The organism is Ramlibacter algicola (assembly GCF_016641735.1).
Lineage (GTDB): Bacteria > Pseudomonadota > Gammaproteobacteria > Burkholderiales > Burkholderiaceae_C > Ramlibacter > Ramlibacter algicola.
This window is the reverse complement of record NZ_JAEDAO010000001.1, coordinates 274,861-331,742: the sequence shown is the minus strand read 5'-3', so window position 1 is coordinate 331,742 and position 56,882 is coordinate 274,861. Positions and strand designations below refer to the sequence as shown.

General features: G+C 70.7%; 48 protein-coding genes (2 of these 48 only partly in view). 33 read left to right on the top strand and 15 right to left on the bottom strand.

Going from position 1 to position 56,882, the window contains the following annotated elements:
* The 7 genes in view from I8E28_RS01635 to I8E28_RS01605 are tightly spaced (at most 2 nt apart) and all read left to right on the top strand, a layout consistent with a single transcriptional unit that may run on beyond the window.
* A protein-coding gene (locus I8E28_RS01635; protein ID WP_200786106.1) for a hypothetical protein crosses the window boundary here: on the top strand, positions 1-805 show its 3' portion. It extends 395 nt beyond the left edge of the window; only the last 805 of its 1,200 coding nucleotides appear in the window; its start codon lies off the left edge, out of view; it ends in the stop codon at positions 803-805.
* 2 nt (positions 806-807) lie between these two features.
* Entirely contained in the window at positions 808-2,991 is a 2,184-nt protein-coding gene (locus tag I8E28_RS01630; protein WP_200786105.1) for a glycosyltransferase, read from the top strand.
* Positions 2,988-4,184 (top strand): glycosyltransferase, encoded by a 1,197-nt coding sequence (locus I8E28_RS01625; RefSeq protein ID WP_200786104.1) that lies wholly within the window; start codon positions 2,988-2,990, stop codon positions 4,182-4,184. Before I8E28_RS01630 ends, I8E28_RS01625 begins: the two co-directional genes overlap by 4 nt.
* Positions 4,185-4,186: 2 nt before the next feature.
* Entirely contained in the window at positions 4,187-5,899 is a 1,713-nt protein-coding gene (locus tag I8E28_RS01620) for an ATP-binding cassette domain-containing protein (RefSeq protein ID WP_200786103.1), read from the top strand.
* Positions 5,896-7,158, top strand: coding sequence for a TDP-N-acetylfucosamine:lipid II N-acetylfucosaminyltransferase family protein (locus I8E28_RS01615; protein WP_200786102.1), 1,263 nt, complete (start codon positions 5,896-5,898; stop codon positions 7,156-7,158). The genes I8E28_RS01620 and I8E28_RS01615 overlap by 4 nt, the downstream gene beginning before the upstream one ends.
* On the top strand, positions 7,155-8,300 hold the full coding sequence (locus I8E28_RS01610; protein WP_200786101.1) for a glycosyltransferase family 4 protein: 1,146 nt from the start codon (positions 7,155-7,157) through the stop codon (positions 8,298-8,300). The genes I8E28_RS01615 and I8E28_RS01610 overlap by 4 nt, the downstream gene beginning before the upstream one ends.
* On the top strand, positions 8,293-9,273 hold the full coding sequence (locus tag I8E28_RS01605; protein ID WP_200786100.1) for a glycosyltransferase family 2 protein: 981 nt from the start codon (positions 8,293-8,295) through the stop codon (positions 9,271-9,273). The genes I8E28_RS01610 and I8E28_RS01605 overlap by 8 nt, the downstream gene beginning before the upstream one ends.
* A gap of 3 nt (positions 9,274-9,276) precedes the next feature.
* On the opposite strand, the gene I8E28_RS01600 is transcribed toward I8E28_RS01605, so the two are convergent.
* A complete protein-coding gene (locus I8E28_RS01600) occupies positions 9,277-10,272 on the bottom strand; it encodes a glycosyltransferase family 9 protein (protein WP_200786099.1) in 996 nt (331 codons plus the stop codon).
* Between the two features lie 69 nt (positions 10,273-10,341).
* Between I8E28_RS01600 and I8E28_RS01595 the strand changes: the two genes are divergently transcribed.
* Positions 10,342-11,559 (top strand): glycosyltransferase, encoded by a 1,218-nt coding sequence (locus I8E28_RS01595; RefSeq protein WP_200786098.1) that lies wholly within the window; start codon positions 10,342-10,344, stop codon positions 11,557-11,559.
* Positions 11,556-13,163, top strand: coding sequence for a Wzy polymerase domain-containing protein (locus I8E28_RS01590; RefSeq protein WP_200786097.1), 1,608 nt, complete (start codon positions 11,556-11,558; stop codon positions 13,161-13,163). Before I8E28_RS01595 ends, I8E28_RS01590 begins: the two co-directional genes overlap by 4 nt.
* Here I8E28_RS01590 and moaC read toward each other — a convergent pair.
* Positions 13,154-13,630, bottom strand: coding sequence for a cyclic pyranopterin monophosphate synthase MoaC (gene moaC, locus I8E28_RS01585; protein ID WP_200786096.1), 477 nt, complete (start codon positions 13,628-13,630; stop codon positions 13,154-13,156). The genes I8E28_RS01590 and moaC overlap by 10 nt on opposite strands.
* On the opposite strand from moaC, the gene tfpZ reads away from it, so the two are divergent.
* Together tfpZ and I8E28_RS01575 are read left to right on the top strand one after the other, a co-directional pair.
* On the top strand, positions 13,629-14,429 hold the full coding sequence (tfpZ, locus tag I8E28_RS01580; protein ID WP_239027165.1) for a TfpX/TfpZ family type IV pilin accessory protein: 801 nt from the start codon (positions 13,629-13,631) through the stop codon (positions 14,427-14,429). The two genes, moaC and tfpZ, sit on opposite strands and share 2 nt — an antisense overlap.
* Positions 14,426-15,937: a M48 family metalloprotease gene (locus I8E28_RS01575; protein ID WP_239027164.1), complete on the top strand. Its 1,512-nt coding sequence runs from the start codon at positions 14,426-14,428 to the stop codon at positions 15,935-15,937. The genes tfpZ and I8E28_RS01575 overlap by 4 nt, the downstream gene beginning before the upstream one ends.
* On the opposite strand, the gene I8E28_RS01570 is transcribed toward I8E28_RS01575, so the two are convergent.
* On the bottom strand, positions 15,905-16,258 hold the full coding sequence (locus I8E28_RS01570) for a phage holin family protein (protein WP_200786095.1): 354 nt from the start codon (positions 16,256-16,258) through the stop codon (positions 15,905-15,907). The two genes, I8E28_RS01575 and I8E28_RS01570, sit on opposite strands and share 33 nt — an antisense overlap.
* Before the next feature lie 25 nt (positions 16,259-16,283).
* Between I8E28_RS01570 and I8E28_RS01565 the strand changes: the two genes are divergently transcribed.
* Both I8E28_RS01565 and I8E28_RS01560 read left to right on the top strand, forming a co-directional pair.
* The gene (locus I8E28_RS01565) at positions 16,284-16,712 is read left to right on the top strand and encodes a DUF3717 domain-containing protein (protein ID WP_200786094.1); all 429 of its coding nucleotides are present in this window, start codon (positions 16,284-16,286) and stop codon (positions 16,710-16,712) included.
* Positions 16,712-17,014, top strand: a complete 303-nt coding sequence (locus I8E28_RS01560) for a putative signal transducing protein (protein ID WP_200786093.1) — start codon at positions 16,712-16,714, stop codon at positions 17,012-17,014. The genes I8E28_RS01565 and I8E28_RS01560 overlap by 1 nt, the downstream gene beginning before the upstream one ends.
* A gap of 12 nt (positions 17,015-17,026) precedes the next feature.
* Here I8E28_RS01560 and I8E28_RS01555 read toward each other — a convergent pair whose 3' ends face one another.
* Complete coding sequence (locus I8E28_RS01555; protein WP_200786092.1) at positions 17,027-17,587, bottom strand: YaeQ family protein; 561 nt, start codon at positions 17,585-17,587, stop codon at positions 17,027-17,029.
* 81 nt (positions 17,588-17,668) lie between these two features.
* Positions 17,669-19,048 (bottom strand): adenylosuccinate lyase, encoded by a 1,380-nt coding sequence (purB, locus tag I8E28_RS01550; protein ID WP_200786091.1) that lies wholly within the window; start codon positions 19,046-19,048, stop codon positions 17,669-17,671.
* Positions 19,049-19,156: 108 nt separating this feature from the next.
* On the opposite strand from purB, the gene I8E28_RS01545 reads away from it, so the two are divergent.
* Positions 19,157-19,771, top strand: a complete 615-nt coding sequence (locus tag I8E28_RS01545) for a glutathione S-transferase N-terminal domain-containing protein (protein WP_200786090.1) — start codon at positions 19,157-19,159, stop codon at positions 19,769-19,771.
* Between the two features lie 266 nt (positions 19,772-20,037).
* Here the strand turns inward: I8E28_RS01545 and I8E28_RS01540 are convergent, their stop codons facing one another.
* A complete protein-coding gene (locus tag I8E28_RS01540; protein ID WP_200786089.1) occupies positions 20,038-20,613 on the bottom strand; it encodes a glutathione peroxidase in 576 nt (191 codons plus the stop codon).
* A 146-nt stretch (positions 20,614-20,759) separates the two neighbouring features.
* On the opposite strand from I8E28_RS01540, the gene I8E28_RS01535 reads away from it, so the two are divergent.
* From I8E28_RS01535 to I8E28_RS01520, 4 genes are all read left to right on the top strand, one after another.
* Complete coding sequence (locus I8E28_RS01535) at positions 20,760-21,620, top strand: ferritin family protein (protein ID WP_200786088.1); 861 nt, start codon at positions 20,760-20,762, stop codon at positions 21,618-21,620.
* Positions 21,617-22,117: a D-glycero-beta-D-manno-heptose 1-phosphate adenylyltransferase gene (gene rfaE2, locus I8E28_RS01530; RefSeq protein ID WP_338050703.1), complete on the top strand. Its 501-nt coding sequence runs from the start codon at positions 21,617-21,619 to the stop codon at positions 22,115-22,117. Before I8E28_RS01535 ends, rfaE2 begins: the two co-directional genes overlap by 4 nt.
* Before the next feature lie 37 nt (positions 22,118-22,154).
* Positions 22,155-23,045 carry an RNA polymerase sigma-70 factor gene (locus I8E28_RS01525; protein ID WP_200786087.1) on the top strand — a complete coding sequence of 297 codons (891 nt, stop codon included), beginning with the start codon at positions 22,155-22,157 and terminating at the stop codon, positions 23,043-23,045.
* 81 nt (positions 23,046-23,126) lie between these two features.
* Positions 23,127-23,264 (top strand): carboxymuconolactone decarboxylase family protein, encoded by a 138-nt coding sequence (locus tag I8E28_RS01520; protein ID WP_200786086.1) that lies wholly within the window; start codon positions 23,127-23,129, stop codon positions 23,262-23,264.
* On the opposite strand, the gene I8E28_RS01515 is transcribed toward I8E28_RS01520, so the two are convergent.
* From I8E28_RS01515 to glnE, 4 genes are all read right to left on the bottom strand, one after another.
* On the bottom strand, positions 23,261-26,365 hold the full coding sequence (locus tag I8E28_RS01515) for an efflux RND transporter permease subunit (protein WP_200790190.1): 3,105 nt from the start codon (positions 26,363-26,365) through the stop codon (positions 23,261-23,263). The genes I8E28_RS01520 and I8E28_RS01515 overlap by 4 nt on opposite strands.
* Positions 26,366-26,378: 13 nt before the next feature.
* Entirely contained in the window at positions 26,379-27,548 is a 1,170-nt protein-coding gene (locus tag I8E28_RS01510; protein ID WP_200786085.1) for an efflux RND transporter periplasmic adaptor subunit, read from the bottom strand.
* On the bottom strand, positions 27,545-28,984 hold the full coding sequence (locus I8E28_RS01505) for an efflux transporter outer membrane subunit (protein ID WP_239027163.1): 1,440 nt from the start codon (positions 28,982-28,984) through the stop codon (positions 27,545-27,547). The genes I8E28_RS01510 and I8E28_RS01505 overlap by 4 nt, the downstream gene beginning before the upstream one ends.
* A 78-nt stretch (positions 28,985-29,062) precedes the next feature.
* Entirely contained in the window at positions 29,063-31,756 is a 2,694-nt protein-coding gene (gene glnE, locus I8E28_RS01500; RefSeq protein ID WP_200790182.1) for a bifunctional [glutamate--ammonia ligase]-adenylyl-L-tyrosine phosphorylase/[glutamate--ammonia-ligase] adenylyltransferase, read from the bottom strand.
* Between the two features lie 106 nt (positions 31,757-31,862).
* Here glnE and I8E28_RS01495 point away from each other — a divergent pair, with 106 nt between their 5' ends.
* From I8E28_RS01495 to I8E28_RS01480, 4 genes are read left to right on the top strand one after another with little or no spacing between them, the layout of a single operon-like run.
* Positions 31,863-35,924: a YhdP family protein gene (locus I8E28_RS01495; protein ID WP_200786084.1), complete on the top strand. Its 4,062-nt coding sequence runs from the start codon at positions 31,863-31,865 to the stop codon at positions 35,922-35,924.
* Positions 35,921-36,730: a carbon-nitrogen hydrolase family protein gene (locus I8E28_RS01490; RefSeq protein WP_200786083.1), complete on the top strand. Its 810-nt coding sequence runs from the start codon at positions 35,921-35,923 to the stop codon at positions 36,728-36,730. Before I8E28_RS01495 ends, I8E28_RS01490 begins: the two co-directional genes overlap by 4 nt.
* A complete protein-coding gene (locus I8E28_RS01485; RefSeq protein WP_200786082.1) occupies positions 36,727-38,787 on the top strand; it encodes an ATP-binding protein in 2,061 nt (686 codons plus the stop codon). The genes I8E28_RS01490 and I8E28_RS01485 overlap by 4 nt, the downstream gene beginning before the upstream one ends.
* Positions 38,787-39,428 (top strand): response regulator transcription factor, encoded by a 642-nt coding sequence (locus I8E28_RS01480; RefSeq protein WP_200786081.1) that lies wholly within the window; start codon positions 38,787-38,789, stop codon positions 39,426-39,428. Before I8E28_RS01485 ends, I8E28_RS01480 begins: the two co-directional genes overlap by 1 nt.
* Here the strand turns inward: I8E28_RS01480 and I8E28_RS20825 are convergent.
* A complete protein-coding gene (locus I8E28_RS20825) occupies positions 39,425-39,553 on the bottom strand; it encodes a hypothetical protein (RefSeq protein ID WP_275403449.1) in 129 nt (42 codons plus the stop codon). The two genes, I8E28_RS01480 and I8E28_RS20825, sit on opposite strands and share 4 nt — an antisense overlap.
* Here I8E28_RS20825 and mltA point away from each other — a divergent pair.
* From mltA to I8E28_RS01465, 3 genes are all read left to right on the top strand, one after another.
* A complete protein-coding gene (gene mltA / locus I8E28_RS01475; protein WP_239027162.1) occupies positions 39,543-40,673 on the top strand; it encodes a murein transglycosylase A in 1,131 nt (376 codons plus the stop codon). The genes I8E28_RS20825 and mltA overlap by 11 nt on opposite strands.
* The gene (locus tag I8E28_RS01470; RefSeq protein WP_200786079.1) at positions 40,670-41,086 is read left to right on the top strand and encodes a hypothetical protein; all 417 of its coding nucleotides are present in this window, start codon (positions 40,670-40,672) and stop codon (positions 41,084-41,086) included. The genes mltA and I8E28_RS01470 overlap by 4 nt, the downstream gene beginning before the upstream one ends.
* Before the next feature lie 112 nt (positions 41,087-41,198).
* A complete protein-coding gene (locus I8E28_RS01465) occupies positions 41,199-41,966 on the top strand; it encodes a methyltransferase domain-containing protein (RefSeq protein ID WP_200786078.1) in 768 nt (255 codons plus the stop codon).
* Between the two features lie 19 nt (positions 41,967-41,985).
* On the opposite strand, the gene I8E28_RS01460 is transcribed toward I8E28_RS01465, so the two are convergent.
* Complete coding sequence (locus I8E28_RS01460; protein ID WP_200786077.1) at positions 41,986-42,468, bottom strand: Lrp/AsnC family transcriptional regulator; 483 nt, start codon at positions 42,466-42,468, stop codon at positions 41,986-41,988.
* Between the two features lie 108 nt (positions 42,469-42,576).
* Between I8E28_RS01460 and I8E28_RS01455 the strand changes: the two genes are divergently transcribed.
* The 5 genes from I8E28_RS01455 to I8E28_RS20820 all read left to right on the top strand — a co-directional run bounded on the left by I8E28_RS01455 (position 42,577) and on the right by I8E28_RS20820 (position 52,284).
* A complete protein-coding gene (locus I8E28_RS01455; RefSeq protein WP_200786076.1) occupies positions 42,577-46,137 on the top strand; it encodes an indolepyruvate ferredoxin oxidoreductase family protein in 3,561 nt (1,186 codons plus the stop codon).
* Positions 46,138-46,279: 142 nt separating this feature from the next.
* Complete coding sequence (yajC, locus tag I8E28_RS01450) at positions 46,280-46,603, top strand: preprotein translocase subunit YajC (protein ID WP_200786075.1); 324 nt, start codon at positions 46,280-46,282, stop codon at positions 46,601-46,603.
* Between the two features lie 58 nt (positions 46,604-46,661).
* Positions 46,662-48,536, top strand: coding sequence for a protein translocase subunit SecD (gene secD / locus I8E28_RS01445; RefSeq protein WP_200786074.1), 1,875 nt, complete (start codon positions 46,662-46,664; stop codon positions 48,534-48,536).
* A 15-nt stretch (positions 48,537-48,551) separates the two neighbouring features.
* A complete protein-coding gene (gene secF, locus I8E28_RS01440) occupies positions 48,552-49,559 on the top strand; it encodes a protein translocase subunit SecF (protein WP_200786073.1) in 1,008 nt (335 codons plus the stop codon).
* Positions 49,560-49,569: 10 nt separating this feature from the next.
* Positions 49,570-52,284, top strand: a complete 2,715-nt coding sequence (locus tag I8E28_RS20820; RefSeq protein ID WP_200786072.1) for a DUF1631 family protein — start codon at positions 49,570-49,572, stop codon at positions 52,282-52,284.
* A gap of 84 nt (positions 52,285-52,368) precedes the next feature.
* Here I8E28_RS20820 and I8E28_RS01430 read toward each other — a convergent pair whose 3' ends face one another.
* The 3 genes from I8E28_RS01430 to I8E28_RS01420 all read right to left on the bottom strand — a co-directional run bounded on the left by I8E28_RS01430 (position 52,369) and on the right by I8E28_RS01420 (position 55,245).
* The gene (locus I8E28_RS01430) at positions 52,369-52,848 is read right to left on the bottom strand and encodes a Smg family protein (RefSeq protein WP_200786071.1); all 480 of its coding nucleotides are present in this window, start codon (positions 52,846-52,848) and stop codon (positions 52,369-52,371) included.
* A gap of 83 nt (positions 52,849-52,931) precedes the next feature.
* Positions 52,932-54,035, bottom strand: coding sequence for a DNA-processing protein DprA (dprA, locus tag I8E28_RS01425; protein WP_200786070.1), 1,104 nt, complete (start codon positions 54,033-54,035; stop codon positions 52,932-52,934).
* 10 nt (positions 54,036-54,045) lie between these two features.
* Entirely contained in the window at positions 54,046-55,245 is a 1,200-nt protein-coding gene (locus I8E28_RS01420; RefSeq protein ID WP_200786069.1) for a LysM peptidoglycan-binding domain-containing protein, read from the bottom strand.
* 166 nt (positions 55,246-55,411) lie between these two features.
* Here I8E28_RS01420 and def point away from each other — a divergent pair, with 166 nt between their 5' ends.
* The 3 genes in view from def to fmt are tightly spaced (at most 12 nt apart) and all read left to right on the top strand, a layout consistent with a single transcriptional unit that may run on beyond the window.
* Entirely contained in the window at positions 55,412-55,924 is a 513-nt protein-coding gene (gene def, locus I8E28_RS01415; RefSeq protein ID WP_200786068.1) for a peptide deformylase, read from the top strand.
* A gap of 12 nt (positions 55,925-55,936) precedes the next feature.
* Positions 55,937-56,428 carry a hypothetical protein gene (locus I8E28_RS01410; RefSeq protein WP_200786067.1) on the top strand — a complete coding sequence of 164 codons (492 nt, stop codon included), beginning with the start codon at positions 55,937-55,939 and terminating at the stop codon, positions 56,426-56,428.
* Positions 56,429-56,439: 11 nt separating this feature from the next.
* Positions 56,440-56,882: the beginning of a methionyl-tRNA formyltransferase gene (fmt, locus tag I8E28_RS01405; RefSeq protein WP_200786066.1), read on the top strand. 517 nt of this gene lie beyond the right edge of the window; 443 of the gene's 960 nt are visible here — the first part of the coding sequence; it begins with the start codon at positions 56,440-56,442; its stop codon lies beyond the right edge, outside the window.

Sequence of the window (56,882 nt, the reverse complement as noted above, 5' to 3'; positions counted from 1 at the left end):
CGTCATCGAGTGCACGCCGTGGCGCGTCTGGGGAATGGTGGCCTGGAAAGAGGCCCCGTACTTCCAGGTCGACGTGCCCCGCGAATGGCGCGACCGCCCCGCCACCATCGTCACGCTGGCGCCCCTCACGTATTCGCTGCTGGCACCCCAATTCCACCCGCAGTCGCGATGGGCGAGCCTGTACAACGCGCCGCCACCGGACTCCAGAGCGCAGGACGCAAAACGCACCCGGGACTTTCTCGCGCGGGCGCAGTCCGGCCCGCTATTGGTGCTCGCTCCCGTCCTGGATGGCATGGCTACGGCAGCCAGTCTGCCGACGGCTGAAATGACCCGGGCGCTCGACGGCGAGCTGGCGCCGTATCGCCTGGCGCTCATCTCAAGCGACGCATGCCGCTTCCTGGCTGCGCCGCAGATGGCGTCGATGCGGCTCGGCCAGGCGACGCCCGAGCAGCGCGCCCGGGCCGGCTTCTGGCTCTGCACGCTGGAGGCGAAGGCCGTGACGACGACGCCGCGCGAGGCACGCGACGACGCGGTGTTCCGGGCGCTCGAAGCGCAGTGCCCACGCTTTTTCCCGGCTGGCGGCGACGGCCAGCCGCTACGCATCCCGCACGGCTACGTGCGCAGCTACCTGCAGTCGGAAATGAAGGCCTACGTGTATGAAGACGGGCAGGTCTTCTACAAGTACTACCGCGCGCTCAACCCGGTGCAGGTCGGGAGCACCGCCGACGTCCTGGCGGGCAAGGCCCGGGTGGACTGCGCGGCGATCCGGGGGCGGTCCGGCCTGCCGTGGGAACGCGAGATCTGACCATGGGCGCCGAAGCCTTGCGGGCCTGGTTGCGCCGTGCGGCGCACGTCGGCTACGTCTACACCCCGCTGCCGATTACGTGGAAGACCCGCATCGCACGGGGCGTGTATGCCATGGCCGGCTGGGCGTTTCGCGGCGATCGCAACTACGAGCTGTGGAGCCGCGAGGGGCAAGCCTCGAAGCTGGCCGTGCCGGCGCGTCCGCTGGAGGACGCCACCATCGCGACACTTCTCGCGACGCTGCGGTTCGACGAAGTCGACGACCCGCTCGTCTCGATCATCATCCCCGCGTACGGCAACCTGCGGCACACGCTGGCCTGCGTCCGCTCGATCCACGAGCACCTGCCACAGGCCTCGGTCGAAGTCATCGTTGCCGAGGATGCCTCGGGCGACACCGAGATCCTGCGCCTGCGCGCCATCCAGGGCCTGCGCTTCCTCCTGCATCCGGCCAACCTCGGCTTCCTGCGCTCCTGCAACGCGGCGGCGGCACACGCCCGGGGCCGCTACATCTACCTACTGAACAACGACACGGAAGTGACCGACGGCTGGCTCGACCAGCTGCTGGCGTTGTTCACCGCGGACCCCGGTTGCGGCATGGCCGGCTCGAAGCTGGTGTTTCCCGACGGCAGCCTGCAGGAGGCGGGCGGCATCGTGTGGCGGCATGGCGGCAGCGACAACTACGGCCGCCTCGGCTCGCCGACGGCCAGCGCCTTCAACTACGTGCGCGAGGTGGACTACTGCTCGGGCGCGTCGCTGCTCATTCCCGCGGGGCTGTTCCGGCAACTGGGCGGCTTCGACGAGCACTTCGCGCCGGCCTATTGGGAGGACACGGACCTGGCGTTCCGCGTGCGCGCCGCCGGCTTGCGCGTGCTGTACCAGCCGCGCTCGGTCGTGATCCACCACGAAGGCATCTCGCACGGCAAGGACGCCACCACCGGCCTCAAGGCCTGGCACGTGCGCAACCGGGCCAAGTTCGTCGAACGGTGGCGCGAGGTGCTGCAGGCCGACCACCTCGACGAGGATTGGGACCCGCTGCGCACGCCCGATCGCCCGCGCGCTCGCCGGATGGTGCTCGTCGTCGACGACCACGTGCCGCAGCCCGATCGCGACGCGGGCTCCCGCTCCATGTGGTGCCTCATGCAGGCCCTGCTGGGCATGGGTTTCATCGTCAAGTTCTGGCCCGAGGACGGGGTCGCCAACCCGGTGTATGCCGGCCAGCTGCAGCAGGCTGGGGTCCAGGTGCTGGCCGGACCCGAGTTCAAGGGGCGGTTTCGGGAATGGCTGGTCGCCAACCGCGACCGCCTGGACCACGTGATCCTGAGCCGCCCCAGCGTGGCGCCGGCGTTCATCACGGACATCCGCCGCGCCAGCCGGTCCCGCATCCTCTATTACGGCCATGACCTGCACCACGCGCGCCTGCAGGGCGAGGCCGACCTGACCGGCTCGCGGGTGGCGCGCCACGAAGCGCGGGCGATGCAGAAGCTGGAGGTCGGCCTCTGGCGCCAGGTGGACGCCGTCTATTACCCGTCTTCGCTCGAGACCGACGTCGTCCGTGCGACCGTCCCGGGCGTGCGCGCCTACACGCTGCCGCTCTACTTCTTCGACGACGTGCCCGCCATTCCAGGTCCGCAGCAGCGCGAGGGCCTGCTGTTCGTCGCCGGCTTCGACCGCCCGCCCAACGTCGACGCCGCGCTCTGGTTCGTGAAGGAAGTGCTGCCCCGCGTGCGAGCAGCGACCAACCTGCCGGTGCGGCTGCTCCTCGCCGGCTCGCGTCCGGCCGATGAGGTGCGGGCCCTGGCCGGCGAAGGCGTCGAAGTCACGGGCTTCGTGAGCGACGACCAACTGCTGGCGCTGTACCGGTCGGCACGCGTCGCGGTCGTGCCGCTGCGCATGGGGGCTGGGATGAAGGGCAAGGTGATCGAAGCCTTGCACCACGGGCTGCCGCTGGTCACGACGCCCATCGGCGCGCAGGGGCTGGAGCGCCTGGAGGATGTCTGCGCGGTGACGCTGGATCCAGAGGCGATGGCGCAGGCCATCGTTCGCCTGCTCACCGACGATGCCGCGTGGCATCGCACGTCCAGTGGCCAGCGCACGTACATGGAAGGCCGCTTTTCGCTTGACGCCATGGTGCGCGCCCTGCAGCTGGGCATGGATGCCACCGCCCGCGAGGAAGAGGCCACGGCGTGAAGATCGTGATGGTCTCCAGCTTCCCGGCGTTTCCCACGACGGCGGGCAATCGAAGCCGCATCCGCCAACTGGCGCTGGCGCTGCAACGGCTGGGCCACGACGTCACCTTCGTGGTCCTCGGCTCGCCGCACGAAGCGTGCGACGACGCCGCCCATGTGGCCGCCTTCGGCGCGGGCCATTTCCACCGGATCGACAAGCGCCACGCGCTGCGCAAATGGGTGCGGGGCGCGATCCCCGGGGCGGCCAAGCGCGTGCTGCGCCGCATCGGCGTGGAGTGCGCGTACTACTCGCCGCTCGACCGTTTCCGCGACGCCGATTTCCTGCGCGCGCTCGGGCAGCTGCGGCTGGCGCCGGACGTCGTGCTGGTGGAGTACGTCCTGGACTCCTGGGTGTTCGACGCGTTCCCGCGCTCGGCGCGGCGCGTGCTGGACACCCACGACGCCTTCGCGAACCGGCATCGCGATTACGTCGCGCGTGGGATCGCGGACTACTGGGTGTCGCTGCGGCCGCAGGCGGAGAACGCCGGGTTCCGGCGCGCGGACGTCGTGCTCGCGATCCAGGACGAAGAGGCGCAGCGCTTCCGGGAGCAGCTCGCAGCCGATGCGTGCGCGCGGGCTGCGGATCCGCACGTCGCCGTCGTCGGCCACCTGCTCGAGGTTGGGGAGCTGGTGGAGGAGGGCGAGGACGGGAAGGCTGTGTTCCTGGCTTCGGACAACGCGGCGAACAGGGACGCGTTGCAGTGGTTGCTCGCCGACATCCTGCCGCGTGTCGTGCGTGAGCTTCCATCGTTCACGCTCGAACTCGGCGGATCGATCTGCCGCGTCGCGCCGGACCTGCCGCACGTGCGCAAGCTGGGCTGGCTGGACGATCCCCAGGCTGCGCTCCGGCGCGCAGCGTTGGCGCTGAACCCGATGCGCGTGGGCACCGGGATCAACATCAAGCTGCTCGACGCGATGGCCGCCGGCGTCCCCAGCGTGGCGACCGCGACGGGCGCACGCGGGATTCCGGACACAATGCGCGCGGGGCTCAGCGTCGTCGACGACGGGGACGGCGACGGATTCGCCGCTGCCGTGCTGCGGTTCGCGCGCGACCCGGTGCAGCGCCGCGCGGCAGGCAACGCGGCACGCGAGATGGCGGCACGCTGGAATGCGGCGCATGTGGCCACGCTGCAAGGCTGCTTGCGGGCCGGCTAGACATGATCGACAACCACCTCCGCTTGTGGGCACACCTGGCGCCGCTGCACCGCGCAGGGGCGGTGGTGCTCACCATCGGCAACGTCGTCGCGTCGGTGCTGGAAGTCATCGCACTGGCACTCTTCGGCGCCTTGTTGCTGCACCTGACGCAGGGTGCGCCAGCGACCGCGCCGCTGCCTGGCCTGGGCACGCTGGGCGGGGCCGGGCTGAGGACGATCACGGTCGCCTGCGGTGCCATCTACCTCGCCAAGAACCTGCTCATGGTCTTCCTGGCCTGGCTGGAAGCGCGCCTCGCCTTCGGCGTGCAGGTGCACCTGAGCGTGAAGACGCTCGCGTCGCTCATGGGGCAAGACTACGAGGACGCGAGCCGGGTCGACGAGAGCACCAAGATCAACCTGCTGGTCGGGGGCATGTCGTACTTCGCCTTCAACGTCCTGCTCCCGGGCCTCACGCTGCTCGCCGAAGCCACCGTGATGGTCGCGCTCGTGCTGTTCCTCGTGCTCACGCAACCCCTGTTCGTCAGCGGGATGCTGGCGACGCTGTGCGCGGTGGCGGGCATCCTCGTAGCCGTGAGCCGCCGCGTCGTCCTGCGCCTGGGCGTCGACCGGCACGGCTTCGAGGACCAGAGGCTGAAACTGCTGTCCGGCATCTTCGGCCACCTGCGCGAGATGTACGTGTACGCGGCCACCCCGCGCGCCGTCGTCCACCTGCAGGCGTTGCTGACGCGGCTGGCGGCGACCTACCGCGGCTTCCAGATGCTGCAGGCGTCGCCCCGTTTCGTCCTCGAACTGGCGCTCATCGGCGTGCTGCTGCTCGTCGTGTACCGGCAGAGCGGCGGTACCGTCGCCCCGGCGCTGGTCGTCAGCATGGGGGTGTTCGGCGTCGCCGGGTTCAGGCTCCTGCTGGGCATCAACCGGCTCGTGGGTTGCGTGCAGGCGATGCGTTTCGCCGGTCCCACCATCGAGAAGATCCTGCGGGCCTTGTCGACCCCCGCAGTTCACGGCGCGCACGCCGCCGCGGCAGTGCATCGATCGCATCCGGGACCGGCCGTGTTGAAGCTGGCGGGTGTCTCGTATGCCTACGAGCCGGGCAAGCCGGTGCTGCAGGGCCTCGACCTCGAATTGCGGCGCGGGACGATCGTGGGCATCAAGGGCCGCTCGGGCGCCGGCAAGAGCACCTTGCTCGACATCGTCGCGGGCCTGCGCACGCCCGGCTCGGGCTGGATCGAGCTGGATGGGCAGCGCATCGCGCACAAGCAGGAGCTGGTGGGCCGCGTCGCGTATGCAGGCCAGCAGCCTGCCGTGTTTCCCGACACCGTGCGTGCCAACGTGGCGTTCGGCCGCCCGCCGGAGACGGTGGACGACGGGGCGGTGTGGCGCGCGCTGGCCGCTGCGCATCTCGACCACGTGGTGCGCGCGCTCCCGCATGGGCTCGACCACCGGCTCGGCTTCGGCCAGTCGTTGTCAGGGGGGCAGGTGCAACGGCTCGCACTCGCGCGTGCGCTGTACATGGACTGCCATTTCCTCCTGCTGGACGAGCCGACGGCCGCGCTCGACCCGGAGACGGAACGGGAGTTGCTCGCAACGCTGAGGGAGGTGGCTTCGACCACCGCGGTGGTGCTGGTGTCGCACCGGCCCGCGCCGCTGGAGGCGGCAGACGTCGTGCTGGACCTCCGGGACGGCCGCCTCGTCGACGCCAGGGGCGAAGCCGCGTGAGCCTCGCCAGCCTGCGGCCTGCGACGGGAAGGTTCCTCCACCTCGTCCACGACGACAAGTACATCGACGCTGCGCGGGCGGTCTTCGAAGAGGCCGCCCCCGGCGCCCACGATTTCCTGGTCATCGGCAGCCCCGGGAGTGCCTTCCGGCACCTTCGCTCGTTCACGCCGGCCTGCTGCGAGCTGGAGATGCTGCTGCACGCGCCTGTGCTGCGGCAGTTGCCGGATTACTCGGCCGTCCTGGTGCACGCGCTCGACGACGCTGCCCGCCTCGTCGTGCATGCCGCACCGGACTCCACCTGTTTCCTGTGGATGGCGTGGGGCTCCGACTACTACCACCTCCTGCGTGCCGAACGCGAGTTGCTGCTGCCCAGGACGGGCGCGCTGGTCGGCGAACTGCGCGACGACCCCGACCGGCCCGCGCGCCGGCGTGCCGTTGTCGGCGGGCACCTCGTCGGCCTGGCGCGCGCGGCCACGCAGCCGCGGCAGGCGATCCAGCGGTACCGCCGCCGCCGTACCTTGCGCAGCATCGGCGCCGGCCGCCCCGGCGAGATCGGCTTGCTGAACCGCTTTCGCGGGTTCGCCGTGACGCACGAGGATTTCGACGGAATCAGGCAAGGGCACCCGGCCTTCGACGTTCCCTTGCTCGACTGGAACTGCTACTGGGCCGAGTCCTTCGATCCGGACCGATGCCCGGACGGGCCGACGGGCGGCGATGTCCTGCTGGGCAACAGCGCCACGCCCACCAACAACCACCTCGAGGCGCTGGAGCTGCTTGCCGACATCCTCCCGGCCGGCCGAAGGGTCGTCTGTCCCCTGAGCTACGGCGATGCCCGCTATGGGGACGCGATCGAGTCGGCCGGCCACCGCCTGCTCGGGGACCGGTTCCTGCCGCTGCGCGAGTACATGGAGCCGCACGCCTACGCGGAGGTCCTGGGCGCGTGCTCGGTGGTCGTCATGAACCACCGGCGCCAGCAGGCGGCCGGCAACATCGTGTTCGCGCTTTGCAGCGGCGCGCATGTGTTCCTTCGCGCCGAGAACTCCCTCGTCGCCAGCCTGCGCCGCCTCGGCGTCGACGTGCACGACATGGAGGGCCTGGCCGATTTCCTGCGCCGTGGTGGCGGGACCCCCGTGGCAGGGGCCGATTTGGCCGCCGTGCGCAGCAGGATCGGCAGCCGTTTCGGCCGGCCGTCGATCCTGGCAACGACGCGCGCCATGCTCGCGCGCCTGGCGCAAGCCCACGAGCGCGAAGCAGCATGACCGCTGCGCGCGCCCGCATCCTGGCCGTGTCGCATGACACGTCGCTGTACGGGGCGCAGCGGTCGTTGTTCGACGTGGTGAATGGCCTGATCGCCCTGGGGCACGACGTGGAAGTCTGCGTGCCCTACGCCGGCCCGCTTTCCGATGCGTTCGCGCGCCTCGGGATCCGCGTCCACGTCGTTCCGATTTGCCACTGGGTTCCGGATCGAAGCAACGCCTCGGCCCGCCATTGGCTGACCCTGGTGGGCGGGCTGCCGCGGCGCGTCTTGCGGGCCAGGCGCCTCGTGCGCACGCAGCGCTTCGACCTGGTCTACACGAACACGGTGACGGTGCTCGAATTCGCGCTTGCCGCAAAGGCGGCGGGCGTGCCGCACGTCTGGCATCTGCGCGAGAAGGCGGCTGGCCATCCGCAATTGCGCAGCCCGCTTCCGAACCGCGGGATCGTGGCCATCGTGCGTGCCTTGTCGGCGAAGGTGATCTACAACTCCCACGCCCTGCTCGCGCGGTACGGCGGCGCGCGCGGGGCGAAGGACATGGTGGTGCACAACGGCTTGCCCGCCGCCGTCGAACGACCACGAGGCGTCCGGCGCGCGGATCCGGTGAAGATCGTCTCGGCGGGGTTCATGGACCATCGCAAGGGCTTGGACGTCCTGCTCGATGCGGTCGCCCTGCTGCCGGCCGCGGCTCGCGCCGGCGTGCGGATCGAGGTCGCAGGCATCGTGGAGCCGCGCTACATGGCACGGGAGATCGCGCCGCGGTTGGCTTCGCTTGGCGACGCGGTGCGTTTGCTCGGATGGGTCGACCCCATCGAGGCTGCGCTGTCCGACGCCGACCTGCTCGTGTCCAGTGCCCGCGAGGAACCGTTCGGCCGGACCCTGGTCGAGGCCATGATGCTCGGCCTGCCCGTGCTCGCCACGCGCTGCGGCGGACCCGAGGAGATCGTGGAGGATGGCGTGACCGGGCTGCTCGTCGCGGCCGACGATCCGCGTGCGCTCAGCGCTGCCCTCCTGAGGCTGCTCACCGAACCCGGGTTGCTGGCGTCCTTCGGCCGTGCCGGCAGGGAGCGCGCGCTGGAGCGCTTCGAACTGGGCGCTTGCGTGCGCCGCGTGGAGGCGTGCCTCCTGGAGGCCGTGCATGGTTGACCACAACGCTCCCGTCTGCGCCGTCGTCGTCAACTGGAACGGCTGGCGCGACACGCTCGTCTGCCTGGCCAGCCTGTTCGCGCAGCGCGACGTGCCGCTGCGCATCGTCGTCTGCGACAACGGCTCGACCGACGACTCGGTGGCGGAACTCACCGGCTGGCTCGCTGCGCGCGGCGGCGCGGCCGACGGCGGCGGCTTCGAATGGCCGCAGCAGGACAACGGCGTGCTGTCCGTGCACGTCGTGGTGCTGGGCGCGAACCTGGGCTACGCAGGCGGCCTGAATGCGGGCATCGACTGGGCACGCGGCCGATGGCAGCCCCGCGGCTTCTGGCTCTTGAACAACGACGTCGAGGCCGAGCCCGGTGCGCTGGCCGCATTGCTGGCGGCGCATGCCAGCGTGGCCGACGCCGGCATCTGCGGGTCGGTCCTGCTCGATTGGGACCGGCCGCAGGAAGTGCAGGCGGTGGCAGGCGTCTATCGCCGCTGGCTGGGCGTGGGCTGGCACGACACGCGCGTCGAGCCGGGATCGACTGTGCGCATTCCGGTCGACTACCCGGTGGGGGCGTCGATGTATGTCGACGCGGGCTTCCTCGAACGGGTCGGGCCGATGGATCCGGGCTACTTCCTGTACTGCGAGGAGATGGACTGGGCCGAGCGCGGGCGCCGCCAGGGCTATCGCTCGCTCGTGGCCCTGGGCAGCCGGCTGCGCCACAAGGAAGGCGCGAGCACCGGTTCGCGGGGCGGCGTGCGCAACAAGTCGCTGCTGTCCGAGCGCTATGGGGTGACGAGCAGGCTGCGGATCACGCGCAAGCTGTGGCCGCAACTGCTGCCGGTCGTGTGGTGCAGCCTCGCAGTCGTGGTGGCCGACCGGTTGCTGCATGGCGAATGGGCGCGTGCGCGCCTCGTCGCGGCCTTGATGGCCTCGCCTTCGTCGTGGTCGGGGCGCGACACGCAGGAGCGCGGCGCCAGCTAGGCCTCAACGCGAACGGCCGAGGGGGGACGGTTGCGCGGCGCCGAGCAGGTCTTGCGCGCACAGGCCGGTGAAATACCGCCCGCGCGGCACGGTGCCGAACAACTCGTAGCGCGGGTCGTACTGCGCCTCGTCGGTCCAGACCCAATTCGCGCCGGGCGGGCACTTGCGCAGCGGGTGGGTGGGCCCGAACACCGCCGTCACACGCGGGTTCACCGCCGCGGCCAGGTGCATCAGGCCGGTATCGGTCGTGACGACGCGCGCGGCCTGGCGCAATGTGGCGGCCGCGCTGCCCAGCGACGTGCGGCCGCACAGGTTCACGCAGCGGTCCGATTCGTACGCGGCATACAGCGGCCGTTCCGCCGCGGAGCCGAGGAAGAGGACCGGCCCGCGCTCGGCGCAGGCTTGCACGAGCTCGGCGAACAGCGTCTCGGGCATGCGCCGCACGGTGCTGTCCTCGTGCGCATTGCGCCCGCCCGCGTTGACGAGAACGGTGGCCGCTTCGGCGTCGGCGACCGCGGGCGCCATCCCCTCCAGCGCCGGCGCGTCCAGCGCCACGTCCGTGCGATCCGCGCCCAGGCCAGCGGCATCGAGCAGGTCCAGGTAGCAGTCGATCTCGTGGCGCACGGCGCCATACGGCACGGCATGCGTCAGCGGCCAGCCCTCTGCCGCGCGGCGCCGGAAGCCGATACGAACCGGGATGCGGGCGAGCGCCGCCAGCCAGGTGAAGATCCAGTGCTTGTCCAGCACGTACACGGCGTCGTAGCCGCGCAGCAGGCGCAGCACCTCCGGCACGCGCTGCACCTGCGGGCCATAGAGCACGTGCTCGTCGAACGTGAGCACCTGGTCCAGGTGCGGGTTGTCGGCCAGCATGGAGGCGAAGCCGCGGCCGGTGAGGTAGTCGATGCGGGCCTGGGGCAGGCGCGCCCGCAGCTGGCGCACCAGCGGCGTCGTCATCAGCACGTCGCCCAGCGCGCCGATCTTCCAGAGCAGCACCTTCATCGACGCCTCGCCATCGTGGCCGGACTATAGCCGTGCGACGCACGTCGCCTCGGGTAGCATTCGCCCCCGATGGCCAGCGTCGACTTCCCGCTTCGTCCCGGCGATCCCGCCGGCAGCGCGGCGGCCCCGCGGCTGTCGTACGTGCACGAGTGGCTGACCGACTGGGGCGGCTCCGAGGACGTCGTGGCGCACATGCACCAGGCACGTCCCGCGCAGGCGCTGCACGCGACCATCGACTTCCTGTCCGACACTGACCGGGACAAGCTGCCCGGCCTGCCGATCCGCACCACCTTCCTGCAGCGGGCGCCCTTCGTGCGTTCGCGGTTCTGGCACTACCTGCCGCTGACGCCGCTCGCGGTGGAGACGCACGACCTGCGTGACGCGGACCTCATCGTCTCCAGCTCGCACGCGTTCGCCAAGGGCGTGCTCACGACGGCGCAGCAGCTGCACGTGAGCTACGTGCACTCGCCCATGCGCTACGCCTGGGACCTGCACCATGAGTACCTGGCCGACTACGGCCTGGGCCGCGGCGCCAAGGGGCTGCTCGCGCGCCACATCTTCCACCGGCTGCGCCAGTGGGACCGGCAGACCGCGAACAACGTCGACCTGTTCCTGGCCAACTCGGAGCACGTCGCGCGCCGCATCTGGCGCACCTACCGTCGGCGTGCGCTGGTGCTGCACCCGCCGGTGGCGACCGGGCGGTTCGCCCTGGAGGACCACAAGGGCGACCACTACGTCACGGTGTCGCGGCTGGTCTCGTACAAGCGCATCGAGTTGCTGCTGCAGGCGTTCCGCGAGATGCCGCAGCGCAAGCTGGTCGTCATCGGCGATGGTCCCGAAATGGGCCACCTGCGCGCGATGTGCCCGCCGAACGTCACGCTGATGGGATGGCAGCCGCACGAGGTCGTGCAGCAGCAGGTGGGCAGCGCGCGCGCATTCCTGTTCGCCGCGCAGGAGGACTTCGGCATCTCCCCCGTGGAGGCGCAGGCCTGTGGCACGCCGGTGATCGCCTACGGCATCGGCGGCTCGGCCGAGACCGTGCGCGACGTGCGCAGTGCGGAGCAGCCGACCGGGCTGCTCTTCTTCGAACAGAGTGCGGCGGCCCTGCGCGCGGCGGTCGAGGACTTCGATCGCGCCCACATCGATCCGCACGCCTGCCGGCAGTGGGCCGAGCGCTTCAGCGCCGAGCGCTTCCGCGACGGCTACCTGGACATCCTGGACCGGGCCTGGCAGGCGTGGCAGGGCGGCCTGCAGGTCGAGGACCGCCTGATCGGCGAGCTGCGGTGAGTGCTGCGCCTCGCCAGCCCGGCGTCCGCGCGGCCGCCGCCGCCGTCCTCACCGCGATTCCCTGGCTGAGCCCCGCCACCTTCGGTCCTTCGTCGACGGTGGTCCCGTGGCTGGTGAGCGCGGCCTGCGCGCTCGTCGTGTGGCTGCTCGCCGTGCCGGCGACCCGCGAGCGCCTGGGCCTCGTGGTGCTCGCGCTCGCCGTCGCCGCCGTCGCCACGCTGCTGCACCCCGCTTCGGCGCAGGAGAACGCCTATCTGGCGGCCGGCTTGCTGCTGGTCGCGGTTGGGGGCGCACCGGCAGGAGACGGGGAGCTCACGCAAGGCTTCTGTGCCGGGCTGCTCATGGCGGCCGCCGGCAGCGCCGTGATCGCGTTGCTGCAGTACTTCGGTGCCGCGCACGCGCTGGTGCCGATGGTGAGCGCGGCCAGCATCGGCGATGCGTACGCCAACCTGCGGCAGCCGAACCAGTTCTCCACGCTCTGCTGGCTGGGGGTCGCGGTGTTGCTGTTCGGCCGCATCGGCGTCGGCCGGCGCGCGCAGTTCGTGCTCATGGCGCTGCTCGCCGTGGCCAGTGCCGCGACCACGTCGCGCACGGCGCTGCTGCAAATGGCGTTGCTGGCCGCCGCGCTGCTCGCGTGGCCGTCGGCCGAGCGCGGCCACCGCTGGCGCATGCTGGGCGTGGCCGCCCTGGGCTACGCAGCGGCCCTCGTGCTGCTGCCCTGGATCGCACAGGCCGCCACCGGCGTGCTGCCCAGCCGCACGCTGTGGGGGCGCGTCGGCAGCATCGACAGTTGCAGCAGCCGGCGCGTGCTGTGGGAGGACGTGCTGCACCTGGTCGCGCAGCGGCCCTGGGCGGGCTGGGGCTGGGGCGAGCTGGATTACGCGCACTTCGTGACGCCCTACCCGGGGGCCCGGTTCTGCGACATCCTCGACAACGCGCACAACTTCGCGCTTCACCTGGCCGTCGAGCTGGGCGTGCCGTTCGCGGTCCTGGCCTGCGCCGGCGCGGCGGTTTGGGGCCTGCGCCGGCGGCCCTGGGCGGAGGCGGACCCGCTGCGGCAACTGGCGTGGATGCTCGCAGGCATGGTCCTCGTGCACAGCCTGCTCGAGTACCCGCTCTGGTACGGCCCGTTCCAGATCGTGTTCGGCGCCGCCCTTGCGTGGCTGGGGGCCGGCACGGTGTCGCGCTGGTCCTGGCCGCCGCTGGCGAGGGTGGTCGTGGGCGTCGCCGGCTTGTGCCTGGTGGCGGCCGCGGCCTGGGACTATGTCCTGGCCAGCCAGGCCTACTTGCCCGTGAAGCAGCGGTGGGCCGCGGCGCGCGAGGACCCGCTGGCGACCGCACGGCGGGCCCGGCTGTTCGCGTCCCAGGCGACGTTCGCGGAGTTGACGCTCACGGCGCCGTCACGCGCGAATGCGACGGCGGTGTGGGCCCAGTCGCAGGCGATGCTGCACTACTCGCCGGAGCCGCGCGTGGTCGAGCGCGCCATCGACAGTGCGCTGCTGCTGGGCAAGGATCAAGAGGCGGCGGTGCTGCTGGCGCGCTACAAGGCGGCCTTCCCGAAGGATGCGCAGCGGTACCTGGCCGCGCCGCGCGCTCAGGACTGAACGAAGCTGCCCGACTTGCCGCCGTGCTTTTCCACGACGCGCACGTCGGTGATGCGCATGCCGCGGTCGACCGCCTTGCACATGTCGTACACGGTCAGCAGCGCGACCTGCACCGCGGCCAGTGCCTCCATCTCGACGCCGGTCGGGCCGACGGTCTCCACGGTCGCGGTGCACTCGACATGCGGCGGCTGCGCGCCCGTGCTGAATTCCACGGCGACGCGCGTCAGGGCCAGGGGGTGGCACAGTGGGACGAGGTCGCTGGTCTTCTTGGCGCCCTGGATGCCGGCGATGCGGGCGATGCCCAGCACGTCGCCCTTGCGCGCGGTGCCGCTCTGGATCAGGTCCAGCGTCGCCGGTAGCATCTCGATCCGGCCTCGCGCCACCGCCACGCGGTGGGTCGCGGGCTTGCCGGCCACGTCCACCATGTGGGCCTGGCCTTCGCGGTCGAAATGAGTCAATCCTGTCATGCAGATGAGTTCCATTGCCTCCACCCATGATACGGCCGGCTTCGACTGGCGATCCCGGCTGCGCGCAGCCGGGATCCACCTCGTGCTGAGCTGCCTCGTCGCGGCGCTGTCGGCGCTGCTCGTCTTCCTGGTCTGGTACCCGTTTCCCTACCGCGAACTGTCCGGTGGCCGCGACCTGTTCCTGCTGCTGGTCTCCGTCGACGTGGTCATCGGCCCGCTGATCACGTTCGCCGTGTTCAACCGCGCCAAGCCCGCGCGCGAACTGCGGCGCGACCTGCTGGTCGTCGGCCTCCTGCAGCTGGCCGCGCTGGGCTACGGCCTGTGGACGGTGCACATGGCGCGGCCCGTGCACCTGGTGTTCGAGTACGACCGCTTCCGCGTCGTGCACCAGCTCGACATTCCGGCCGAACTGGTGGACAAGGCGCCGGCGGACATCGACGTCGCGCCCTGGGGCGGCCCGACGCTGATCGCGCTGCGGCCGTTCCGCAATGCCGGTGAAAACCAGGAAATGACGCTGCAGGCGCTGGGTGGGATCTCGCTGTCGGCACGGCCGGAACTCTGGGTGCCCTACGCCACACAAACGCAGGCTGTGCTGCAGGCCGCGCGTCCCATCGAGTCCCTTGCCGCCCGTTTCCCGCAACGCCGGGCCGAGATCGACGCGGCGGTGCGTGCGACGGGCAGGCAGGTCCAGCAGCTGCGCTACCTGCCGCTGCTGGCCCGCAAGGAATACGCCTGGACCGCCCTGCTGGACGGCACGACGGCCGACATCGTCGGTTACCTGCCGCTGGATAGCTTTTGAAGTCCCACCTCCCCCGCCTGCGCCGCCCCATCGCCGCCGTCCTCGCCGCCCTCGTGGCGGTGGGGCCCGCGTCCGCGCAACTGCCGACGCTGGGCGACAGCGGCGACATGACCACGTCGCAGGAGCGCCGGCTGGGCGACCGCGTCGCGCGCGAGATGTACCGCGACCTGGACTACGTCGACGACCCGGTGATCGCGGAGTACGTGCAGGGCCTCTGGCAGCCGCTGCTGGATGCGGCGCGCGCGCGCGGCGAGCTCAGCGCCGAGATGGACCAGCGCTACGCGTGGCAGGTGCTGCTGGGCAAGGACCGCATGATCAATGCGTTCGCGGTGCCGGGCGGCTGGCTGGGCCTGCAGCTGGGCCTCATCAACGTCACCACGTCGCGCGACGAGATCGCGTCGGTGCTCGCGCACGAACTGAGCCACGTCACCCAGCGGCACATCTCGCGCATCATGGCGCAGGAGAGCCGGCAGGCGCCGCTGGTGCTCGTGGGCATGCTGCTGGGCATGCTCGCGATGTCGCGCAACCCCGAGGCGGGCAACGCGGTGATCACCAGCACCCAGGCGATGTCGGCCCAGAGCGGCCTGAACTTCTCGCGCGACATGGAGCGCGAGGCCGATCGCATCGGCTACGGCGTGGCCGTGCAGGCCGGCTTCGATCCGCGCTCGTTCGCGTCCATGTTCGAGAAGCTGCAGCAGGCCTCGCGCCACACCGACAACGCGTCCTTCCCGTACCTGCGCACGCACCCGTTGAACACGGAGCGCATCGCCGACATGCAGTCGCGGGCGCAGTTCGCGGCCGGCCCCGCGACGGCGCGTGCCACGCTGGAGCACGCGTTGGTCGTCGCGCGGTCGCGCGCCGTGTCCGCCCCGGGCGTGGACGAGGTGCGCGTGCTGCTCACCGAGGCGGGCACGCTGCAGCCCTCGACACCGCCCACGCGGCGCGCTGCCATCCTGTATGCCGGCGCGCTCGCGGCTGCCAGGCTGCGCGACTTCGAGCGGGCCGATGCGCTGGTGCAGCAGCTGCGCGCCATGCCGCAGGTGCAGGCCGATCCCGCCGGCACTCGTTTCGCCCGGCTGCTCGCCACCGAGGTCGCACTGCTGGCCGGCCAGCCCGCGCGGGCGCAGGCGGCGCTGGGCGACGTCGCGGGCACGAATTCACGCGCCGAGTTGCTGTTGTGGGCGCAGGTGCGCACGGCCACCGGCGGCGCCTCCGACGTGGCGCAGCGCTTGCAGTCGTGGGTGGCGCTGAACAAGCGCGACGCCACGGCGTGGCAGATGCTGTCGGCCGCCTATGGCGTGCAGGGCCTCCAGGTGCGCGCCGTGCGTGCGGATGCCGAAGCGCGTGCCGCGCAGATGGATTTCTCCGCCGCGCTGGACCGCTTCCGCGCGGCGCAGGACCTGGCGCGCCGTGGCGGCCCGGGCGCCGACTACATCGAGTCGTCGATCATCGACTCGCGCACGCGCGAGGTGCAGTCACTTCTTCGGGAGCAGGCGCTCGAGCGCTGAGTCGATCACCACGCTGGCCAGCGAGTACAGCAGCGACCCGAGCAGCGCCGCGCCGAAGCCGCGCACGTCGAATCCCTGCAGCACTTCGGCCGCCGCCCAGAACATCAGGGCGTTGATGACGAACAGGAACAGGCCCAGCGTCAGCATCGTGACGGGCAGCGTCAGCACCACCAGCACCGGCCGTACCACCATGTTCAGCAGCCCGATCACGGCCGCCGCGAGCAGCGCGGAAGGAAACGAGCGCACTTCGACGCCGCTGTAGACGTACGCCACGAACAGCAGTGCCGACGCACTGAGCAGCCATTTGACGACCAGCTTCATGGCGCGCGAGGATAGCATCGGGGCCATGGCCGGCATCCACATCACCGACATCGAAGCCGCCATCAACTGGTGGCGCGAGCGCAAGCCGTCGCCCGACGGCATCACGCTCGCCCCGGAGCTGCGCGCGCTCGCGGAGGTGTACGCGCTGATGGTGTATTACCGCGAGGACGAAGCCGACGAGGCGACCTTGCCGCGCAAGGCGCTCGACGCCTGGAAGGCCTGGTACGCCACGACGCCCGACACGCCGTGCATCGCGATCTGCTCGACCAGCCAGGGCGACGACACCTGCAAGGGTTGCGGCCGCACGTTCGAGGAAGTGCAACTGTGGCCGGAGATGACGCCGGCGGAAAAGCGCCAGACGTGGCGCCGCATCACCCTGGACGCCAGCGCGTGGCGCTTCAACCGCTACGCCGAGCGCTCCGGCGAGAAGCCCGACACCACGCCGGCCGCCTGATGCTCCGGCTCGCGCGCGCCCCGGACCTCGCGCTCGCGGCGATCTGGCTGGATGTCTTGCGCGAAGCGGGCATCCAGGCCTGGCTGCAACGCGAGTTCCTCGCCGGTGGCGCCGGCGAGTTGCCGCCCGACCAGTGCCTGCCCGAGATCTGGCTGGCGGATCAACGGCAGGAACGTGCTGCGCGCGAAATCCTGGAGGCATTGCAGCGCGTGCCGCAGCGCCGCTGGCTGTGCGCGTGTGGCGAGACGGTGGAGGGCGGCTTCGAGAGTTGCTGGCAGTGCGGGCGGCCGATGCCGCTCTAGGACCGCTCGGCCCTAACGCCAGCGGACTGGTTCGATTTCCACGGTGCCCGCGGCGCCGGACAGCAGCAGCGAGCCTTCCTGGATCGTGGCCTGCAGTTGCATCGAGCGCTCGGCCAGCGTGGCGAGTTGCTGCGACGCTTCGGTCGGGATGCGCCACGCCGACAGCTTGTCCAGCCGCGTGAGCTTGGTCTCGATGCCGCGCCACCAGACTTCGGCGGCGTGGTGGAACGCGTAGACGATCACGCGATCGGCCTTCGAGCAGGCGCGCGCCAGCGGCTTGTCCTCCGGCTGGCCGACTTCGATCCACAGCCGCGTGCGGCCGGTGAAGTCACGCAGCGAGACGTCCGGATCGTCGGGGTCGGACAGGCCGGCGCCGAAGGCGAGCGTGCCGTCGCCGTTGCAGTCGGTCTGCAGCGCGTGCGCATTGAGCGCGAGCGCCACCAGCCGCACCATCATGCGCTCGTCGGTTTCGCTCGGGTGCCGCGCCAGCGTGAGCGCGTGGTCGGCGTAGTAGCCGTGGTCGATGTCGGCGACCGCGAGCTGCACCTTGAAGACGGTGGACTTGAGGGCCATGCGGTCCGCCGACGGGCCGCCCCTAGGCGGACCAGCTCCCTTGGGGGGCAGAGACGACACGAAGTGCGGAACGTGGGGGCATCAAACGCGACGCGCGAGGCCGGCGGCCATGCCCACGTAGTTGGCGGGCGTCATCGCCAGCAGCCGATCGCGCTCCTCGGCCGGGATCTCCAGCGAGCGGATCAGCGCGTGCAGGTCCTCGGCGCGCACGGTCTTGCCGCGCGTGACTTCCTTGAGCTTCTCGTAGGCGCCCTGCACGCCGTAGCGGCGCATCACGGTCTGGATCGGCTCGGCAAGCACTTCCCAGGACGCGTCGAGATCGGCCGCGATGGCGTCCGCATTGAGTTCCAGCTTGCCCAGGCCGATGCCCATGGAGTGGTACGCCAGCGTCGCGTAGCCCAGCGCCACGCCCATGTTGCGCAGCACGGTGGAATCGGTGAGATCGCGCTGCCATCGCGACACCGGCAGCTTCTCGGACATGTGGCGCAGGATGGCGTTGGCCAGGCCGAGGTTGCCTTCCGCGTTCTCGAAGTCGATCGGGTTGACCTTGTGCGGCATGGTCGACGAGCCGATCTCGCCTTCGCGCGTGCGCTGCTTGAAGTAGCCCAGGCTGATGTAGCCCCAGACATCGCGCGCCCAGTCGACCAGGATGGTGTTCGTGCGCGCGACGGCGTCGAACAGTTCGGCCATGTAGTCGTGCGGCTCGATCTGGGTGCTGTACGGCTGGAACGTGAGCCCCAGGCCCAGCGGCTCGGGCGTCTCGACGACCTTGCGGCTGAATGCCTCCCAGTCGAAGCCGGGGAAGGCCGCCAGGTGCGCGTTGTAGTTGCCCACCGCGCCGTTCATCTTGCCCACCAGCTGCACGCCGGCGATGCGCGCACGCGCCGCGTCCAGGCGCACGACGACGTTGGCGATCTCCTTGCCCACGGTCGTGGGGCTGGCGGTCTGGCCGTGCGTGCGACTGAGCATCGGCACGTCGGCGTGGGCGCGCGCCATCTCGCGCATGCGGGCGATGACGGCGTCCAGCGCCGGCAGCAGCACGTGCTCGCGCGCGTACTTCAGCTGCAGCGCGTGGCTGGTGTTGTTGATGTCCTCGCTGGTGCAGGCGAAGTGCACGAATTCGGCGGCGGCGCGCAGTTCGGGGCGGGCCTCGAACTTGGACTTGATCCAGTACTCCACGGCCTTGACGTCGTGGTTGGTGGTCTTCTCGATCTCCTTGATCGCCAGCGCGTCGGCTTCGGAGAAGTTCTTCACCAGTCCCAGCAGGTAGGTGCGCGCGCCGGGCGACAGCGGCTTGAACTGCGGGAAGCCGGCGTCGGACAGCGCGATGAACCAGCACACCTCCACCTGCACGCGCCGGTGCATGTAGCCGTGCTCGCTCATGAGCGGGCGCAGGGGCGCGAGGCGGGCGGCGTAGCGGCCGTCCAGCGGCGACAGGGCGGAGATCGTCGAGAGCTGCATGGGGAGCCACGCATTGTAGGCGGCGCCTCCGGGTTGTCGCCGCGCTGCCACAGCCGCCGCGCAGCTCCCCCGTAGAATCGTTCAGTGACCCACAACAGCAAGAGTCCCATGAAACTGATCGGAGCGGTGACCAGCCCTTACGTGCGCAAGGTGCGCATCGTGATGGCGGAGAAGAAGCTGGACTATCAGTTCGTGCAGGAGGACGTCTGGGCCGCCGACACCACCATCGCTGAATCCAATCCGCTGGGCAAGGTGCCGTGCCTGGTGATGGAAGGCGGCGAGGCGCTGTTCGACTCGCGCGTGATCGTCGAATACCTAGACACGCTGTCGCCGGTGGGCAAGCTGATTCCCGCGGTGGGCCGCGAGCGCGCCGAAGTCAAGACCTGGGAAGCGCTGGCCGACGGCGTGTGCGACGCGCTGATCCTGGCGCGGCTGGAAGCCAACTGGGCCGGCCGCAGCAAGACGCAACGCAGCCAGGCCTGGATCGACCGCCAGCTGGGCAAGGCCCATGCGAGCGTGAAAGCGATGAGCCAGGGGCTGGGCGACAAGCCGTTCTGCGCCGGCATCCACATGAGCCTGGCCGACATCGCGGTCGGCTGCACGCTGGGCTACCTCGATTTCCGCTTCACGGACATCGACTGGCGCACGCCCTACCCGAACCTGGCCAAGCTGTACGAGAAGCTGGTGCAGCGGCAGGCGTTCCAGGACACCAAGCCGGACTGAGCCAGCCTTCGCCCTGCGCTGCCTGCCGCGGCAGCGCGCCTCCCGCGCGGAAAGAAAATTGCCGCGAAGCGCCCCGGACGGAAGGAGGGAGGGAGGGAGGAGGAGAAGAGCCGCCCCGGGATTGCATCCGGCAGTCGCCGGAAGGCTTCGCAGCAGGAACCTTGTTCTGGCGGAGCCGTGGCCCCGTGCCCTTATGGAGGCGATCCGCCGCCGCCGGGTTCCCGCGAATCGCGGGCCGATCCGTAAAGTTTTGTGTCGCCCGACCGTCAGGGAGCGGCCAGCAACTGCTCGATGCGCGCCACGAACGCCTTGTCGTCCGGCGTCGTGGTGCTGCCGTAGTAGGCAACGGGCTGGCCGTTGCGGCCGACCAGGTACTTGTTGAAGTTCCACTTCGGCGACTCGCCGGTGGCGGCCGACAGGTCCTTGAACAGCGCGTTGGCCTTGCTGCCGCGCACGCTGCTGGCCGCGAACATCGGGAACTTGACCCCGAAGGTGTTCTCGCAGAACTCGGCGATGTCCTTGTTGCTGCCCTTTTCCTGCAGGAAGTCGTTGGACGGGAAGCCCAGCACCACCAGGCCGCGCTCCTTGTACTTCGCGTGCAAGGCTTCCAGGCCCTGGTACTGGGGCGTGAAGCCGCAGTAGCTGGCCGTGTTGACCACGAGCAGCACCTTGCCCGCGTACTGGCACAGCGATTGCGGCTTCTCGTCCTGCAGGCGCGGGAATGTCTTGTCCAGCAGCTGGGGGCAGGAAGCGGCCGAGGTCGCCGGCGGCGCGACCTGCGCATGGGCGGGCGCGGCCAGGGCCGCGCTGCAGGCGAGCAGGAACACGATCGTGCGGAGCATGGCGTCCTCGCTGGGTCGGGAAGTTGCAGGCATTCTGCAGGCGCCCGCACCGCCCTGCCGCGGCCGTGGGCGATGCCCTTCCGACCTTGTCGCCCCAAGGAAACGGGCAGGGCGCTTAAAATTCACGCACTTTGCGCCTACCGACCATGCTTTACCCCGAACTGTTCAAGCAACTGGAGTCCGTGCGATGGGACATGGACAAGGACATCCCGTGGGACCAGTTCGACGCGTCCAAGCTGTCCGATGAACAGGCCCACACCATCAAGATGAACGCCATCACGGAGTGGTCGGCCCTGCCCGCCACCGAGATGTTCCTGCGCGACAACCGTGACGACAGCGACTTCTCCGCGTTCATGTCGATCTGGTTCTTCGAGGAGCAGAAGCACTCGCTGGTGCTGATGGAATACCTCAAGCGGTTCCGCCCCGACCTGGTGCCCACCGAGCAGGAACTGCACGAGGTCCGCTTCGAATTCGAGCCCGCACCCGCGCTCGAAACCCTGATGCTGCATTTCTGCGGCGAGATCCGGCTGAACCACTGGTACCGCCGCGCGTCCGAGTGGCACACCGAGCCGGTCATCAAGCACATCTACCAGACGCTGAGCCAGGACGAGGCGCGCCACGGCGGCGCCTACCTGCGCTACATGAAGCGCGCGATCGCCAAGTTCGGCGACGAGGCCAAGGCGTCGTTCGCCAAGATCGGCGTGCTGATGGCCAGCGCGCGCCGCACGGCGCAGGCGCTGCACCCGACCAACCTGCACGTGAACAAGTCGCTGTTCCCGCGCGACACCATCCAGAGCCGCCTGCCCAACCCGGAATGGCTGGAACACTGGCTGGACAAGCAGATCGCCTTCGACTCGGTCTGGGAGAACAAGGTCGTCGAGCGCATCCTGCACAACATGAGCCTGCTGATGGACCGCAGCTTCCAGAGCGTGCAGGAGCTCAATCGCTACCGCAAGGAAGTCACCGCCTCGCTCGCGCAAGCCGGCGCCCAGCCGAACCCGGCGTGAGCGACCACGCGGCCCTGCCCCCGCCGGCGTTCCTGCGCAAGATCGTCGCGCGCGGGCAGGCGGGCCAGGCGCTGCGACAGCTTCCCGGCCCGGTCGTCTTCACCAACGGCGTCTTCGACGTGCTCCATCGCGGGCACGCCACCTACCTCGCGCAGGCGCGCTCGCTGGGTGGCAGCCTGGTGGTCGCCATCAACACCGACGCGTCGGCACGCCGCCTGGGCAAGGGCCCCGAGCGGCCGCTGAACAACGAGCAGGACCGCGCCGCGATGCTGGCGGCGCTGGCCAGCGTGGACCTGGTCACCTGGTTCGACGAGGACACGCCGGTGCAACTGCTCGGTGACCTGCGGCCCGACATCTACGTCAAGGGCGGCGACTACGACATGGCCACGCTGGAGGAAACGCGCGTGGTCGAAAGCTGGGGCGGCCGCTCGCTCGCCATCCCGTTCCTCGGCGGCTACTCCACCACCTCGCTGGTCGACCGCATCCGCGCCGGCTGAGCTGTCACAAGCGGCCGGTCCCGCGCGTCTAGCCGCCATGGACCAACGCACCGCCGCTTTCCAGCGCCACCGATCGCGCCTGTTCTCGCTGGCCTACCGCATGCTCGGCTCGCGCGCCGATGCGGAGGACGTGCTGCAGGACGCCTGGCTGCGGTGGAACGAATCCGACACCGACAGCCTGCGCACACCCGAAGCCTGGCTGGTCACGGTCACCACGCGACTGGCGCTGGACCGCCTGCGCCACGCCAAGGTGGAGCGCGAGGCGTACACCGGCCACTGGCTGCCCGAGCCCCTGGTCGAACCGCTCGACGAGGACACGCCGCAGGACCTGCTGGAACGCGCCGACGACATCTCGGTGGCGCTGCTGCGCGTGCTGGAGACGCTGGCGCCGGCCGAGCGCGCCGCCTTCGTGTTGCGGCAGGCGTTCGACACCGACTACGCCGAGATCGCTGCACTGCTCGGGCGCAATGAAGCCGCCTGCCGGCAACTGGTGCACCGCGCCACCGAGCGCGTGCAGGAAGTGCGGCGCCAGCAGCCGGTCGACCGCGGCGCGCATCGCCGGCTGCTCGAGGCCTTCGCGGCGGCGGCAGCTGCCGGCGACCTCGCCGGCCTGCGGCAGCTGTTCGCCGACGACGTGGCGCTGGTGAGCGACGGCGGTGGCCGTGTGAGCGCCTTCGTGCACGTGCTGCGCGGTGCGCAGCGGCTGGCGCAGCTCTATTACGCGACCTTCCGCCGCGCCGGCGATGCCGTGCGCTACGTGCCCGTGCGCGTCAACGGCGGGCCGGGCCTGGCCCGCTACTTCGACGGACGACTGGAGTCGGTGCAGGCGTTCGATCTCGACGCCGACGGCCGCATCGTGGCGGTGTACGTGCAGCGCAACCCGGACAAGTTGCGCGCCGCGGCCGCGGCCTTGTCACAAGCGGGCTAGGCGGCGCGTCCGGGCCTGGTCACCACCACGAAAGGAACGACGACCATCGAGACGCAAGCGCCGCAGGAGGACTTCGACGCCTTGCGCGAACACTTCAGCGACGAGGAGATCGCGCAGCTGTCGTTCGCCATCGCGCAGATCAACGCGTGGAACCGTCTGGGCGTCGGGATGCGGGTGCCGGTCGGCCCGCGCGCGATCACCCTGCGCGCGGCGGCCTAGTCGCTTCGGTGGCCGGCATCCGCCAGCCGCCCCGTGGGCCGGTGGCGGCGCATCCGGCGCGCGGTGCGCCGGATGAAGCCTTCGATGTCGTCGAACACCGTGTAGACCACCGGGATCACCACCAGGCTCAGCACGGTCGACGTGATCAGGCCGCCGATCACCGCCGCCGCCATCGGCGAGCGGAAGCTCGGGTCCGCGGTGCCCAGGCCGACGGCGATCGGCAGCATGCCGGCGCCCATCGCGATGGTGGTCATGATGATCGGGCGCGCGCGCTTGTGGCAGGCGTCGATCAGCGCGTCGAACCGCGACATCCCGTGCTCCGCGCGCGCGACGATCGCGTACTCCACCAGCAGGATCGAGTTCTTGGTCGCGATCCCCATCAGCATGATCAGCCCGATCAGCGACGGCATCGACAACGCCGCGCGCGCCACCAGCAGGCCGACGAACGCGCCGCCGATCGACAGCGGCAAGGCCGCCAGGATGGTGAACGGGTGCAGGAAGTCCTTGAACAGCAGCACCAGCACGACGTAGATGCACAGCACGCCGGTGAGCATCGCCAGCCCGAAGCTGGCGAACAGCTCGCCCATCACTTCGGCGTCGCCGATGGTGGCCTGCCGCACGCCGGCGGGCAGGTTGCGGATCGAGGGCAGCTTCTGCACGGTGTCGGTCACTTCGCCCAGCGGCTGTCCTGAGAGTTCGACCTCGAAGTTCACGTTGCGCGAGCGGTCGTAGCGGTCGATCACCGCCGGCCCGCCGGTGAGCTCGAACGTCGCCACCTGGCCGAGCAGCACCGGCCCCCGCGCGCCCTGCACCGGCAGGCGTTCGAGCACCGACAGGTCCTGCCGCGCGTCCTCGCTCAGCTTGACGACGATGGGCACCTGCCGCTGCGCGAGATTGAGCTTGGCCAGGCCGACGTCGTAGTCCCCCAGCGTGGCGATGCGCAGCGTCTCGCCGATCGCCGCGCTGGTCACGCCCAGGTCCGCGGCGCGTGCGAAGTCGGGCCGCACCGCGATCTCGGGCCGCACCAGGCTCGCGGTCGACGAGATGCTGCCCAGCCCGGGAATCGTGCGCAGGTCGCGTTCGACCGCGGCCGCCGCGGCCTGCAGTGCCTGCGGCTCCTCGCCCGTGAGGACCAGCACGTACTTCTCGCCGGAGCCGCCGAGGCCGACCTTGTAGCGCACGCCGGGCACCGCGCCGAGCGTGGCGCGGATGTCGTTCTCGATGCCCTGCTTGCGCGGACGGTCGCTGCGTGGCGCCAGCAGGATGGTGAGCGTTGCCTTGCGCACGTCGGCGCCGCCACCGGCCGCGAACGGGTCCGCGCCCGCGGTGCCGCCACCGATGGTCGTGTAGGTGCTCACCACGTGCGGCACCTTCGAGATCAGCAGCCGCGCCTGCTCCGCGGCTGTGCGCGTTTGCTCCAGCGTCGAGCCGGGCGGCAGTTCCAGGTAGACCTGCGTCTGCGAGTTGTCGTCCGGCGGGATGAAGCCGGCCGGCAGCAGCATGGTCAGCGCCAGCGAGCCGACGAAGAACACCGCCGCCAGCACGCAGGTGATGAGGCGATGCGACAGCGCCCAGCGCACCGCAGCCAGGTAGCGCGGCATCCAGGCCGGCTCCTCGTGCTCGCCGGCCGCGGGCTTGAGCATGTACGCGGCCATCATCGGCGTGAGGATCCGGGCGACCACCAGCGAGGCGAACACCGCCAGCGACGCCGTCCAGCCGAACTGCTTGAAGAACTTGCCGGCGATGCCGCTCATGAACGCCGTCGGCAGGAACACGGCGATCAGCGTGAAGGTCGTCGCGATCACCGCCAGCCCGATCTCGTCGGCGGCTTCCATCGCCGCCTGGTAGGGCGTCTTGCCCATGCGCAGGTGGCGCACGATGTTCTCGACTTCCACGATCGCGTCGTCGACCAGGATGCCGACCACCAGCGAGAGCGCCAGCAGCGTCACCACGTTGACCGAGAAGCCCAGCAGGTACATGCCGACGAAAGCCGGGATCACCGACATCGGCAGCGCCACGGCGGACACGAAGGTCGCGCGCCAGTCGCGCAGGAACAGCCAGACGACGATCACCGCCAGGATCGCGCCCTCGTACAGCAGGTGCATCGAGCCGGCGTATTCCTCCTCCACCGGCGTCACGAAATCGAACGCCTGCGTGAGCTCGATGTCCGGCCGCGCGGCCTTCAGTTCCTCCAGCGCCTGGCGCACGCCGGCACCGACCTGCACCTCGCTCTCGCCGCGGCTGCGCGCCACCTCGAAGCCCACCACCGGCTTGCCGTCCAGCAACGCCGCTGCGCGCGGCTCGGCGAAGGTGTCGGTCACCGTCGCCACATCCTCCAGGCGCACGCTGCGCCCGCCCGCCATCGGGATCTCGATGCGGCCGACCTCCGCTGCCGTGCGCACGGTGGCGAGCGTGCGCACCGGCTGCTCGCCGCCGCCCAGGTCGGCGCGGCCGCCGGCGCTTTCTGTCTGCACTTCGCGCAGGCGGTGCGAGATGGCGGCCACCGTGATGCCCAGCGCCTGCACCTTGCCGGCGTCGATGGCGACGCGGATCTCGCGCGTGACGCCGCCCACGCGGTTGACCGCGCCGACGCCCTTGACGGCGAGCAGCTTGCGCGAAACGTCGTTGTCGACGAACCAGGACAGCGCCTCGGGATCGAGGCGGTCCGAGCGGATCGTGTAGGCCAGCACCGGCTGCCCGGCGAGGTCGAGCTTCGTGACGACCGGGTCGCGCAGGTCCGAGGGCAGGTCGGCGCGCACGCGCTGCACGGCGGACCGCACGTCGTCCAGCGCTTCCTGCACCGGCTTTTCCAGCCGGAACTCGGCATTGATCGTGACCAGGCCGTCGGACACGTTCGTGTACTGGTGCTTGAGGCCCTGCACCGACGCGATCGAGTTCTCCAGCTTGCGGGCGACGTCGGTCTCGAGCTGCGATGGCGACGCGCCCGGCAGCGCCGCCGACACGGTGATCGTCGGCAGGTCGATGTCCGGGAAGTTCTGCACCTTCATGCCATGGAAGGCGAGCACCCCGGCGAAGGTGAGCAGCACGAACAGCATCACCGCCGGGATCGGGTTGCGGATCGACCAGGACGAGACGTTCAGCATGGCAGGCCCGTCACTTGCGGTGCGCGGACGCGGCGGACGCCGGTGCCGCGGGCGCGTTCACCACGCGCACCAGGTCGCCGTCGTTGAGAAACGCGCCGCCGGACGCGACCACGCGCGCGTCGTCCGGCAGCCCTTCGAGCACTTCGATGCGCGGGCCGACGATGCGGCCGGTGCGCACCTTCAGCTGCTGGATGCGTTGCTGGGCGTCGACGCGCATCAGGTAGCTGAAGCCCTCGCGCAGGACGACCGCGGTCTGCGGCACCGTCAGCGCCGGCGTCGCGCCGAGCTGGAACTCGCCGCGCGCGAACATGCCCGCGCGCGCACTGCCGGCCATCGGTCCGGGCAGCGCGCGAACGTCGACGTACACCAGCGCCATGCGCGACTGCGGATCGACCGCGGCGCCGATGTTGCGCACCCGGCCCTCGAGCCGCGCGCCGCTGGCGGCGGTGATCTGCGCGGTCGTGCCCGGCGTGACGCGGCCCAGTTCGGTCGACGTCACTTCGGCACGCCATTCGAGGCGGCCCTGGCGGATCATGCGGAACAGCTCCGTGCCCGCGCCGACCACCGCGCCGACCGTGGCGGTGCGCGCGGAGATCACGCCGTCGTCGGGCGCGAGCACGCGGCTTTGTGCGAGACGCGCCGACTGCGCTTGCTCCGCGGCCTGGGCCGCCTGCAGCCGCGCCTGCGCCGTCTTCGCACCGGTGAGGTACTGGTTGATCTGCGACGCCGACAGCGCGCCGGTCTGCTCCAGTGTCTTCGCCCGCTCGGCGTTCACCGCCGCATCCGCCGCCGCCGCTTCGGCTTCGGCGACGCTGGCGCGCGCCTGCGCGAGTTCGGCCGACAGCGTGGCGGTGGAGAACGTGGCCAGCACCTGCCCCTTCTTCACGCTGTCGCCGACGTTGACGAGCACCTCCGCGAGCCGCTGGCCGTTGGTCTCGGCGCCGATGCTGGCCTCCTGCCACGCGGCCAAGCTGCCGTTGGCGGCGAGCACCACTGGCAGGCTGGCGCGCTCGGGCGCGACGGTCGCGACGGTGAGCGTGGGCCGGGCGCCGGACGCGGCGGTCTTCGGCGCGACGGCACCGTTGTCTTCGGGAGCGGCCTTGCCGCCGCCGCACGCGCACAGGGCGGCGAACGCGGCCAGGGTGGCGGTGCGGAAGGCGAAGGGAAGCGGGCGGTTCATCGGGTCTCCGGGATCGGGGCGGTGGCGAGCGCGTCGTCCGGCGGCCAGCCGCCGCCCGCGGCGCGGTACAGCGCGACGAGCGCCGCGGCGCGTTCCTGCTGCAGCAGCACGAGCGCGTTCTGCGCCGCCAGTGCCTGCCGGCGCTGGTCCTCCAGCTCGATCAGGCTGCCCAGGCCGGTGCGCCAGCGCGACTCGGCGGCGGCCAGCGACGCGCGAAAGCCCTGCACCGCGCGTTGGGCATCCGCTTCGCGAAGCCGCGTGCTCTCCAGGTTCACCAGCGCCTCTTCGATCTCGCGCACGGCCTGCCGCACGCGGGCCTGGTACGCCAACAGCGCCTCGTCGTAGCGCACGCGCGCGGCGTCACGGTTGGCGGCGATCACGCCGCCGTCGAAGATCGGCAGCGTCACCGCCAGCGGGCCGAGTGACCAGGTGTTCAGTGTCATGTCCACGCTGCCGCTGGAGAAGCGGGCCCGGCTCACGTTGCCGGTGAGCGTGAGGCGCGGGAAGCGCGACGCGTCGGCCGAGCCGACGTCAGCGGCGGCAGCGAGCAAGTTGCGCTCGGCGCTGTAGACATCCGGGCGTTGCGCCAGGACGCGCGCCGGCAGCGCCTCGAGGTTGGGCGGTGCCGGCAATGCGTGCGTGTCGCGCGCCCAGGCTGCGAGCGTGTCTTCCGCGATGCCGGTCAGGGCGACCAGCGCCTTGCGCTCGCTGGTGCAGCGCGCGCGTTGCTGCTCCAGCTGCATGCGGCCCTGCGCGGCGCTCGCCTCGGCCAGCGCCGCGGTGGCCGGCGCCTGGAAGCCGGCGTCCGCCGCCAGGCGCGTGAGCCGTGCGGTTTCCGCGCGCGACGCGGCATCGGCGGCCGCGACCTGCTCGATCGCGCCGCAGGTGCGCAGCGAGAACCAGGACGTCGCCGCTTCGGCCGCCACGCTCACGCGCGCTTCGTGCCAGCCGGCGCGCGCCCCGAGCAGGCGTTCGTCGGCGGCGCTGCGGTCGTCGCGCAGGCGGCCGAACACGTCGGCTTCCCAGCTGGCCTGCAGCCCGGCCTGCACGGTGGTCGCCGGCGCCTGGAACGTCACCGGATCGCTGATGCCTCGGGTGGCCGACACGGTGCCATCCAGGCGCGGCAGCAACGTCGCGTTCGCACCCGTGCGCTGCACTTGCGCCGCCGCGATGCGGCTGCGGGCCTGCGCCACGGTGGGGCTGGCGGCCTGCGCCGCCTCGACGACGCGCGCCAGGGCGGGGTCGTCGAACGACTGCCACCAGCGCGCGAGCTGTGCCGGCTGCCCACCGTGCGGCAAGGGCGCCTGCCACTGCGCGGGTGCGAGCTCGGCGACCGGCCGCGCGGGTGGCAGCGCCGGGCCGCCGGCGCAGGCGGCCAGCAGCAGGGACAGCATGGGCAAGGCCTGCCGCAGGGCAGGAAGGACGGGGCTGGGCATGGGGTCGCGGCGCCTCGCAGCGGGCGAAGGCACGCCGCGGGATTACAGCATGCGTGCCCGGCCGCGTGGGCCGCGCGCTCAGGCGCCGAAGAGGAGGCGCCAGACGGCCAGGATGGACTCGCGGTGGGCGTGCGCGGCTTCCGGCGTGACGTGCGTCGGCGCTTCGTCGAGGCGCGCCTTGTGCTGGATGCGCCGCAGCTCGCGGTAGGCGTCGCCGGCCGCATGGCCCACGCCGGCGGGCAGCAGGCCGGCGTCCTCGGCGCGCTGCAGCAACGCGATGTTGCCGACGTTGGGCACCAGTTGCGGGTGCGAGCCGGCCTGCGCCAGCACGAGGTACTGCACCGCGAACTCCGCGTCGACCATGCCGCCTTCGCTGTGCTTGACGTCGAAGCGGCCATCCGGCACCGGGTGCGCGGCGCGCACGCGGTCGCGCATGGTGGCGATCTCGCGCCGCAAAGCGACGAGATCACGCGGCGCGGTGATGACGGCTTCGCGCACCGCGTCGAAGCGCGGCGCCAGCGCGGCGTCGCCGACCAGGAAGCGCGCGCGCGTCATGGCCTGGTGTTCCCAGGTCCACGCGGTGTTGCTGCCGCGCCCGAGCTGGTAGCGCTCGTAAGCGGCGAAGGTGGTGATCAGCAGGCCCGAGTTGCCGTTCGGCCGCAAAGCGGTGTCGATCTCGTACAGGTCGCCCTCGGCGGTCTTGGTCGTGAGCCAGTTGATCAACTTGCGCACGAGGGCGCCGTACACCTCGGGCGCGCGCTCGTCCTCGTCCTCGTAGACGAACACGATGTCCAGGTCGCTGCCGTAGCCCAGTTCCTTGCCCCCTAGCTTGCCGTAGCCCAGGACCGCGAAGCCCGGTTCGTCGCGGTGCCGGTTGCGCAGCCGCTCCCAGCACCAGCGCGCGGTGACGCGCAGCATCGTGTCGGCCAGCGCGCTGAGGTCGTCGGCCACCTGTTCGACGGTCAGGCGGCCTTCGACGTCGCGCGCCAGCGTGCGGAACACCTCGGCGTGGTGCGCGCGGCGCAGCAGGTTGAGCAGTGCCTCGTCGTCGTCCTCGCCCGTGGCGCGCAGGGACGCCACGCGCGCTTCCAGTTCGGCCTCGAAGGCCGGCGCGTCGAAGCGCTCGGCCAGCAGCGATTCGCTCGCCAGTTCGTCGATCACGCCGGGGTGGCGCACCAGGTAGCGCGCGGGCCAGCGCGCCGCGCCCAGCACGCGCAGCAGGCGCTCGTGCACGCCGGGGCGCTCCAGCAGCAGGGCGAGATAGCTCTCCCGGCGCAGCAGCGGCTCGAGCCAGTCGACCATCCGCACCGCAGCCTCTTCGCCGACCCGGCCTTCCAGCACCCATTGGCCGGTGCGCGCCAACAGGCGCGAGAGCCGGTGGCGCGCGTCCTCGCGCAGCGACTGCACGCGCGGATGGCCGCACCAGCGGCCGACGCGTTCGCCCAGCTGCTGCGGGAACTGGTCGCGCAAGGTCTCCAGGTCCGGCGGCGCCGCGCGCCCCTTGTTGCAGCCCTTGCACTCCTCCTGGCCGCCCAGCAGCGTGTCGAACTCCTGCGCGACGAACTCGCGATGGCGGTCCAGCTCGTGCAGGAAGGGACAGCAGTCGGCAAAGCCCATGCTGCGCGCGACCCAGCCCAGGTCGCCGTCGCAGTCCATCGGCAGCACGTGCGTCTGCTGGTCGTCCAGGTACTGGATCCGGTGCTCGACGCGGCGCAGGAATTCGTAGGCCTCGGCGAGCGCGGTCGCCGTGGCCGCGGGCATCAGCCCCGAATCGGCGACGCGCTGCAGCGCCGCGACCGTGGAGCGCGTGCGCAGTTCCGGGAACTGGCCGCCGCGCACCACCTGCAGCAGCTGCACGGTGAATTCGATCTCGCGGATGCCGCCGCGCGACAGCTTGACGTCGTTGGCGCGGTCCGGGCGCCCGGCGCTGCGCTTGGCCGCGTGCTCGCGGATCTGCCGGTGCAGCACCCGCAGCGAATCGAACACGTTGTAGTCCAGGTAGCGCCGGAACACGAAGGGCAGCACCACCTTGCGCAGCTCCTGCGCCGAGCCGTTGTCGATCGCCGCCCGCGGCGCGACGACGCGGCTCTTGAGCCAGGCGAAGCGCTCCCATTCGCGCCCCTGCACCAGGAAATATTCCTCCAGCGCGTCCAGCGACACCACCGGCGGGCCGGAGTTGCCGTTGGGGCGCAGCGCGAGGTCGATGCGGAACACGAAGCCGTGCTCGGTGGGCTCGCCCACCAGCGCGAAGATGCGCTTGACGACGCGGCCGAAGAATTCGTGCAGCGACAGCTTGCCGCGGCCGTCGACGCCGGTCGTCTCGCCATCCTGGTCGTAGACGTAGACCAGGTCGATGTCGCTGGACACATTGAGCTCGCGGGCACCGAGCTTGCCCATGCCGACGATCCACAGCTGCGCCGGCTGGCCGTTCTCGCCGATGGGGGCGCCATGGACGGCCTGCAGCTCCTGCAAGGACTGTTCGCAGGCGACGTCGAGCGCGAACTCGGCCAGCGTGGTCATCGCGCCCGTGACGCCGGCCAGCGGTGCGGCGGCGTCGCAGTCGAGCGTGAGGACGCGTTCGAGCACCAGTTGCCGCACGACGCGCAGCGCGGCGCCCGGCTCCAGGCCGCGCTCCAGCAGGGCGTCGAAGGTCGGACGCAGCACGTCACGGCCGGGAAGGCCGGCGGGCAGCAGGGACAGTTCGCCCGCGTAGCGGCGGCGGATGCGGGTGGCAAAGCGCGAGTGCGCGGAACCCGTGCCGGGCGCCTGCATCTCACCCGTGGGTGCCGCGGCCGCATCGCCCGGCAGGACGATGCCCCGGTCCGCCGGCTGCGCGCGGACCCCGGGCCTGATAATTCCTGCCACTACGTCGTCTTTCATGAACGATTCGCCGCCGATTCCTTCGCGCCTGCTCCAGGCCCTGGCCGCCTGCGCGAAGTGGTCGCTCGTGGCCGTGGCGGCATGCTGGCTGCTGTTGGCGCTCGCCTGGGGCGCGCTGCACGCGTGGATTGTGCCGCGAATCGGCGAATACCGCCCCGAGCTGGAAGCCCGGGCCTCCAGGGCGCTCGGCGTGCCCGTGCGCATCGCGGGCGTGACCACGGTCGGCAGCGGCCTGCTGCCCTCCGTGGAACTGCGCTCGGTGGTGCTGCTGGACCCGCAAGGGCGCGAGGCGTTGCGGCTCGATCGCGTGCTGGTGTCCTTGTCCCCGCGCTCGCTGTGGAATTTCGGCTTCGACCAGATCGCCATCGAGGGACCCCGGCTGGACATGCGGCGCACCGCGGACGGCCGGCTGCTCGTCGCCGGCCTGGACCTGTCCGGCAGTGGCGGCGATGGCGGCGGCGCCGACTGGTTCTTCCGCCAGGGCGAGGTGATCCTGCGCGGCGGGACCGTGCGCTGGACCGACGAGCAGCGCGGCACGCCCGAACTGGGCCTGGCCGACGTGCAGCTGGTGGTGCGCAACGGCGGCCGCCGGCATGCGATGCGGCTGGACGCCACGCCGCCGCCGGCGTGGGGCGACCGCTTCACGCTGATCGGCGGCTTCCGCCACCCGCTGCTGTCGGTCCATCCCGGCCGCTGGCAGGACTGGGACGGGCAGCTGCATGCCGATTTCCGCCGCGTCGACCTGCGCGAACTGCGCCGGCACGCGCAGGCGGCGGTCGACATCGGCAGCGGCCACGGCGCCGTGCGCGCCTGGCTCGACGTGAAACACGGGCAGCTGGTGGGCGCCACCGCGGACCTGGCGGTCGCCGACGTGTCGGTGCGCATCGCGCAGGACCTGCCGCCGCTCGCGCTCACCTCGCTGTCCGGCCGCATCGGCGGCCAGCGCCGCAGCGACGGCTTCGACGTCGAGACGCACGAGTTGCAGTTCACCACCGATGCCGGCCAGCGCTGGCCGGGCGGCAACCTTGCCCTGAGCTACACCGAGGCGACGCGGTCGAAGCCGGCGTCCGGCGAGCTGCGCGGCGACCGCATCGACCTCACGGCGGTGCGGCAACTGGCCGGCCGGCTTCCGCTCGGCGCCGCGACGCACGAGGCGCTCGCCACCTTTGCGCCGCAAGGCCTGGTGGAAACGGTGCAGGCGCGCTGGCAAGGCTCGCTCGAAGCGCCCTCCAAGTACCAGGCGCGCGGACGCGTCAGCGGCTTGTCGGTCGCGTCGGTGGCGCACCGCGGCGGCGCCGGATCGCCCGGCGTGCGCAACGCCGCGCTCGACTTCGACCTGACCGAGGCGGGCGGGACCGCCAAGCTGGCCATGCAGGACGGCGCGCTCGACCTGCCGGGCGTGTTCGAGGATCCGGTGCTGCCGTTCGAGCGCCTCAGCGCCGACGTGCAGTGGCACCTGCCGGCCGGCAAGGCCAGCGTCACGGTGTCCAACCTGAAATTCAGCAACCTCGACGCCGCGGGCGAAGGGCAGGCCACCTGGCGCATGGGCGACGACCCCGCGCGCCGCTTCCCCGGCGTGATCGACCTGACGGCCAGCCTGTCGCGGGCCAACGGCGCCCGCGTGTTCCGCTACCTGCCGCTGGGCGTGCCGCAATCGGCGCGCGACTACGTGCGCGACTCGGTGCAGCGCGCCGAGGTGACCGAGGCCCGGGCGCGCCTGAAAGGCGACCTGCGCGACTTCCCCTTCACCAGGCAGCGCTCGGGGGAGTTCCGCGTCACGGCGCAGGTGCGCGACGCGACCTATGCGTTCGTCCCCAAGGCCGCGCCGAAGACCGGCAACCTGCCCTGGCCCGCCCTGACGCAACTGTCCGCGCAGCTGGTGTTCGACCGCAGCAGCCTGCGCGTCGAGGACGCGCAGGGCCGCTTCCCCAATGCCCCGGGCCTGCGCGTGAAGGCCGAGGCCGGCATCGCGGACCTGGCGCACACGGCCGTCGACGTCAACGGCGAAATCCGGGGCCCGCTCGGCGAGGCGCTGACCATCGTGCAGCGCTCGCCGGTCAACTTGCTGACGCATGAAGCGCTGTCGAAGGCGACGGCCACCGGCAACGCCGACGTGCGGCTGAAGCTGGCCTTGCCGATCGCGCAGATCGACCGCAGCACGGTGCAGGGCACGGTCACGCTCGCCAACAACGACGTGCAGCTCTCGCCCGACAGCCCGCAGCTGCAGCGCGCGCGCGGTGCGGTGACGTTCAACGAGCGCGGCTTCACGCTGGTCAACACGCAGGCGCGCGCGCTCGGCGGCGAGGTGAAGCTGGACGGCGGCACCCGGCCGATGGGCGTCGACACCGCCGTCGTGGTGCGCGCGCAGGGCACGGCCACGGCGGAGGGCCTGCGGCAGGCGCGCGAACTGTCGTTCGTGCCGCGGCTTGCGCGGCAGGCGAGCGGCTCCAGCACCTATGCGGCGACGGTGACGTTCCGCCGCAGCACGCCCGAGATCCTCGTGACCAGCAGCCTGCAAGGCCTGGCGCTGAACCTGCCCGCGCCGCTGGGCAAGGCGGCCGACACGGCGATGCCGCTGCGCTACGAGAACGTGCTGGTGCGCGACACCGCGACGACCACCGGGCAGGCGGACCAGCTGAGCGTGGACGTGGGGCGCATCGCGTCGGTCAACTACGTGCGCGACCTCACCGGCCCGGAGCCGCGCGTGCTGCGCGGCGCGCTGGCCATCGGCCTGCAGCCCGGCGAGACGGCGCCGCTGCCCGACCAGGGCGTGACGGCCAACATCGCGCTCGGCACGGCGGACCTGGACGGCTGGAGCCGCATCCTCGATGCGCTGTCGCCCTCGCCCGCACCCGCGGCGCAGCGCAGCGCGTATGCGGCCTCGGTCAGCGCCGCCAGCACCTATCTCCCCAGCACCTTGGCCTTGCGCGCGCGCGAGCTGACCTTCAGCGGCCGCACGCTGCACAACCTGGTGGTCGGCGCCACGCGCGAAGGCCTGGGCTGGCGGGGCAACGTGCATGCCGACGAACTGAGTGGCTACGTCGAATACCGCGAAGGCGCCGGCCCCGTGCCGGGCCGCGTGTTCGCGCGCCTGGCGCGGCTGGCGATCGCCTCGTCGCAGGCGAACGCGGTCGAATCGCTCCTGAGCGAGCAGCCGGCGTCGATCCCGACGCTGGACGTGGTGGTCGACGACTTCGACCTGCGCGGCAAGAAGCTGGGCAGGCTGGAGATCGAGGCCGTGAACCGCGGCGCCATCGCGCGCGAGGGCAACGTGCGCGAGTGGCGCCTGAACAAGCTGACGCTCGCCAGTCCCGAGGGCACGGTCAACGCGAGCGGCAACTGGGCCGCGCTCGAGGCGCAGGCCGCGGCGCCACGCGGCGCCGAGAAGCGCCGCACGGTGATGAACTTCAAGATCGACCTCGTCGACGCCGGCGGGCTGCTCGCACGGCTGGGCATGAAGGACGTCGTGCGCGGCGGCCAGGGGAAGATGGAGGGGCAGGTCGCGTGGATCGGCTCGCCGCTGTCGCTGGACTACCCGTCGATGACCGGCGCCTTCCACGTCAACGTGGAGAAGGGCCAGTTCCTCAAGGCCGACCCGGGCCTGGCCAAGCTGCTGGGCGTGCTGAGCCTGCAGTCGCTGCCGCGCCGGCTGACGCTCGACTTCCGCGACGTCTTCAGCCAGGGCTTCTCGTTCGACTTCGTGCGTGGCGACATCACCGTGCAGCAGGGCATCGCGGCGACCAACAACCTGCAGATGAAGGGCGTCAACGCCGCGGTGCTGATGGAAGGCAAGGCCGACCTGGAGCGCGAGACGCAGGACCTGCGCGTGGTGGTGGTGCCGGAGATCAACGCCGGCACCGCGTCGCTGGTGGCGGCGGCGATCAACCCGGCGATCGGCCTGGGCACCTTCCTCGCGCAACTGCTGCTGCGCGACCCGCTCGCGCGCGCCACCACGCAGCAGTTCCAGATCGACGGCACCTGGACCGACCCGAAGATCACCAAGCTCGACAAGGCGGGCCCGGCGCGGCCGGCGGCGTCCGGCAACAATGGCGAACGATGAAGGTTGCCGCCGTCCAGATGGTCTCCACGCCGCGCGTGGACGACAACCTGCGGGCCGCCGAACGCCTGCTGGCTGAAGCGGCGGCGCAGGGCTGTGAACTGGCGGTGCTGCCGGAGTACTTCTGCCTCATGGGCCAGCGCGACACCGACAAGCTCGGCGTGCGCGAAGCCGCGGGCGACGGTCCCATCCAGGCGTTCCTGGCCGATGCGGCGCGCCGCCACGGGCTGTGGCTGGTGGGCGGCACGCTGCCGCTGGTGGCGCGCGACGCCGACCACGTGCGCAACACCTGCCTCGCATTCACGCCGCAGGGGCAGCTCGCCGCGCGCTACGACAAGATCCACCTGTTCCGCTTCGACAACGGGCGCGAGCGCTTCGACGAGGCACGCGTCATCGAACCCGGGGCACAGCCGGTGTCCTTCGAGTTCGCCGATCGCAGCGGCCGGCGCTGGCGCATCGGCATGTCGGTCTGCTACGACCTGCGCTTTCCCGAGCTGTACCGGCAGTTGCAGGCAGACCTGCTGCTGGTGCCCAGCGCCTTCACGCACGTGACCGGCGAAGCGCACTGGGAACCGCTGCTGCGCGCCCGGGCGATCGAGAACCTCGCCTACGTGGTGGCGCCGGCGCAGGGCGGCGTGCACGAGACCGGCCGGCGTACCTGGGGCCACAGCCTCGTCGCCGACCCGTGGGGTGTGGTCGTCGCCGAGCGCGCGGACGATGGCGAGGGCTTGGCCATGGCCGACATCGACGCCGCGCGCCTCGCGCAAGTGCGCCGCGAGTTGCCCGCGCTGGAGCACCGGGCCCTATGACGGCGCCGCAGCAGCAGGCGGACCGCCCCTCCGCCGCGCAGCGCTGGCTGCTGTGGGCGTCGCTGAGCGCGATCGTCGGCACCCTGCTGGTCATCCTGATCTGGCTGGCCGGCCGCTACGAGGCCAGCAAGGTGCAGGAGCGCCTCGATCGCGACGCCGCCGAAGCGCTGGCCGATGTGCGCGCCGGCCTGACGCGCAACGTGCAGTCGCTGCAGGCGCTGCAGGCCGGCACGCCGACCGCCCAGCTCTGGTCCGAGGAGGCGCACCGTTTGCTGATGGCGCGCCGCGAGCTGTTGCGCATCGAGTGGCGCAATGCCCACCTGGCGCAGGTCGCCGCCGCCGACACCGCGTACCGGCCGCCCGTGTTCGCGCGCATGGGGCGCGCCAGCGCGCAGCAGGAGATCGCGCTCGCATGCGCCAACGCGCGCCGCAGCAGCGGCGCCGGCTATGCGGCCAGCTATTTCCTGCCGCAGATGGATGGCCTGGGCCTGGAGGCAATGGACGTCTGCCTGCCGCAGATGCAGGGCGGCCAGCTCGCGGGCTACGTCGTGGCGACCTATTCGCTCAGCGAGATCCTCTCCAGCCTGGTCGGGCCGCAGTTGACGCGCAGCCAGGAGATCTCGTTCACCGAAGCCGATGGCACGCGCCTGGCGCTGTACGGCAACACGCGGCGCGGCTCACGCGTGTTCACGGCCACGCAGCTGCTGGACCTGCCGGGCAACACGCTGGTGCTGCGCATGGACAGCTGGCGCGCCGCGCCCGAGGTGTTCCCCAACGTGCTGACGGCGCTGGTCACGGCGATGTCGATCGCGTTGCTCGCGGTGCTGTTCCTGCTGGGCAAGGACACGCGCCGCCGGCTGGAAGTCGAGCGCGACCTGGCCGATGCGCTCGCCTTCCGCAAGGCGATGGAAGATTCGCTGGTCACCGGCTTGCGCGCGCGCGACCTGCGCGGGCGCACCACGTACGTCAATCCGGCGTTCTGCGCGATGGTGGGATTCACGGCGGAGGAACTGCTCGGGCAGGGCTCGCCGCAGCCGTACTGGCCGCCCGAGCTCGCCGGCGAATACCAGAAGCGGCAGGAGATCCGGCTCGCCGGGCGCAACGCGCCGCCGCGCGACGGGTTCGAATCGGAGTTCATGCGCAAGGACGGCTCGCGCTTCCCGGTGCTGATCATCGAGGCGCCGCTGATCAACGCGCAGGGCGTGCAGACCGGCTGGATGAGCGCGTTCCTCGACATCAGCGAGCAGCGGCGGGTGGAGGAGCTCTCGCGCGCGAGCCAGGAACGGCTGCAGGCCACCGCGCGCCTGGCGACGGTCGGCGAGATGGCCTCGCTCCTCAGCCACGAACTGAACCAGCCGCTGGCGGCGATCTCCAGCTACGCCACGGGGTCGCTGAACCTGATGGATGCTGCCAGCCGTCCCGACCCGGCGGACCTGCAGCTGGCGATGCGGCGCATCGCCGAACAGGCCGAGCGCGCCGGCAAGGTGATCAAGAGCGTGCACGACTTCGTGCGCCGTCGCGACCAGGACCGGGAGCCGACGGCGCCGCAGGAGCTGATCGACGCCGTGATGCCGCTGGTGGGACTGCAGGCGCGCAAGCTGGGCGTGCAGGTGGAAACGCGCGTGCCTTCGGCGCTGCCGGCGGTGCTCTGCGACCGCACGATGGTCGAACAGGTGCTGCTGAACCTCGCACGCAACGCGATGCAGGCGATGGACGAGGCGCGGGTGCCACGGCGCACGCTCGTGATCCAGGTGCGCCGCACCACCGGCGGCGATGCGGGCGACAAGGCCGCCTGGCTCGAATTCTCCGTCGCCGACCAGGGGCCGGGCATCCCCGCCCTGGTGCGCGCGCAGCTGTTCACGCCCTTCTTCACCACCAAGGCCGAAGGCATGGGCCTGGGCCTGTCGCTGTGCCGCACTGTCGTCGAGCAGCACGGGGGTTCCCTCGCGTACGAGGCCAACCGGCCGCAAGGTACGATCTTCCGCTTCACCCTGCCGGCGCAGCTGCCTGTGCCGGCCACGCCCGCCGGCGCCGAGCCGGCCACCACCGCCACCTGATGCAACCCGCCCCCGACGCCACCGTGTACATCGTCGACGACGACGAGAGCGTGCGCGACGCGCTCGCGTGGCTGCTGCGGTCGCGCCACCTGCCCAGCGAGCGCTTCGCGGCCGCCGAGGATTTCGAGGCGCTGCTCGAACGGGGCTTCCGTCCGGTGCAACCGTGCTGCCTGCTGCTGGACGTGCGCATGCCGGGCATGAGCGGGCTGGCGCTGTTCGAGCGCATCGTCGCGCGCGACCTGGTGGAGGCGATGCCGGTGATCTTCCTCACCGGCCATGCCGACGTGCCCACGGCCGTCGACATGGTCAAGCGCGGCGCCTTCGATTTCTGCGAGAAGCCGTTCTCGGACAACGCGCTGGTCGACCGCGTCGAGCAGGCGCTGCAGCTCTCTGCGCAGGTGCAGGCGGCGTGGCGCGAGCGCCAGCGGCTGGCCGGGCGGCTGCGCGAGCTCACCGACCGCGAACGCGACGTGATGCGGCTCGTGGCCAAGGGCCTGCCGAACAAGCTGATCGCCGACCAGCTGGACATCAGCGTGCGCACGGTGGAAGTGCACCGAGCGCGCGTGTTCGACAAGATGGAAGTGCGCTCCGCCGTCGAACTGGCCAACGTGCTGCGCGACGTGGAGCCGGGCGGCGTCTAGCCGTCCTTGTCGCCCTTGTCCTCGGGTGGCGGCTCGCCACCGGGGCGGCCAGAGAACATGGTCCACCACACGATCGCGACGAGCACGACCAGCGCGAGCAGGGCTTCCAGCAGAATGAGCAGCATGCGACGGTTCTGGCGAGTGGCGGGCATTGTAGGAATCCTGGCGGGGTGCGCCTCGACGCCGTTGCCGCCCGACCTGCCCTCCGCGCCTTCCGCGGTGGCTCCGACCGATGAAGTGCCTTCCGGCCCCGCCATCGTGCAAGGCAGGAGCCGCTGGGTGCCGGTGCGCTGGAGCGACTTGCCCGGGTTCGAGGCGGACGCGCTGCACGAGGCCTGGAATGCCTGGCTGCGCAGTTGCGAGCGGCCACCGGCCGCGTGGGTGGCGCTGTGCCCGCAGGTGCGGCGGCTGTCGATCGCCAGCGCCGACGAGCAGCGGGCCTGGATGCGCGAGAAGCTGCAGCCGTACCGCGTCGAGCCGCTGCAGGGTGGCGCCGCCGAAGGGCTGCTCACCGGCTACTACGAGCCGGTGCTCGAAGCGTCGCGCCAGCCGGGCCCGCAATTCGTCGCGCCCCTGTTCCGCCCGCCGGCGACGCTGGCCTCGCGCAAGCCCTGGTACACGCGGCAGGAGATCGACACCCTGCCCGAGCCGCGATCGCAATTGCGCGGCCGCGAGATCGCGTGGCTGGCCGACCCGCTCGACGCGTTGGTGCTCCAGATTCAGGGGTCCGGCCGCCTGCGCGTGACGGAAGCCGATGGCAGCGTGCGGCTGGTGCGCGTCGCCTATGCCGGCAGCAACGAGCAGCCGTACCGCAGCGTCGGCGGCTGGCTGTTGCAGCAGGGCGCGATCCGCGACGCGTCGTGGCCCGGCATCAAGGCGTGGGCGCGCGACAACCCGCAGCGCCTGAACGACCTCCTGTGGAGCAACCCGCGCGTGGTGTTCTTCCGCGAGGAGCCGCTGGCCGAGGCCGACGTGGGCGGGCCGCGCGGCGCGCAGGGCGTGCCACTGACCGCCGGCCGCTCGATCGCGGTCGACAAGGACAGCATCCCGTACGGCACGCCGGTGTGGCTCGCCTCCAGCGGCCCGGTGACCACCCTGCAGCGGCTGGTGCTGGCGCAGGACACGGGCAGCGCGATCGTGGGCGCCGTGCGGGCCGACTATTTCGCCGGGTCCGGTGCCGAGGCGGGCGACATCGCCGGCCGCTTGAAGCAGCCGTTGCGGCTGTGGGCGCTGTGGCCGCGATGAAGCGCAATCCGCGGAGCTTCGCCGGCGCTGCGGCGCTGCTGCTGGTCAGCTGCGCCGCGGTCGAACCGCAGCCCGTGCCCGCGCCCGTCGCCCCGGAGGCCCCGCGACCGGTGGTTGACGCGCCGGCGCCGGGCCCGGCCGCCCCGATGGCCCATCCAGATCGCGACGCGCTGAACCTGGCGTGCGACGACGGCATCGAGCTGCGGGTGCGCTTCGGCGAGGACGAGGCCGCGGTGGAAGGCCTGGGCGAAGGCAGGCAGATCCTCGGGCGCGACGCTGGCGGCACAGGCCCGCAGCAGTCCGTCTACAGCGGCGACCGCATGCGAGTCGAGTTCGGTCTTGGCCCCGGCGGGACCGACGCTGACGTGCACCTGCTGGATTCGATGCGCACGCTGCATTGCCGGCGCCGCTAGACGTTCCACCTGCGACGACATGTTTTCAATCGAACCGGACCTTTTCGACTGGGCGCGCGGCCAGGCGGCTGAAGCGCCGCCACGCGACGCGCCCTGCAAGATCTGCGGCACGGTGAGCGCACCGTTCGACGTGGTCGACTTCCAGAAGAGCTGCGACCATCGCCTCTATCCCGCTGGCATCAGCGGAATCCCGGTCATCTACCACCGATGCCCGTCCTGCGCCTTCATCTTCACCCGCTTCTTCGACGGATTCACGCCCTCGCAATGGGCCCGGCATGTCTACAACGCCGACTACGTGAGAGTCGATCCGGACTACGTCGACGTCCGCCCCCGCGTGAACGCGCGCGAGTTGCAGTCCTTCCTGCCGCGCAAGAAGGACGTGCTCGGACTCGACTTCGGGGGCGGCAATGGGCTCACGGCGGCACTGATGCGCGATGCAGGGTGGGCGTTCGAGTCGCTCGATCCGTTCGGGCATAGCAATGTATCGGCGCATCACGCGGGCCACTTCAACTTCTGCAGCGCGATGGAAGTGCTGGAGCACACGCCTGACCCTGTCGCTGCCCTGGAGTCGATCGTTGGAATGTGCACGGCCCAGCGGCTGATCGTGTTCATCGGCACGGCGGTGCACGACGGCGTCGTGTCCGACGCGACACGGCTCGCCTGGTGGTATGCGGCCCCGAGGAACGGTCACATCTCGCTCTTCTCGCGCGCCGCCCTGGCGCGGCTCGGCGCCGCATTCGGGCTCCAGTACACGAGCATCACGCGCGGAACGCACCTTCTCACGCGCGGCGTCTCGCCATGGGCCGCCAAAGCCATGCTGCTGCGCGGCAAGCTCCTCGTGCAGGCCCGCTCGGCGCTCGACAGGCGGCGAACGGCCTGACGTCCTCCGCCCAAGCGCCTCAGGTGGCGTTTGTCACGTGTCCTAGCGGCAGGGTCCGCGTCGCCTTGACCTCGCCCAGCGAGAAGCTGGTGTGCAGATCCTTCACGTTGGGCAGGTGCAGCAGCACCTCGCGGGCGAAGCGCGAGAACGCCTCGAGATCGCGGGCGACCACCTGCAACTCGAACGTGCCGGTGCCGCTGATGTAGTGGCACGAGACGATCTCGGGCATGCCGCGGATCGCCTCTTCCATCGCCTGAGTCCCCTCCGCCGTGTTGCGCTCGGCGTCCAGGCGCACGAAGGCCAGCACGCCCAGGCCGATGCGGTGCCGGTCGATCTCGGCGTGGTAGCCCTTGATGTAGCCGGCTTCCTCCAGCGCGCGCACACGGCGCCAGCAGGGCGCGGCCGACAGGCCCACGCGCTGCGCGAGCTCGGCGTTCGTGAGGCGGCCGTCGGCCTGGAGTTCTTCCAGGATCTTCAGGTCGAACTTGTCGAGGCTTCCCAAAATCGACTCATCGGCGAAAGAATGTTGCGCATCGTACCCGGGGCGCGGCATGGAACGCAAAGACTTATCCGCTCATCCGCCCTACACTGCGCCTTCGCTGGAGACACGATGAACGCCCCCCTGCCCGAACACATCCGCAAGGCCCTGGAAACGGTCACGCTGGACGACAAGTACTCGCTCGACTATGGCCGCGCCTTCATGAGCGGCGTGCAGGCGCTGGTGAAGCTGCCGATGCTGCAGCGCCAGCGCGACGCGCTGGCGGGCAAGAACACGGCCGGCTTCGTCAGCGGCTACCGCGGCTCGCCGCTGGGCGGCTACGACCAGGCGCTGTGGAAAGCCAGCAAGTACCTGAAGGCGCAGAACGTCGTGTTCCAGCCGGGCGTCAACGAGGAACTCGCGGCCACCGCGATCTGGGGCACGCAGCAACTGGGTTTCGCGCCGAAGGCCGAGCAGAAATTCGATGGCGTGTTCGGCATCTGGTACGGCAAGGGCCCGGGCGTCGACCGCACCTCCGACGTCTTCAAGCACGCCAACATGGCGGGCACGACGCCCTGGGGCGGTGTCATTGCCGTCGCCGGCGACGACCACGTCGCCAAGAGTTCCACCGCCGCGCACCAGAGCGACCACATCTTCAAGGCCTGCGGGCTGCCGGTGTTTTTCCCGGCCACGGTGCAGGAGATCCTGGACCTGGGCGTGCACGCGTTCGCGATGAGCCGCTACGCCGGCGTATGGACCGGCATGAAGACGATCCAGGAGATTGTCGAGTCCAGCGCCACGGCGATGATCGATCCGGAGCGCGTGCAGATCCAGCTGCCCACCGACTTCGTGATGCCGCCCGGCGGCGTCCACATCCGCTGGCCGGACGCCGCGCTGGAGCAGGAGGCGCGCCTGTACGACTACAAGTGGTACGCGGCGCTGGCGTACATCCGCGCCAACCGCCTGAACCACAACGTCATCGAAGGCCCGAACGACCGCTTCGGCATCATCGCCAGCGGCAAGGCGTACAACGACACGCGGCAGGCGCTGCTGGACCTGGGCCTCGATGACGCGACGTGCCAGCGCCTCGGCATCCGCGTGCACAAGGTCGCCGTCGTGTGGCCGCTCGAAGCGCAGATCACGCGCGAGTTCGCAACCGGCCTGCGCGAGATCCTGGTGGTCGAGGAAAAGCGCCAGGTCATCGAATACCAGCTGAAGGAAGAGCTGTACAACTGGCGCTCGGACGCGCGGCCCACCGTGGTCGGCAAGTTCGACGCGGCCGAGGGCGAGGGCAGCGGCGGCGAGTGGTCGATGCCCAACCCGTCGGGCAACACGCTGCTGCGCGCCAACGCGGACCTGTCACCGGCACTGATCGCCCGCGCCATCGCGCGCCGGCTGAAGAAGCTGGGCCTGGACGCCGACACCACCGCACGGCTGGACGCGCAGCTGGCCATCCTGGAAGCGAAAGAGCGCTCCATGCAGGTCATGGAGGTCAAGGGCGACCGCCTGCCCTGGTTCTGCTCCGGCTGCCCGCACAACACGTCGACCGTGGTGCCGGAAGGTTCGCGTGCGATGGCCGGCATCGGCTGCCACTTCATGGCGACGTGGATGGACCGCTCCACTCTCGGCTTCACGCAGATGGGCGGCGAAGGCGTGCCCTGGGTCGGCCAGCAGCCGTTCACCGGCGAGAAGCACGTGTTCGCCAACCTGGGCGACGGCACCTACTTCCACAGCGGCATCCTGGCCGTGCGGCAGTCGATCGCGGCGGGCGTGAACATCACCTACAAGCTGCTGTACAACGACGCGGTCGCGATGACCGGCGGCCAGCAGGTCGGCGAGAGGCCCGAGGGCCACTCGGTGCTGCAGATCGCACACAGCCTGGTGGCCGAAGGCGTCGCCAAGCTGACGGTGGTCACCGACGAACCGGAGAAGTACACGGTCGCCAAGCTGCCGCCGGGCGTGCAGGTCGAACACCGTGACGAGCTCGATCGCATCCAGCGTGAGTTCCGCGAGCTCACCGGCACCACGGTGATCCTGTACGACCAGACCTGCGCCACCGAGAAGCGCCGCCGCCGCAAGCGCGGCACCATGGTCGACCCGGCGGTGCGCGTGTTCATCAACGACCTGGTGTGCGAAGGCTGCGGCGACTGCAGCGCGAAGAGCAACTGCCTGTCGGTCGAGCCGCTGGAGACCGAGTTCGGCCGCAAGCGCACGATCAACCAGAGCACCTGCAACAAGGACACCAGCTGCCTCAAGGGCTTCTGCCCCAGCTTCGTCACCGTCGAAGGCGGCAAGCTCAAGGCCAAGGCGAAAGCCAAGGCGGCGTCGCCGTACGACCTCGGCGAGCTGCCCGAGCCCGCGCTGCCCGCGGTGCACGGCGCCTACGGCATCGTGGTGGCGGGCGTCGGCGGCACCGGCGTGATCACCATCGGCCAGCTGCTCGGCATGGCCGCGCACATCGAGGGCAAGGGCATCGTCACGCAGGACGCGGCGGGCCTGGCGCAGAAGGGTGGCGCGACCTGGAGCCACGTGCTGATCGGCGAGCGCGCCGAGGACATCCACACCACCCGCGTCGGCATGGCCGCGGCGGACCTCGTGATTGGCTGCGACCCGATCGTCGCTGCCGGCAAGGAAACCGTGCTGCGCATGCGCGAGGGCCGCACGCACGTCGCGCTGAACGTGCACAGCACGCCGACGGCCGCGTTCGTGAAGAACGGCAACTGGGCGAACCCGGCGGACGCGTGCGCCGAGGAGATCGGCCACGCGGTCGGCGCGAATGCGCTGGGCCGCTTCAACGCCGATGCCGCCGCGACCAAGCTGATGGGCGACAGCATCTTCACCAACCCGCTGATGCTCGGCTACGCGTGGCAAAAGGGCTGGATCCCGCTGGGCCGCGAGGCGCTGCTGCGCGCGATCGAGCTCAATGGCGTCGCGGTCGATGCCAACAAGGCGGCGTTCGAGTGGGGCCGCCGCGCCGCCCACGATCCGGCGCAGGTGGAGAGCTTGCTCACGCCGGCGCAGGTCATCGAGCTGAAGAAGCGCGAGACGCTGGAAACGCTGGTGGCGCGCCGCGTGGAGTTCCTCACGGCGTACCAGAACGCGGCCTATGCGAAGTCGTACGCCGACTTCGTCGAGCGCGTGCGCCAGGCTGAAGCGCCGCTGGGCAAGACCAGCCTGGCCGAAACGGTCGCGCGCCAGCTGTTCAAGCTGATGGCCTACAAGGACGAGTACGAGGTCGCGCGCCTGCACACCGAGACCGGCTTCCGCGAGAAGGTGGCCGCGCAGTTCGACGGCGACTTCAAGATCCACTACCACCTCGCGCCGCCGCTGCTGGCCAAGCGCAATGCCAAGGGCGAACTGGTCAAGCGCAAGTACGGGCCGGCGATGGTGCTGGGCTTCCAGGTGCTGGCCAAGCTGCGCGGCCTGCGCGGCACGGCGCTGGACGTCTTCGGCCGCACCGAGGAGCGCCGCATGGAACGCGCGTTGATCGACGAGTACCGCGCCGCCATCGAGCAGGTGCTCGCGCGGCTCACGGCCGGCAACCACGCGCTGGCGCTGGAGATCGCGGCGATTCCCGACCAGATGCGCGGCTTCGGCCACGTGAAGGAACGCAACGTCGCCGCCGCGCGTGAGCGCTGGCAGGCACTGATGCAGCGCTGGAGCGCGCCCGCCGCCGAACGCCAGGCGGCCTGAGGACGGCCCTGCGGCCATGTAGGCCGCAAGCATTCATCCCCCAGCGGCGAACTACAATCCCGCCTTCGTGCGCGCGCCCGTGCAGCCCATGTGCTGCGCGGGCCCGCGCCTGTCCCGGACCGACGTTTTTCCTGGAGTCCCCGTGTTCATCTCCTCCGCCTTCGCCCAGACCACTTCGGCCACGCCCGGTGGCCCGGACCTGCTGATGCAGGCCCTGCCCTTCGTGGTCATGTTCGGCCTGCTGTACTTCATCATGATCCGCCCGCAGATGAAGCGCCAGAAGGAGCACCGCGCCATGATCGAAGCCCTCGCCAAGGGCGACGAGATCGCCACCGCCGGCGGCCTGCTGGGCAAGGTGACCAAGCTGGGCGACAGCTACATCGGCCTGGAAGTGGCCGGTGGCGTCGAAGTGCAGGTCCAGCGCAGCGCCGTGGTCCAGGTCCTGCCCAAGGGCACCATCAAGTGAGATCCCGCCGCGGACGGCACGGTGCCACGGCGCCGGGCCGCCCTCGCGGCGCCGAACCATGAACAGATACCCCGTTTGGAAGTACGCGATCATCCTGGTCGCGCTGGTGGTGGGGGTGCTGTACACCCTGCCGAATTTCTTCGGCGAGGTGCCGGCGGTCCAGGTGTCCTCGGGCAAGAGCACGGTCAAGGTCGACCGCGGCACGCGCCAGAAGGTCGACCAGGCGCTGGCCCAGGCCCAGGTCGAGGGCGTCGTCAGCCAGGACGAGACCTCGATCCGCATCCAGGTCCAGAGTCCCGAGGAGCAGCTCAAGGCCAAGGAGGCGCTGAACGCGGCGCTCAACGCCGGCGATCCGCAGGACCCCGACTACGTCGTCGCGCTGAACCTGGTGCCCAGGACGCCCGCACCGCTGGCGGCCATCGGGGCAAAGCCGATGGCACTGGGCCTGGACCTGCGCGGCGGCGTGCACCTGATGCTGCAGGTGGACATGGACGCGGCCATCGTCAAGCGGGCCGACTCGCTGGCAGCCGACGTGCGCACCACGCTGCGCGACAAGAACGTGCGCCACGGCGGCGTCTCGCGCAACGGGCGCAGCGTCGAGGTTCGCTTGCGTGACGCGCAGACGGCCACCGCCGCCCGTGCCGCGATCGCCGACCAGTTCCCCGAGCTGGACGTCACGCAGGTGGCGGACGGCCAGGACTTCAAGATCGTCGGCGCCTTCAAGCCGCAGGCCCTGCGCGAGGTGCAGGACCGCGCGCTCAAGCAGAACATCACCACGCTGCACAACCGCGTGAACCAGCTGGGCGTCAGCGAGCCGGTGATCCAGCAGCAGGGCATCGACCGCATCGTGGTGCAGCTGCCCGGCCTGCAGGACGCGGCGCGCGCCAAGGACATCCTCGGGCGCACCGCGGTCCTGGAAGTGCGCGCGGTCAACATGAGCGCCGCCGCGGCGAGCGGCGAGGTGCCCTTCGGGTCCGAGCGCTTCTTCGAGCGCCGCCGCGACGGGACGATGGCGCCGGTGGTCGTGCAGCGGCAGGTGATCCTGACCGGCGACCGCATCGTCGACGCCTCGTCGACCTTCGACGACAAGCAGCGGCCCGCCGTCAGCGTGCGGCTGGACCAAGTCGGCGGCCGCATCATGCGCGACTTCACCCGCGACAACGTCGGCAAGCTGATGGCGATGGTCCTCTTCGAGAAGAAGAAGGGCGAGGCCATCTCGGTGGCCACGATCCAGAGCGAGTTCGGCAGCAGCTTCCAGATCACCGGCGCGTTCTCGGTCGAGGAGACCAACAACCTCGCGCTGCTGCTGCGCGCGGGCGCGCTGGCGGCGCCGATGGAGATCGTCGAGGAGATGACCATCGGCCCGACCCTGGGTGCCGAGAACATCGCCAAGGGCTTCCACAGCGTGGCCTGGGGCTTTGCCGCGATCTGCGCGTTCATGGTCGTCTACTACATGCTGTTCGGGCTGTTCTCCGGCCTGGCGCTGGCGGTCAACCTGCTGCTGCTGGTGGCGATCCTGTCGATGCTGCAGGCCACGTTGACCTTGCCCGGCATGGCCGCCATGGCGCTGGCGCTGGGCATGGCGATCGACTCGAACGTCCTGATCAACGAACGGGTGCGCGAGGAGTTGCGCAACGGCGCTTCGCCGCAGGCCGCCATCCACGCCGGCTACGACCGCGCGTGGGCGACCATCCTGGACTCGAACGTGACTACCCTGATCGCGGGGCTGGCGCTGCTGGCGTTCGGCTCGGGTCCCGTGCGAGGCTTCGCGGTGGTGCACTGCATCGGCATCCTGACCTCGATGTTCTCCGCCGTGTTCTTCTCGCGCGGGCTCGTGAACTTCTGGTACGGCCGCAAGAAAAAGCTCAAGTCGGTCTCGATCGGCACTGTCTGGCGCCCCGCTCCGGGGGACGCTATAACCAAGCCGGAGTGAGGAAGAGGACTCGACATGGAATTCTTCAAGATCCACCGCGACATCCCGTTCATGCGGAATGCGCTGGTGTTCAACGTCATCTCCTTCCTCACCTTCGCGGCGGCGGTCTTCTTCCTGTTCCACCGGGGGCTGCACCTGTCCAACGAGTTCACGGGCGGCACCGTGATGCAGGTGAGCTACGCGCAACCGGCCGAGGTCGAGAAGGTGCGCCAGGCCGTCGTCGGCATGGGTTTCGCCGACGTGCAGGTGCAGAACTTCGGCACCGCCCGCGACGTCTTGATCCGGCTGCCCAGCCAGAAGGGCGTCAGTTCGGCGCAACAATCCGAACGGGTGATGGAAGCGCTGTGCGCCAGCGAGCAAGGTCGCATCGCCGACGAGCAGCAGCGCCGGGTCTGCAAGACTGCCGCCGGCGGCGAACCCGTCACCTTGCACCGCACCGAGTTCGTCGGCCCGCAGGTGGGCGAGGAGCTTGCCACCGACGGCCTGAAGGCACTGGCCATGGTGGTCGTCGGCATCGTGGTCTACCTGGCGTTCCGCTTCGAGTGGAAGTTCGCCGTCGCGGCCATCATCGCCAACCTGCACGACGTGGTCATCATCCTGGGCTTCTTCGCCTACTTCCAGTGGGAGTTCTCGCTGGCGGTGCTGGCCGCGGTGCTCGCGGTGCTGGGGTATTCCGTCAACGAGTCGGTGGTCATCTTCGACCGGATCCGGGAGAACTTCCGCCGGTACCGCAAAATGGACACGGTGCAGATCATCGACAACGCCATCACGTCGACGATCAGCCGCACCATCATCACCCACGGGTCGACGCAGATCATGGTGCTGTCGATGCTGCTGTTCGGCGGCGCGACCCTGCACTACTTCGCCCTGGCGCTGACCATCGGCATCCTGTTCGGCATCTATTCGTCCGTCTTCGTCGCGGCCGCCATCGCCATGTGGCTGGGCGTCAAGCGCGAGGATCTCGTGAAGGCCGGGTCCCGCAAGGAAGACCCCAACGACCCGAACGCCGGGGCCGTGGTCTGATGCACCACCCGTGAAGCGCTTCCAGTCCACCACCCAGCCGCCGCAGGTGCCGCTCGCGCGCCAGGCGCGCGAGCACTTCGTCGCGAAGATCGAGGAGGTGCTCCCGGGGCTCGCCGACGCGATCCGCGGGCGGCTGGCGGACCTGGTGGACGCCTCGGCCAGCGCGCGGGACTCGCAGGAGCGCCGGGACAACCTGCTCACGTTCGACCAGAAGCGGCGCCTGTGGACCGACGCCACCGCCAAGTCGTGGCGCCGTGCGCTGATGCCGCCGACGGCCACCGCGCGCGTGCGGCTGGAAGCGCTGAACCTCGAATTGATCGGCGACGACGTCGTCGAGAACAAGATCCTGTCCTCGCGCCTCGCCCTGGCCATCGGCGAGAAGGCGACCTGGCAGCTCAACGACCTCAAGGTGCGCATGCAGCACCTGGAGAACGACGAGGAGCTCTCCAGCCAGGACATCCTGCGGCCCGAAGCGATCGCCCAGCACCTCGTGGAGCAATGGTCGGCCGCCGGCCTGTCGCGCGGCAGCTGGCAGGGCGCGCAGGACGTCATCCACAAGGCGCTGACCGAAAAGGCGGTGGCGGCCTACGAGTCGCTCAATGCCTTCCTGGTCGAACGCGGCGTCATGCCGGAGATCGACCTCAGTGGGCGCGTCAAGCGCACCGCCAACGCGCGTCCCTCCGGGCCGGGCGGGGTTGCCGGCGAAGCGCCGCAGGAATCGGCGCCGGGCGACGCAGGGGTCTCGACCGCTGGCTCCGCGGGCGGCACGTCTGGCGGCGGCCAGGGAGGTTTCCCCGGGGGTGGCCAGGCCGGCGTCTCCGGCAGTGGCGGCTACGGCGGACCATCCGCCGGCGGCGCGCCTTCCGGCGGCGGCTCGAGCGGCGCTGCGTACGCGACTGGCGGCGGTGGCGGTGGCGGCGGCGGCGGCGGCGCGCAAGCGTATGCAGGTCCTGCGGGTGGCGGTGGCGCCTCGCAGGGTGGCGGCTACTCGGGTGGCGGTGGCGCCCCCCAAGGTGGCGGCTACTCGGGCGGCGGCGCGTCCCAAGGTGGCGGCTACGCCGGCGGACCCTCCGGCGGCGCCGCGGGCGGTGGCGGTGCTTTCGCGGGCGGCGGCATGGCCGGTGGTGCGCCCGGCGGCCGTGCCGGACCGGCCAGCGCGTACGGCGGCCGCGGCGGCGTCCACGACGAGACCCGCCTGCTGACCGGCACCACGCCATTGGCGCGCGCACGCATGCGGGCCACCGGCGTCATCGGGCAGCTCAAGCGCCTGCTCACCGACAAGGCCAACTTCAACATCGACCAGGCCGGCGCCCCCGCGTCGCCGGCGCTGCAGGAAGCGATCGGCCACCACACCCAGATGCAATCGCAGGTGGCCACGCGGATGGAAGCTGGCGCCACGGTGCAGGAGGTGGTGGTCTACGACGATGCGGCGGTCGAGCGCGTGGCGGTCGACTTGCGCGACCGCACGACCGAGCTGAAGAAGAAAGCCAGCACGCAGTCGGAGAAGGCGACCATCGAGATCGTCGCGCTGATGTTCCAGAGCATCCTTTCCGAGGAACGCATCCCGCCCGCCGTCCGCGTGTGGTTCGCGCGCCTGCAGATGCCCGTGTTGCGCGTCGCGCTCGCGGAACCGGAATTCTTCGGCACGCTGCAGCACCCGGCGCGCCAGCTGATCGATCGCATGGGATCGTGCGTGCTGGGCTTCAACAGCGCGTCCATCGGTGGCAGCGCGCTGGAGATGGAGATCAAGCGCATCGTGCAAGTCATCGAGCAGTACCCCGAGACCGGCCGCCGCGTGTTCCAGCTCGTCTACGACGAGTTCCAGAAGTTCCTCTCCAAGTTCCTCACCGAGAAGGGCGACACGCAGCGCCTGGTCAGCGTCGCGCAGCAGGTCGAGCAGAAGGAAACGCTTGCCGTGCAGTACACGATCGAGCTGCGCAAGATGCTCAACGACGTGCCGGTGCGCGACGAGATCCGCGAGTTCCTGTTCAAGGTCTGGGCCGAAGTGCTCGCCGTCGCGGCGATCAAGCACGGCGTGCAGCACACCGAGACCGTGGCGCTGAAGAAGTCCGCCGCCGACCTGGTGTGGTCGGCCAGCGCCAAGCCCAATCGCACCGAACGCGCGCGCGTGATCCAGGACCTGCCGCAACTGCTGCAGCGGCTGCGCTCGGGCATGACCCTGCTGGGGCTGGCCGCGGCCGACCAGGAAAGGCACATCAAGGTCATCGGCGACACGCTGGCCGACGCCTTCATGTCCAAGACGGAGTCGATCCCGCAGGCGCAGATCGACGCCATGACCAAGCGGCTCGCAAACCTCGAGGATTTCGTGTCCGACGATCCGGGCGCCGAGCTGCCGCTGGACTCCGATGCGATCGAGATGATGCTGGGCATCGACGCGTCGTCCATCGAGGTGGTCACCGACGGCGGCTCCAACCCCAGCGACGCGATGATGGCGTGGGCCAAGGAACTGCAGCAGGGCACCTGGTTCACGCTGGACCACAACGGCAAGCAGCACCAGGTGCAGTACGTGTGGCGCAGCGATCGCGGCCAGCTGCACCTGCTGGCGTCCACCGACGGCAAGAGCTTCCTGATCCAGGCGCGCCGCCTGGCGTCCTACCTGCAGGCGGGCCTCCTGCTGCCGGCGGAGGAAGAGGCGCTCACTGTCCGCGCCACGCGCGATGCACTCGCGAAACTGGACGCGAATCCGGAACGGCTGCTGGCGTAAGCCGCATCCACCAACAGAAAAGGGATCCGAGGATCCCTTTTTTCATTTCTGCGACTTTTCGCGTTCGCCTGCCCGCCGGCGCCCTCAATGCGCGAGGCGCCCCTCGCCGTCATCGCACAGTTCGTCCAGCACCAGCGCGTCGGGCTCGCAGCCCATGCTCCAGTAGACCATCAGCACGATGATCTTCAGGTCGTCGATCGCCACCGGGTCGCCGGGCGCGGCCATCGCGCGGTCGATGACGATCTCGCGCATGCCCGGCGGCATCACGCCTGCCGAATCCAGGAAGCTGATGAAGCCCAGGCACTGCGCGCCGAGGTGGTCCTGCTCGGCGACCGAGTACACGCGCATCGAATCGCTCGACTGCTCATGCGCGGGCGGCGTGCCGGGTGTGTCGGGGGAGCTGCCCTGGGCGGCGACGGTGAGGCCGTCGAGCCAGGCCAGGGCCTGCTGGATTTCGTCGGCCTCGAAGCCGTGGGCGCTGAGCCTGCGTCCCAGTTGCTCGAGTTCGGGAGGTTCCTCCCCGCGCCAGTAGTGTTCGTAGACGAACACGAGGACATCGAACATGGAAGGCCAATATAGCGGAGCCGCACGCGTTTGCGTGCGCGATGCACGCGGTGTTGCATGCACGCGTCGGCGTGCGCGTGCGACTACGCGCGCTCAAGACGCTGGAACAGGCCGCCGGCGAGGCGCGCGACACGGCCCTGCAACTCCAGTTCGAGCAACTGCGCCTGCAGGTCCGCTGCGCTGGTGCCCGTGCGTGCCACCAGCGCGTCGAGACTCAGGGGCGCGTGGCCCATCGCCTGCAGCAAGGGCACGTCCTCGCGCGGGGTCGGGCGCGTTGGTGCGCGCACGGGTGCTTCCATGTCCTCGAGCACATCCTCGGCGGTCTCGACCAGCTTGGCGCCCTGCTTGAGGAGCGCATGGCAGCCACGCGATTGCGGCGAGTGGATCGAGCCGGGAATCGCGTAGACGTCCTTGCCCTGCTCGGCGGCCAGGCGGGCCGTGATCAGCGAACCCGAGCGCACCGCCGCTTCCACCACCAACGTGCCGGAAGCCAGGCCCGAGATGATGCGGTTGCGCTGCGGGAAGTTGTCGGACAGCGGCGGCGTGCCGACCGGGTATTCGGACAGCAGCAGTCCGCGCGACGCAATGCGGTGCGCGAGGTCGTGGTGCTGCTGCGGGTACACGCGGTCCAGCCCGGTGCCCACGATCGCGATGGTGGCGAGTTGCCCGTCCGCTGCGCCGTCGAGCGCGCCTTCATGCGCCGCGCCGTCGATGCCCAGCGCGAGCCCCGAGACCACCGTCAGCCCGCTGCGTGCGAAGCTGCGTGCGAACTCGCGCGCATCGATGCGGCCCTGGGCCGTGGGATTGCGGCTGCCCACGATGGCGATGGCGCGCGGCCAGGCATCCACCGGCTGCCCGGCGGCGTACAGCACCAGTGGCGGATCTTCGGTCTGCAGCAGCGACGCGGGATAGAGCGGATCGGCCAGCGTGAGCACGCGGCGCGACTGCCCGGCCGGTGCCTGCGCCAGCCAGTCGAGCGTTGCATTGGTGAGGGCGTCGAGGCCGGCGGGGCGCTCGCGCAGCAGCGGCGGCACGGCCGCGCTGGTGGCTTGTTCGATGGCGGTGGTGTCCTGCGCGAACACCGCCTGTGGCAGCCCGAAGGCAGCGAGCAGGCGGCGCGCCGTCGTGCGCCCCAGCCCGGGCGCCCACGCGAGGCGCAGCCAGGCGGCAAGCTCCTCGCGCTCCATGGCGCCGGGATCAGCGCGGGTTGACCAGGCGGTCGCCGACCTTCACGCCGAGCGGGGTCTCCAGCACCAGGGCATAGGAGACGTGCTCGAACGGACGGAACACCATCAGCAGGCCGTTGCGCTCGTCGGGCAGCTTCAGCTGGCTGCGCTCGCCCGGCTGCGACTTGTCGACGATGGTCTGGCCGGTCTTCATGATCGCCAGCACGTGGCCGGACGCGACGCCGTCGGCCGTTCCCTTGTTGATGACGACCACCTGGTTGTGGCCCGCCAGGCCGACGGCATCGCCGTAGATGGAGACGATGGCGCCGTCGATGCGTTGCTCGGGCGCGCGCGGCGCGTAGCTCACGAGCTGGCGGCCCGGTTCGGGCAGCAGGCGGTCGCCGGCGCGCATCTCGCTGCGGGCGTTGGTGAGTTCCAGCGTCGCGGGGATCGGCGTGGACTTCTCGCCAGCGGTCTCGACGCCTTCGCCGCGCAGCAGCTGCGCCTGGCCCAGGTACTGGGCCTCATAGCCCAGCACCTTCCTGGTGTACGGGTCCACCAGCGGCACGGCATTGCGGAACACGCGGAATTCGTCGACCTTGCCCGGGGTTTCGGCGATGGCCGCACCGCCGCTGCTGCGCGCGTAGACACGGTCGCCGCGCGTGAGCAGCACGCGTTCGTCGGCCGAGCCCACCAGGCGCGGCGCCTTCTGCAGGTCGCCCTCGCCGACGACCACCGGCTCGGCGAGGAAGGGCTCGATGAGCCCCGGGTTGATCATCGGGATGGAGGTGTCGCCCAGCGCCGTGTAGCGCACGCGCGGCGACACGCGCACCGTTTCCGTCGGGGGCGCATCGCCCTGGGCCTGCATGCGCAGGCGCGCGCGGCCGTCGACCTTCTCGAGCACCAGGACCTGGCCCGGGTAGATGCGGTGCGGGTTCTTGATGTCCTGCAGGTTCATGCCCCACAACTCGGGCCAGCGCCACGGGCTGGTGAGGAACTTCTTGGAGATGTCCCAGAGCGTGTCGCCCGACTTCACCGTGTAGCTGTCCGGCGCGTCCTTGGCCAGTTCCGACAGCGGCACGCCCGCCTGTGCCACCTGCTGCGCAGTCGCACGCTGCGACGGCAACACATTGGGCGGCGTCTGCGCCGACACGGGCAAAGCCAGCACGGCAGCGGCCAGCACGGCCAGGGCATGCGCGGCATACGGCGGTGCCTTGCGGTGGCGCATCATGGTTGTCCTCCTCGTCACGAAACTTGACAAATCACTGGCGATTCTGGACTCAAGCCCTTGATTTCCGCAACGTTTATGGCTGTGGCGCCCGGCGCCCGACAGCAAAAGTGGCGAAAATAGCGACACCTCGCGGGCTGCCGGCCCGCCCTTGTCGCCGCGACCCCCCATGGCCTTGCTCCCGATCCTCACCTATCCCGATCCCCGCCTGCACACCGTCGCCCAGCCGGTGCAGGCGGTCGACGCCCGCATCCGCCAGCTGGTGGCCGACATGCTGGAGACCATGTACGACGCCCATGGCATCGGACTGGCCGCCACCCAGGTCAACGTGCACGAGCGGGTGATCGTCATCGACATTTCCGAGGAGCGCGACCAGCCGATGGTGCTGATCAATCCCCAGATCGCGTGGGCCAGCGAGGACAAGGTGGTCAACGAGGAAGGCTGCCTGTCGGTGCCCGGCATCTACGACGGCGTCGAGCGTTCCACGTCGGTCAAGGTCACCGCGCTGGACGACAAGGGCGAGCCGCGCACGATCGAGGCCGAAGGCCTGCTGGCGGTGTGCATCCAGCACGAGATGGACCACCTGCTGGGCAAGGTGTTCGTCGAATACCTGTCGCCGCTCAAGCGCAATCGCATCAAGACCAAGATGCTCAAGGCCAAGCGCGACACCGAACGCGCCTGAAGGGAAATCTCCATGCGCCGTCTCGCCCTGGTCGCCGCCGCCCTGGTGCTGGCCGCGTGCGCGGCCAATCCGTTCAATGCCGGCTCGGTGCCGGTGGGCGCAACGCGCCAGCAGGTGCTCGAACGCCTCGGCCAGCCGACGCGGGTCGTGCCCATCGCGGGCGGCGAACGCCTGCAGTACTCGCTGCAGCCGCTGGGCCGCTTCGCCTGGATGGTCGACCTGGACGCCGCCGGCCGCGTGACCAGCGTGCGGCAGGTGATGGCGCTGCGCGAGTTCAACCGCATCGTGCCGGACCAGTGGACGCGTGCCGACGTCGAACGCGAGTTCGGCCCGCCGGCGCTGGTCGACCGCGTTTCCAGCTGGAACGGCCCCATCCTGACCTACCGCTGGCAGGACCTCGACGGCGGCTGGATGTTCTATTACGTCTACCTCGATGAGGCCGGCGTGGTGCGGCGCGCGCACCAGGGCATGGAGTTCATCAACACGCCCGATCGCGGCGACTGAGGCGGTTGCCGATGCGGGTGATCTTCGCCGGCACGCCCGAGTTCGCTCGCGTCGCCCTGCAGCGCCTGCATGCGGCGCGCTTCGACATCCCGCTGGTGTTGACGCAGCCCGACCGCCCGGCCGGGCGTGGCATGAAGTTGCAGGCGTCACCGGTCAAGCAGTTCGCGCAGGAGCACGGCATCGCCGTCGCGCAACCACGCAGCCTGCGCCTGGACGGCAAGTTCCCGGACGACGCGCAGCAGGCGCGCACGGCGATCCTCGAGGCGCGCGCGGACGTGATGGTGGTCGCGGCCTACGGCCTGATCCTGCCGCAGTGGGTGCTCGACGCGCCGCAGCTCGCGTGCCTCAACATCCATGCGTCGCTGCTGCCACGCTGGCGCGGCGCCGCGCCGATCCACCGCGCCATCGAGGCGGGTGACGCGCGTACCGGCATCACCATCATGCAGATGGACGC

What these genes read in the sequence shown, in the direction of transcription:
- I8E28_RS01470 (WP_200786079.1), top strand. Translation starts at nt 40,670, where the DNA reads ATGAAGCGCAATCCGCGGAGCTTCGCCGGCGCTGCGGCGCTGCTGCTG.
- def (WP_200786068.1), top strand. Translation starts at nt 55,412, where the DNA reads ATGGCCTTGCTCCCGATCCTCACCTATCCCGATCCCCGCCTGCACACC.
- I8E28_RS01620 (WP_200786103.1), top strand. Translation starts at nt 4,187, where the DNA reads ATGATCGACAACCACCTCCGCTTGTGGGCACACCTGGCGCCGCTGCAC.
- mltA (WP_239027162.1), top strand. Translation starts at nt 39,543, where the DNA reads ATGAGCAGCATGCGACGGTTCTGGCGAGTGGCGGGCATTGTAGGAATC.
- I8E28_RS01540 (WP_200786089.1), bottom strand. Translation starts at nt 20,613, where the DNA reads ATGCTCCGCACGATCGTGTTCCTGCTCGCCTGCAGCGCGGCCCTGGCC.
- I8E28_RS01605 (WP_200786100.1), top strand. Translation starts at nt 8,293, where the DNA reads ATGGTTGACCACAACGCTCCCGTCTGCGCCGTCGTCGTCAACTGGAAC.
- I8E28_RS20825 (WP_275403449.1), bottom strand. Translation starts at nt 39,553, where the DNA reads ATGCTGCTCATTCTGCTGGAAGCCCTGCTCGCGCTGGTCGTGCTCGTC.
- I8E28_RS01505 (WP_239027163.1), bottom strand. Translation starts at nt 28,984, where the DNA reads ATGCCCAGCCCCGTCCTTCCTGCCCTGCGGCAGGCCTTGCCCATGCTG.
- glnE (WP_200790182.1), bottom strand. Translation starts at nt 31,756, where the DNA reads ATGCAGGCGCCCGGCACGGGTTCCGCGCACTCGCGCTTTGCCACCCGC.
- moaC (WP_200786096.1), bottom strand. Translation starts at nt 13,630, where the DNA reads ATGACAGGATTGACTCATTTCGACCGCGAAGGCCAGGCCCACATGGTG.
- I8E28_RS01555 (WP_200786092.1), bottom strand. Translation starts at nt 17,587, where the DNA reads ATGGCCCTCAAGTCCACCGTCTTCAAGGTGCAGCTCGCGGTCGCCGAC.
- I8E28_RS01485 (WP_200786082.1), top strand. Translation starts at nt 36,727, where the DNA reads ATGACGGCGCCGCAGCAGCAGGCGGACCGCCCCTCCGCCGCGCAGCGC.
- I8E28_RS01610 (WP_200786101.1), top strand. Translation starts at nt 7,155, where the DNA reads ATGACCGCTGCGCGCGCCCGCATCCTGGCCGTGTCGCATGACACGTCG.
- I8E28_RS01480 (WP_200786081.1), top strand. Translation starts at nt 38,787, where the DNA reads ATGCAACCCGCCCCCGACGCCACCGTGTACATCGTCGACGACGACGAG.
- I8E28_RS01430 (WP_200786071.1), bottom strand. Translation starts at nt 52,848, where the DNA reads ATGTTCGATGTCCTCGTGTTCGTCTACGAACACTACTGGCGCGGGGAG.
- secF (WP_200786073.1), top strand. Translation starts at nt 48,552, where the DNA reads ATGGAATTCTTCAAGATCCACCGCGACATCCCGTTCATGCGGAATGCG.
- I8E28_RS01410 (WP_200786067.1), top strand. Translation starts at nt 55,937, where the DNA reads ATGCGCCGTCTCGCCCTGGTCGCCGCCGCCCTGGTGCTGGCCGCGTGC.
- secD (WP_200786074.1), top strand. Translation starts at nt 46,662, where the DNA reads ATGAACAGATACCCCGTTTGGAAGTACGCGATCATCCTGGTCGCGCTG.
- I8E28_RS01560 (WP_200786093.1), top strand. Translation starts at nt 16,712, where the DNA reads ATGCTCCGGCTCGCGCGCGCCCCGGACCTCGCGCTCGCGGCGATCTGG.
- I8E28_RS01570 (WP_200786095.1), bottom strand. Translation starts at nt 16,258, where the DNA reads ATGAAGCTGGTCGTCAAATGGCTGCTCAGTGCGTCGGCACTGCTGTTC.
- tfpZ (WP_239027165.1), top strand. Translation starts at nt 13,629, where the DNA reads ATGCAGATGAGTTCCATTGCCTCCACCCATGATACGGCCGGCTTCGAC.
- I8E28_RS01535 (WP_200786088.1), top strand. Translation starts at nt 20,760, where the DNA reads ATGCTTTACCCCGAACTGTTCAAGCAACTGGAGTCCGTGCGATGGGAC.
- I8E28_RS01595 (WP_200786098.1), top strand. Translation starts at nt 10,342, where the DNA reads ATGGCCAGCGTCGACTTCCCGCTTCGTCCCGGCGATCCCGCCGGCAGC.
- I8E28_RS01510 (WP_200786085.1), bottom strand. Translation starts at nt 27,548, where the DNA reads ATGAACCGCCCGCTTCCCTTCGCCTTCCGCACCGCCACCCTGGCCGCG.
- purB (WP_200786091.1), bottom strand. Translation starts at nt 19,048, where the DNA reads ATGCAGCTCTCGACGATCTCCGCCCTGTCGCCGCTGGACGGCCGCTAC.
- I8E28_RS01545 (WP_200786090.1), top strand. Translation starts at nt 19,157, where the DNA reads ATGAAACTGATCGGAGCGGTGACCAGCCCTTACGTGCGCAAGGTGCGC.
- I8E28_RS01600 (WP_200786099.1), bottom strand. Translation starts at nt 10,272, where the DNA reads ATGAAGGTGCTGCTCTGGAAGATCGGCGCGCTGGGCGACGTGCTGATG.
- dprA (WP_200786070.1), bottom strand. Translation starts at nt 54,035, where the DNA reads ATGGAGCGCGAGGAGCTTGCCGCCTGGCTGCGCCTCGCGTGGGCGCCC.
- I8E28_RS01420 (WP_200786069.1), bottom strand. Translation starts at nt 55,245, where the DNA reads ATGATGCGCCACCGCAAGGCACCGCCGTATGCCGCGCATGCCCTGGCC.
- I8E28_RS01495 (WP_200786084.1), top strand. Translation starts at nt 31,863, where the DNA reads ATGAACGATTCGCCGCCGATTCCTTCGCGCCTGCTCCAGGCCCTGGCC.
- I8E28_RS01630 (WP_200786105.1), top strand. Translation starts at nt 808, where the DNA reads ATGGGCGCCGAAGCCTTGCGGGCCTGGTTGCGCCGTGCGGCGCACGTC.
- I8E28_RS01455 (WP_200786076.1), top strand. Translation starts at nt 42,577, where the DNA reads ATGAACGCCCCCCTGCCCGAACACATCCGCAAGGCCCTGGAAACGGTC.
- I8E28_RS01565 (WP_200786094.1), top strand. Translation starts at nt 16,284, where the DNA reads ATGGCCGGCATCCACATCACCGACATCGAAGCCGCCATCAACTGGTGG.
- I8E28_RS01525 (WP_200786087.1), top strand. Translation starts at nt 22,155, where the DNA reads ATGGACCAACGCACCGCCGCTTTCCAGCGCCACCGATCGCGCCTGTTC.
- I8E28_RS01490 (WP_200786083.1), top strand. Translation starts at nt 35,921, where the DNA reads ATGAAGGTTGCCGCCGTCCAGATGGTCTCCACGCCGCGCGTGGACGAC.